Consider the following 57,029-nt stretch of genomic DNA (forward strand, 5'->3'; position numbering starts at 1 on the left):
TCCGCGTCTGGGCATCGTTCACATGCAGCCCGGCCGAAATAAAACCCGGCTGTTTCGAGATGAACTCGGCATAGGCGTCGGTCAGCGCCTCCAGCAGATCGTGGCAGGTACCCGGCGTCATTTCAAAGGTGGTGATAACTGTCTGGACGCTCGCGCTCTTGGAAATCTTCGGCATCTGGATTCTCCTTATCGTTTCACAAGCTTAACACAGGAATTGCAAAGGTCTCGTGTTTCCTTTGCGGGCGAGACCTCTTTGTCGGTTTCCAAAAAATGAACAGGTTACTAACCATCCGTTAACCATGCTGACGGATTCTGCGCGCATGTGCCGGATCATCCTTCTCTTGTCCCTGCTGCTTGCCGCCGCTCCGGCATGGCCCGGGGCGTGGCTGCGGGAAAAGGGTTCGGCATTCACCGCAGCCTCGGTCACCGCCTTCAAGGACCCCGACGGCACGTATGACTACAAAACAGGTCTTTACGCGGAATTTGGGTACAGGCCAAAGCTGACAATCGGGTTGGACTTCGAGGAAAATCGCGACCTTTATGGTCACGCGCTTCTGTTTGCCCGGCTTCCTGTGGCCGATTTCGACAGATGGGGGCGTTTTGCGGCCGAGTTCGGGGCGGGTGCCCATCACCGGCACCGGGACGCCTGGGCCATGTACAAGCTGACCCTCTCTTATGGCAAAGGGTTCCAGACCGGTTGGGGGAACGGTTGGGTGGCCGTCGATACCGCTTTGGAATTGCGCACGCATGACGCCTTGTATCGCAAGCTGGATATCACGGCGGGTCTGTCCGGTGATCGGCTGCTGAACCCGCTGATACAGATCGAAACAGCCTATACGCCCGGCCATTCGCTTTTCTGGAGAGCCCGGCCTTCGGTCATGATCCGAACGAAGAACGGGTCAGCCACCTGGGTGCTGGGCCTCGAACGCAATGACGCGCGCAGCGATACGGGGCTGAAGCTGGCGATCTGGAATGAGTTCTGAGGTCGGTGAACTGGCCGCCCCGTGACAGGACGGCCAGACGTGAAGTCAGCGCTCCATTCGCACGGTTGCGGAAACCTCGCCGCTAACCGCTTCGGGCCAGCGCAGGTTGATCGCGTCGTTAGATGCGCCCTGTTCCAACTCGACATATGGGTTGGCAAAGGTCAGCGACCCGAACACGGTTCTCAGGGACCCCAGAACCGTGACCGCATCACAGCTGCGGGCAAGACCGCCGAACGGCAGTTGACCCGAAGTCTGGACGGTCCAGGCTTGCGATGCAGAACCTTGTGCGTACCTGACCCGCACGGGGTTCGACACTTTCTGGTCCACCCCGTGGAACGTATTGTTCTCGAACGTCACATCCCGATGCGCGTATTTGTTCAGATCGGCATAGGTGGTGTCCACCCGTTCCACCCGGGTGATACTGCCACTGGACGAGCGGAACTTGTTCCCGGTCACGATAACACCGTTCAGGAAGTGGCCTGCACCATAAGGCCGAATGACTAGATAGGTGAACCAGGGCGCAACTTCACTGGAATAGAAGATATTGTCGGTGATGGCCATCGAACTGAACGAGTACCCCGCAGTATACACCGGGTTGGCATCCCTTTCGTTGGTCCACTGGATCGAGCAGTTATCCACATAGTTTCCTGAAATGGTCGAGCTGTTATACGTGCCGATCATGACCAAACCGGCGCTACGAACACCCTGTGGAATGCTGTCGCCTTGGAAAAAGTGGTTCCCCAGGATCATATTGTTGGTGCCGCCCAGAATGGCAAAATGCCGGAACCGCACCGCCCGATTGTGACGCAATTTGACGTCATTGGCGGTGGAGTTCAGAGCGATCGACTTGCGATCCTCCACATTGAAGGATTCTTCGGTGGACAGGAACTGGCAATTGTCGATCAGCATGCCCTGACATCCGGTCCCGATAGACGTGATGCCCCGATCCTTGGGGCGGCTGATGAAACAGTTCGTCACGGCAAAAGTACTGCCCGACGGAGCCAGACGGATCGCGCTGCTGCGGCCGTTGCACTGGAACTCGATTTCTTCCATCCCGAACTTGCGCAGCGTGCTGAACCCGCTGAAATCCAGCAGGTACTTGAAGGACTGGAATGTAAAGGTCTGCGTGCCGGCCGCATCATACAGTGGGGCGTTCAGCGTAATCTCACCTGCGCCCTCGTTCTTGGAACGGACATAGATTTCACGCCCGACCCCGCTGCCCTGTACCAGAGCGCCGACCGGAATATTGGCCACGTTGGCCACGTTCACCAGGCGGGTGGGGTCGTTCGGGTTGTAGGTCGCGACCGAGATGAAAGTCTCGGTATCCCAGGCCGAGCTGTTCTGGACGTCGAACTGGCCATTACGGATTACCCGGCGTGTCGAGAACCCGCTTTGCCGGTTCGGCACCGCGGCGGCCATGTCGATGGGCTCACTGACTGAAATCTTGCGGCCACCCAGATCAAGCGATTCATGGTCCGAGTTGTTCAGCAATGCCTGAAACGCCTTCTTGAACGCCAGCGTTTCATTGCCAAAGGCGTTGATATAGGTCGGCAGGTCGAAATTTTTGGTCAGCAGCAGCATCTTGTCGTCGGGCATCGTAACTGTGCCTTCGAAGTCGATCTCGGACGCGATCGACGTGTCTTGAGCCAGCAGGTAGGTGCCTTCGGGCACGAAAACCGTGCGCCCGTTCGCAGCCTGATCCGCCGCCTCAAAAGCCGCCGAGTCATCCGCCACACCATCGCCGATGGCACCGAAATCGCGAACATCGACGAGGCTGATCAGGTTGCGCAGGAACACACCGGTGACATCCACAATCTCGATATCGTCGACCCGGATGACGGCCCCGTTTGCACCATCGATGTCCAGCCCGAAATGCCCGTACAGCGCCTGCACGCCCCAGGGCATATCCACGCCGGGGCGCTGGCCGGTGCCAACGATGGCGGTGATCTCATGCACCGTGCCGTAACCGGACAACTGCGTCGCCGGGCCCTGCTCGACCACACCGGTCACCTGCACGTCTCCGGCACCGCCAGCCCAACCGGCGATGCGTATTTCGGGCAGCGGCCCGCTGATCGCTTTGACCCGCGCCTTGACCTGAAGATAGCATCCTGGCAGCAACGGCGTTTGACCCATATAGCGCAGACGCTGCGTGGCGCTGACCTTAAGTATCTCAAGGCAGCCGCCGAAATCCGCATCGGCCGGAACAAACGCACCGGTGCCCGACCCGTCATAGGTGGGCGAGCCCGGCGTGCCATCGCCGCTGGACCACACGTTCAGACCATTTGCGAAAGCAGGCGGCATGAACACGATGCCGTCGGTGATTGCCTTATTCATAGAAATCCCTTTCCCAATCGCGCCGCATCAGCGCGCATAAACCCAGTGCCCGGAGGCACCGCCCCGAACCCAAAAACCTGAGTACCGAAAAGGAATTAATCGCCGCTCATGTCACCGTGACGGTGGTGTTGCATCACGCGGCTGGATCAGAGTTACCCAGCAGCTGCACGCCATTGATCTTCCAGCCGTTTTCAAGAGGCACCATCTGATAGTCGAGGATATGCACCCGGCCCGCGCCGTCGGTGATCATGACCTTCTGCCACAGTGAACCAGCGATTTCACGCAGTTCGAGAAACCGCACATCCGCAGGCCGCCAGACCATCGGATAGCCGCGTTTAACCATCACTCCGAAATTCTCGGGCGTCCGGAACAGTTGTTGGATTGTCGGGCTGGCAAAGGTGAAAGCAGTAGCGAAATCATCCGCCTTGAACGCCTGTATCTGCGCCGCGATATTGGCCTCGATCTCGTCACTCTGGGCAAATGCGCCCGAGGCCAGTCCGACGCACAGGGATAAAGCAAGCAAATAACGACGCATGGGGCCACCTCCTGATCAAAGGGTAGCCCCACGCAGTATCAGGTCAAATCAGACCAATTCTCCGGCCAACGCCTTGTCGATCAATGCGATGGTTTCGGGCACACCGTAGAGCGCAATGAAGCCGCCGAACCGCGGACCCTGCGAGGCGCCCAGCAGCACCTCGTAAAGCGCGGTGAACCAGCCTCGCATCGGGTCAAAGCGTTCGCGTCCGATGGAGTAGACCACCGATTGCAGCGCTTCGTCTTCAATCGGACCGTCATAGGCCTCAAGCGCGGCTTTCAACGCCTCCAGCGCTTCGCGTTCCTGGTCGGTCGGCGCGCGATGCTGGCGGGTCGGTTTCACAAAGTCGTTGAAGTAACGCACGGCAAAGCCCGCCGCCTGATCCAGATCGGGATGGCTTTCCGCCGTCGCTTCGGGCGCGTAACGGCGGATGAAGCCCCACAGCGCCTCTTTGTCCTCGGCCCCGGAAACGGACGCCAGGTTCAGCAACATCGCAAACGGCACCATCAGCGTGGACTCGGGAACATCTCCGCTGTGAATATGCCAAACGGGGTTATTCAACTGAGCCTTCAGCTCCTGCCCCGGATAGGCGCGCAATTGTTGATGATACTCATCCACTGCCTTTGGGATCACGTCGAAATAGAGGCGCTTCGCCGTCTTGGGCTTCTGATACATGAAGTAGGACAGGCTTTCGGGCGCGGCATAGGTCAGCCACTCCTCCATCGACAGGCCGTTGCCTTTCGACTTGGAAATCTTCTGTCCCTGCTCGTCATTGAACAACTCATAGCTCAACGCCTCAGGTGGCTGTTTGCCCAGCGCCCGGCAGATTTTCGACGATTGCGTGACCGAGTCGATCAGGTCCTTGCCCGACATCTCGTAATCCACGCCCAGCGCGGCCCAGCGCATGGCCCAGTCCGGCTTCCACTGCATCTTGACGTTACCGCCGGTGACCGGGAGTTCGACCTTCTCGCCATCGGGCTCCTGATAGACGATCGTGCCTTTGGCCACGTTGCGTTCCAGCGTCGGAACCTGCAGCACATGGCCGGTTTTCGGGCTGATCGGCAGGAAGCACGAATAGGTCTCACGCCGCTCGGGCCCGAGGGTCGGCAGCATGATCTCCTGGATCTTGTCGAACCGCTCCAGCGCGGTCAGCAGCGCCTCATCGAACTTACCGCTGGTGTAGTAATCAGTGGCCGACGCGAATTCGTATTCGAACCCGAAACTGTCCAGAAAATCGCACAGCATCGCATTGTTGTGCTGGGCAAAACCCGCATGGGTGCCAAACGGATCGCGCACCTTGGTCAACGGCAGATGCAGGTCTTCTTTCAACTCTTCCTGCATCGGTACATTGGTCGGCACCTTGCGGAAACCGTCCATATCGTCCGAGAAACAGATCAGCTTGGTCGGAATGTCGCTGATCTGCTCGAACGCATGGCGCACCATCGAGGTCCGCGCGACCTCGCCAAACGTACCGATATGCGGCAGGCCCGAGGGGCCATAGCCGGTTTGAAACAGCACATATCCCTTTTCCGGAGCCGCTTTCTGATAGCGTTTGAGCACCCGGCGCGCCTCTTCGAAAGGCCAGGCCTTGGACGACATCGCGGTTTCACGCAGTTCAGACATCAGATTTGCTCCATCGGGAAAAACAGCGCCGACCGCCCCATGCAACCGACCGGCCCCTCCTATTGTGCCGGTGCAGCATGAGTCAATAAACTGCGGGGTTTTTCCTGATTGGAAGGCTGATTTACCCGGTCAACTGGTCCAGTTTGGCGGCCCAGATAAAGTCATTCTCGCTGAGACCACCGATTTCATGGGTCGTCAGTTTGACGTCCACATAGCCCCACCCAAAGCTGACATCCGGGTGATGCCCCTGTTGATCAGCCAGCCAAGCGCAGAGATTGGCCAGATAGGTTGCCTTGGCGAAGCCCTTGAACTTGTAGTGACGGCTGAGTTCTTTTGCCTCGGCGTCCAGTTTCCAGTCAGACGACAGTTCCGCCATATGCGTGTTCGCCTCGTCCCGGGTCAGGGCTGGGACACCGCCGGAACAAGGCACGCAGGTGCGGTCCGAAAGGCTGCAGGTTTGTCCTGATGTGGTCATGATCCGTTCACTCCGCTGCGGTTGCTTTTTCCGGGAACTTGTTTGGCAGCAACCCAAGGGACTGCGCCTGACGCACATCCGCCAGCAGATCTCGATCCGCGGCTGCAAACAGCTCCTCAGGCGAGTTTAGCACGAAATAACCCATCTGGTGCATGTCGATCCGATAGGGCGTGCGCAGGATCGTCAGAATATCGAACGGATCGCGGTCGGGAATGTCGCTTTCCACGGCATAGACCAGCTCGGTTGGCGAGGACGCAAGCCCGGACCCCAGCGCCTTGATCTCTCCGTCCTGCCGACGCAATCCAAACTCGATCGAGAACCAGTAGAGCCGGATCAGCCAGGAATAATCCTTGTCGCCCGCCTTCGTCCCGGCCTTGCCGATAGCATGGCTAAAGGCCGCAAAGCGCGGATCGCTCAGCAAGGGCGTGTGGCCGAAAATCTCATGAAAGATGTCGGGCTCTTCGATGTAATCGAAATCCTCGCGCGAGCGGATGAAGGATGCGGCGGGAAAGACCCGGTCTGCCAACATGCCAAAGAACGTTTTGAACCCGATCAGTGCGGGCACCGGCTGCACCCGCCACCCGGTCATGTCCAAAAGGCGTTCCGAGATATCGGCACAGGACGGCACACGGGTTTTCGGCAGGTCCAGCCTATCCAGCCCAGCAAGGTAATCGCGGGCCATGTAGCGCTGCACATTCTTCTCTTGCGCGGCATAAAGATCAGCCCAAACCGCGTCTTCCTCAGCTGTATAGGCGATATGGCCGCGCGCATCAGCCACCTTGGAGACGTATTTGGTCGATTTTGGCATCACTTTTTCCTCCTTGAGGAAAGTATAGCCGCGCGCCCTGACGATTTTGATTTGTTGCAACGTCGTTTTACCGATACTTTGGCAAATATATATCGCAGGATCATCTTTAATGAAACAAACGCTTCAACCCGCTGATATTGCAATCCTGCAAGAGTTGCAGACCGATGGCCGCCTGTCGATGCAGGACCTTGCCGACCGCACCGGCCTTTCGGCCTCGCAATGTTGGCGGCGGGTGCGCGATCTTGAGGCGACCGGCGTGGTCTCCGGCTACATCGCTCAGGTGCGGGCCAAATCCGTGGGGTTGGACGCCATCGCTTATGTTCACGTCGCTCTGCGAGACCATCAGGAGGACAACATCAACGCGTTCCTTCGGCTGGTCGAAACCGAACCGCAAATTGTCGAATGCGCCTCGATCACCGGGGATCATGACTTTATCCTGAAGGTTTATGCCAAAACGCCCGAAGACCTTGAGCATTTCATCATGCAGCGGCTGCTGAAGTCCGGTTTGGTGCGTGACACCCGCAGCAATTTCGTGCTGCGCCAGACCAAAACACGGGGGCCGTTGCCCATTCTGTGACCCAATCCGGCAAAATCCGTTGAACCTGCCCGCCAGCCCTCCTATCGTGCGAGCGCAGAAAAGACCAATCAGGACGACACCATGACCGAACAAGTACCCCACCCGATGTCCCCACAGGATTGCCTTGTCGCGATCATGGTTGCGGTCTCTGCCTCGGATGAGACCATCCGCACCGCCGAGCTGGTCAAGATCGAAGGCGCGGTTAACATGCTGCCGGTTTTCGCCGAATACGACATCGACCGCACCCGTCGTGTGTCGCAAACAGTGTTCGACCTGTTCGAACAGGAAGACGGGCTGGATGCCCTGTTCGGCCTGATCCGCGACAACCTGCCCGAGCGGTTGCACGAAACCGCCTATGCGCTGGCCTGTGACGTGGCCGCGGCGGACGGGTCGCTTGCCGAGACCGAGCTGCGCCTTCTGGAAGAGATCCGGTACGAGCTGAATATCGACCGTCTGCACGCCGCCGCGATCGAACGCGGTGCACGGGCGCGCCACACCACCTGACCCTAGCTGCCTGCCAACATTCCCCAGCGTTCGATCAGCGCGCGCTGCAGCTTGCGCGACCTGTTGTTCCAGCTGCGCGCGCCGTCGGGGCGTTCGCGCAGCGCCCGGGGGATGGTCGCGCGGTGATCGACATCAGCAGTAAAGATGGCAAAGGCCAGCTCTGATCCATCCGGTGCCGTGATAAATCCGCCCAGCCCCGATACGAAATTCAGCGTTCCTGTCTTGGCATCCACCCTGATCGGATGATCCTTGACCGGCCGCCCCTGACTGTCCAAAAGCTTGAATTTCTTGAGCAGCGGCTGAAGAGCCCCGTCCTTATGCGCCTTGACCAACGCTGTCACCAGATCAGCAGGCGCGACGCGTGACGCATCGCCAAGCCCCGAGTGATCCACCATCGCGATGCCACGCACACCGTAGGTTTCATAGGCCCAGCGGTTCATTTCTTCAGCGGAATCAGCCAGACTCTGCAACTCGGCACCCCGCGCTTTCGAAGCCGCCATTCCAACCATTTCAGCTGTGATATTGGTCGAGTATTTCAGCATGCCCTGAATAATACTCTCCAGCGGGTCGCTTTGGTGCACCGCCAGGACGGTGCCTTGCGGGGTTTCGCGTGTGATCTGTACACGGCCCAGAACGATTCCATTCACCCGCGCCAGCGTGCGGAATACATCCCCGGCATAAAGCGCCGGTTTGCGCACCGGCAACCAGCGCGCGCCGCCATTGCCCAGCGCGCGCCGGGCAACGGTCCAACGGTCCTGCCGGGCACTGGGCTGATAAGTGTAGATAGGCAGGCTACGCTTTTCGACCCGCATCGACGCCATATCCACCGACGGCCTGTAATCGGCCGTGCGGGCATCCATGGTCACATCATGGCCGGTGCCACCGCGCTTCCATTCGAAATGCACGCGGTTGAAGTTCAGAGCAACGCCGCTGACGGCCGGGCTGTATCCCAGATGATCCGGCTGCCCCGGATCGATGCTGAAGACATAGGGAAGCGCTCCGTCATAAACCTTGAACGCGCCGCGCACTTCGGTAATCCCAACCTCGCGCAAATTGGCCGCCATAGCGGCCAGATCGTCGGTATCCAGCAGGGGGTCTCCGCCGCCTACAAGGATCAGATCACCATGCAGCACGCCGTTCTCGATCGGACCGTCCGCCATCAATGCGGTTTCAAACCGATAGTCTGCCCCCAGAACATCCAGAGCGTAGAGAGCGGTCAACGCCTTGGCGACACTGGCAGGGGGCAGGCCCTGATCTCCGCCAAATGCCTCAATCTGAGCGCCAGTTTCCACATCCGAGACGGCAAAGACCACCTCGCCCCGCAGCCCTGCAGCCCGAACAAGCCGCTCGGCCCCGCCGGACAGGTCCTTCCGAAGCAGAGGCCGCAAAGACCGGACAGGGGCATCGGCCAGAGCCGGACCTGAAACGGCCGAAGCCCCCAGCCCGGCAAGAAACAAACGACGTGAAAGACGATCAACCATGGGTCAATTAAAATCCCAGAGATCACAGGCAAACAACCACTGAATGCGATTATGCGCCCATCGTGGCTATTCAGGCAACACCCCGCCATCCCATTCGCCCCGCGTGCGCAGCTCGGTCGAGCTGACATCGACCATAGGAACATTGACGAAACACCACGCCGGAGCTTGCGCCCGTCCCAGCAGATGCCGCGCCTGTCCGTCGATGCGATAGCGCGCATACAACCGGGCCGCAGGCGACATCCGGGCCGAAATTCGATCCCCTGGCCGGGCTACCACACCGACCGGCACGCTATCCATGATCCGGCGCCAGTCTTTCCAGCGGTGAAACTGCGCCAGATTGTCGGCACCCATCAGCCAGACGAACTTCACATGCGGGTAAAGCCGCTGCAACGCCGCCAAGGTGTCCGCCGTTGCACGTGTTCCGGTCAGCGCCTCGACATCTGTCACCTCAACGCGCGGATGCTGCATAACAGCCTGCGCGGCCCTGACCCGCCGTTGCATTGGCGCGGGGCCGCGTTCCTTCAACGGATTGCCCGGCGAGACCAGCCACCACACGCGATCCAGCCCGAAGGCCTTCATCGCCTCAAGCGTGGCATGCACATGCCCCCGATGCGGAGGATCGAATGACCCGCCGAACAGACCGATGACCTGCCCCGGTCGTGCATATGGAATGGCGCTGCGCAACATCCCTTGCTGATGTTCAGAACTGAAGCGTCTTGTCAATCAACAGGTTGCACAGGATCACCCTGCCTGACCCGCCCGGGCTGCACCACTTCGGCACACCAACCGCCATGCCCGCGCACGGCGGAGTAGCCGCCCTTGCCCAGCGCCTCTTCCATCCGGCTGCACGGCGCGCAGATTACGGTAAAGCGCAGAATGGCATCCCCCACCTGCACCTCACGCCCTTTGAGGGCCGCCAGATTGATCCCCGAAACCACCAGATTGCGCCGCAGGACTTCAGGTGCCACGGGCCCCTGCCCCAGAAAAGAGCCAATCGCCGCCAGATGCTCCTGTTGGATCAGAGTCACCGCCCGCTTACCCGCACGGCTACGGTCACCGTCGAGCCCGCCGGCAGAGATCAAAGCTTCATCTACAACAATCATCCCTACTCGCCGCTCGGGCCGCAATCCGATCCAATCAATCCGTCCCGGCTGCGCCCAGCCGGCAATGAGATGTCTCAAGGACATCAAAGGCTCCGAGACTTTCGCGCCTCCCCTCATTTAGCAGTCTGGCCGTTCCCGAGACAGCCGCTAATAGTAGCGCTGATTGATTTGTGAATTGGAGCCAAATATGCGCCTGACCATCCCCGAACCCAAGATCAAGCTTTATGAAGATGGGTTTGACAAGCACGACAAACTCTCTCGCAAGCCTACGGGCGACAAGCTTTCAGATTTAATCGAACGCATTGACGACCCACTAGTGATCGCACTGGACGGTGCGTGGGGTTCCGGAAAATCGCTCTTCTTGAAATGCTGGGTCGGAGAACACTTGAAACGCCGAGAGAACACTACTCAAACTGTCTATTTTGATGCGTTCAAGCATGACTATCTTGATGATCCTCTTGTTGCGTTGACTGGAGCAATTGCTGACCGATTCCGGAATCAGAAGGACGAACAGCAAGAACAAGACCAAACGCGGATACACAACCTCAAAAAAACCGCATGGGCCGTGAGCAAAGCAGCAGGAAGAATAGGGCTGTCGGCTGTCACTTTTGGTGCGACCGAAGTTCTTAGCGATCTAGGCGACGAAATCGCAAAGGCTGCGGGTGAAGAAGCTAAAGCCTTCCTCGACAGGGCGACCGGCAACGAACAAGCTAACCATTTTTGGGATGCGCATCAGGCGAAAATAGCAGCTATGGAAGCATTTCGTCTCGCGTTGACTGAGTTAACAGAGCCCAAAGCAACGGAAAACCGCGAGGACAGACCCTCAAAGAAGCTCGTAGTTGTAGTAGACGAGTTAGACCGCTGTCGCCCCGACTACGCGCTATCGCTGCTTGAAATCATCAAACACTTTTTCAACGTGAATGGTGTACACTTTATTCTAGGAACCAATTTAGAAGAATTGAAGAATAGCGTACGAGCCAGATATGGTCACCGAATTGACGCGACCACTTACTTACACAAGTTTTGTTCCGTCGTACTGAAACTCCCAACCAACGTTGATTATTCTTCCGAAAAAATAATTTACCTCAATTTCGCATCAAGTCAGATGCAGATACCGATTCCCATGCACGAAACAGTTCGCAGCTATTTGGATCGTTATCATGGGGAGATTCCAATGACTCTTAGGACGATCCAGAGGATTTTGTCAGTTCTCGCTTTGGTTTCTTCCAGGCAAGCCGACTCCGGGCACAGAGAGTTTGTTGTGGCAGCTGCATTCTTGAAGGTTTGCTCACCGAACACATATGAAAAGATGAAAAATAACATCCTCACGATAGAAGATTTGAAGGAAGTTTTTCACCTCGACCAGTATGATATTGCTTGCTGGAAATCAGTGCTGAGCGCGGCGCTAGGCAACAACGAAACCTATGCTCAGACCCAACGGCTAATACCGCAAACGCTTCTTCCGGATCTTTGTGAGGAGTGTTTAGAAACATTCAGCCCAGTTGGATTACTAAATGGTTAACGAGGAATTGCCCCCACCCCAACCATCCGCTATCACACCGCCCAACCTGATTTCCCCGACCCAAAGGACGCGACATGGCCGCCTATCAATATGTCTACCACATGCAGGGTGTCTCCAAGACCTATCCCGGTGGCAAGAAGTGCTTTGAAAACATTCACCTGAGCTTTCTGCCCGGCGTGAAAATCGGTGTCGTCGGTGTCAACGGCGCGGGTAAATCGACGCTGATGAAGATCATGGCCGGCCTCGACACCGACTTCACCGGTGAGGCATGGGCAGCTGAGGGCGCCAAGGTCGGCTATCTGCCGCAGGAACCGCAGCTGGATGAATCTCTGACCGTCCGTGAAAACGTCATGCTGGGCGTGGCCGCGAAAAAGGCCAAGGTTGACCGCTTCAACGAAATCGCCATGGAGATCGCCGAGAACTACTCGGACGAGCTGATGGAGGAAATGACCACCCTGCAGGACGCGATCGACGCGGAAAACCTCTGGGATCTCGACAGCCAGATCGACGTCTCGATGGAGGCGCTGCGCTGCCCGCCGGACGATGCCAACATCGCCAACCTCTCGGGTGGTGAGAAGCGCCGCGTTGCGCTCTGCAAGCTGCTGCTGGAAGCGCCCGACATGCTGCTGCTCGACGAACCAACCAACCACCTGGACGCCGAGACCATCGCCTGGTTGCAACAGCACCTGATCGACTACAAGGGCACCATCCTGATCGTCACCCACGACCGCTATTTCCTGGACGACATCACCGGTTGGATTCTCGAACTCGACCGTGGCCGCGGCATTCCTTACGAGGGCAACTATTCCGCATGGCTGGAACAAAAGGCCAAGCGGCTGGAGCAGGAAGCCCGCGAGGACAAGTCCAAGCAGAAGACCCTGCAGCGTGAATTGGAGTGGATGCGTCAGGGCCAGAAGGCCCGTCAGGCCAAGTCCAAGGCCCGGATCAACGCCTATAACGAGCTGGCCGAGCAGTCCGAACGCGAAAAGCTGACCCGCGCCCAGATCGTCATCCCCAACGGCCAGCGCCTTGGCGGCAAGGTGATCGAGGTCGAGGGCCTGTCGAAACATATGGGCGACAAGCAGCTGATCGAAGGGCTGGACTTCGCCCTGCCCCCCGGCGGCATTGTTGGCGTCATCGGCCCCAACGGCGCCGGTAAATCGACGCTGTTCAAGATGCTCACCGGTCAGGAACAGCCCGACAGCGGCTCCATCACATTGGGAGACACGGTCGAACTGTCCTATGTTGACCAGTCCCGCGACGACCTCAAGGACAACGACACCGTGTGGGAGGCGATCACCGGCGGCGCTGAGATCATCCAGCTGGGCGACGCGCAGGTCAATTCCCGCGCCTATTGCTCGTCCTTCAACTTCAAGGGCGGCGACCAGCAGAAAAAGGTCTCGCTGCTATCCGGCGGTGAGCGCAACCGCGTCCACATGGCCCGCCTGCTGAAAGAGGGCGGCAACGTCCTGCTGCTCGACGAACCGACCAACGATCTGGACGTCGAAACCCTGCGCGCGTTGGAAGACGCCCTGGTCGATTTCGCCGGCTGCGCTGTGGTCATCTCACACGATCGTTTCTTCCTTGACCGTATCTGCACGCATATTCTGGCCTTCGAGGGCGATGCCCACGTGGAATGGTTCGAAGGCAACTTCGAAGACTACGAAGAGGACAAGAAACGCCGCCTGGGTCCCGATGCCCTGGAGCCCAAGCGGTTGAAACACAAAAAGTTCGCACGATGATCGACTTTATCGATAAACGCATCGACAAGTGGAAGCGCAGCGTCCGCAAGCGGGTTGCTATTCGGCGGTTGGAACGCATTCCACAAAACGCACCGAAAAACTGTGTCATTGTGGCCAGTAATGGCCGATCCGGCAGCACGTTGACCTTTCTGGCCCTTGCTGAAGCGTTGAAAGAGGTCGATCCGGTATCGGCCAACAAGGTGGATTTTGTTGCCCGGCTAAGTGACACGGAGTTCTACGCTCCGTGCGTATACAAGACTCACGACTTTCCTCAGCCACTGTCCACATGGCCCGAGAATACCCGGGTCGTTTTTTGTTTCGGGCCGACCAAGGATTCAGCGTTTTCCGTCTTTTCCGCTAAGGAAAGATACGGCGCGGACTGGATCGATCAGCACTTCTATCATCTGCACGCCACCGGCACCTTTGATGAGTTGTTCGAACGCGACGTGCTGCAGCAGGCAAAACAGATCAAAGAATGGATCACGTTTGAAGATGTTCCCGTTCTGTGCGTTCGCTATGACGCGCTTTGGGATCATCAGGAAACGATTTCGCGGTTTACCGGGTTGGAATTCACACCGCCCAAACGGCGCGAGCGGACCCCGAAAGACATCCCGGAAGAGTTCAAGACCAGCGCCGATCGGTTGTATGACCCGATTGATGAGGTGATCGACCAGCTGCCGGAATGTTTTATTGCCTCGGCCCAATACAAAAGCGTCGTGGACAAACTGCCCGTCACCGACTGATCTGACTGAGTGACGTACACCTTTTTAGAGACCCGCCAGTGTCTTTATAAACTTACGGGACCGGTGCGACAGCAATGTCGGGCGCGGCGACCCCACCGGGCCGCCCGCACTCGAAACCTTCCTGGGTGAAATCCATCCGGTCAACTTGGCAACCGGTTAAACCTGGTTCAATCTGTCACCACCCCGGCAAGAGCGGATGTCAAGAAACAAAGGATCGATTCTGTAAAAGTGCTTTTTTCGAAAGGGCTTGTATTCATTGCCAAGCCACTCTGTGGCTCCACATCGGTCCGCAATTATCTGACGCGACACCTGTCGAAGAAATCCGGAGATTTTGCCATCAGACTACGCGCACGAGTCCGAATGCCGCTACAACTTTGAAACCGGTTGGGATGAAGCTACGACTATGAAGTTCGAGGACTGGGTCCAGCTTGGCAAGCTAGGCATGAAGGAAGGGTGGAAAGAACAGGCCCCCAATTGGATATCCACGAAAAACCTGTCGCCCCTCAGCCTTGAGGCCTACGCATTTGACCGGGCCGGCGTTAACCACGTCGATCACCTGTTTCGGCTCGAATACAATGATGAGCTGAATGGCTGGCTTTCCGAAAGGCTGCCGAAACCCTGGTTTTCAGCTTTTTCACGGCGCGTAAACGTGATCCCACATATCAACCAAGCGGGTGCAGGTGGTCACACCGAAAGTGGCCGAAAACCCATTGCTCTGTCCGAAAAAAGCCTGAACGCGATCCAGCTATTGTTTCCAACCGAAAGCAAAATGTACGGAATTTAATCTGGCTTTACCTGTTTTCCGGGCGGGCTATCAGTAACGTGTGGGGTGGGGCCCATCAGGCCATATTGGCCATCCACATTGAATATCCGGGGATCTTTTGTTTCCTGCAGGACAAGACTCCTCCCTTGCCCCGCGCCGTTGCCGATGCCATATCTAGAGGGCTAACGTTATTCTATTTCGACCTACTGTCTCCTTCTACGGCGCTCAGTCTATCGATCCAGACAACGACGCCAGGCTGCCGCAACTCCGTGGGCAGCACTAAACAGGAGACAACGGATATGCCCGCAGGCACCGTAAAATGGTTCAACACCACCAAAGGCTACGGCTTTATCGCACCCGAAGATGGCGGCAAAGACATCTTCGTCCACATCTCGGCTGTGGAACGCTCGGGCCTGACCGGTCTGGCCGACAACCAGAAGGTCACGTACGAGCTGCGCGCCGGTCGTGACGGCCGCGAAAGCGCCGACAACATCGTGCTTGCATAAGCTATTGAAAGGGCAGAGCGATCTCTGCCCTTTTTCTTTTCTGATCGCAGGCCTGCGTACGCGCTTGCGCCTGAATGTGTGTCTCTGCGATGACATCACAATCGGTTTACTTCTCTCCAGCGATTGACCAGATCGGTTATCCTTCCGACATTGGTGTCAAGATTTGTCTGTTGTTTTGAAGAGAGCTGCCATGTTCACGCGCCGTACCTTTCTGACCGCAACCGCAGCCGCCAGCCTTGTGCCCGGCGTTGCGGCCGCAAAGAAGAAAGCTGTCGAATACGACCCCACCCCGCAATTTGTGCGCATCAAAAAGCAGTTCCAGCCGGGACAGTTGCTGGTCGCGCCGCGGTCGTTCTACCTGTACTACGTGACCGAGCCGCGCAAGGCGGTTCGCTATGGCTGCGGAGTGGGCAAAGCCGGGCTGGAGTTTACCGGCACTGCCACCATCGACGTCAAGAAAGAGTGGCCAACCTGGCGCCCCACCGACGAGATGATCGAGCGCGAACCCGTCACCTATGCCCGCTTCAAGGACAATGATTATGTTCAGCCCGGGGGCGGCGACAACCCGTTGGGCGCGCGGGCACTGTACCTGTTCCAAAACGGCGTCGACACCTATTTCCGCATTCACGGCACCACGCAGCCGCAGACCATCGGTCATGCGGTCTCAAACGGTTGCATCCGAATGATGAATGAACACGTGATCGACCTCTATGAACGTGTGCCGGTTGGGACCGTCGTGACCGTCGTCTGATCACTGCTGGGCCGCCGCGATAAGCTCCAGCACGTGAGGTCCCAGGTTTTCAACGATCAAAGCCACGCCGTCGGCATTCGGGTGAATGCCGTCCGGTTGCATAAACTGGCGGGCGGCGTCGGGATCGCCCTCGGCAGTCAGGCCGGAGAAAAAACTGGGGGCATAGCCAGTTTCATACTGGCCTGCCAGATCCGGGTAGATGGCATCAAACGCCTGTTTATAGTCGGCGCCATAATTCCCCGGCGCCTGCATTCCGACCAATAGGATATCGACATCCGCCGCGCCCGCCGCTTTGACAATCGTTTCAAGATTGGCCCGCGACACCGCCGGGTCGATCCCCCGCAGCAGATCATTGCCGCCAAGCGCCACGATCATCCCGTCCACCTCTGGCGTAAGGGTCCAGTCCACCCGCGCCGCGCCGCCTGCCGTGGTATCCCCGGACACGCCGGCGTTGATCAGGCGCACATCCGCACCCTGCGCCTGCAGCCAGCGATCCAACTGAGGCACAAAACCGTCTTGTTCGGGCAGCCCATAGCCTTGCGTCAGCGAATCCCCTAATGCGGCGATCACCACTTGCTCGGCTGTGGCCGCAAAGCCGCAACACGCAAACAGCATCGACATCAAAGCCTTGCGCAACATCTGAACCGCTCCATATCCCAATTGACCGTCCCCATCCGGAAAGCCCCATGACGACACCCATTCTTTCGCTCCAAAATGCCGCTTTGTCGCTGGATGGCAATGCCGGCCGGGTAAATATTCTGCATGACATCACCCTGACCGTCACCCAAGGCGAAACGCTGGGGTTGGTTGGACCGTCAGGGTCCGGCAAGTCCTCACTGCTGATGCTGATGGGCGGGCTGGAGCAGGCGACCGGGGGCGAAATCACTGCTTTGGGCCATGATCTGACAGGAATGGATGAGGATGCGCTTGCCCGGTTCAGGCGTGATGCAATGGGGGTGGTGTTTCAGAACTTTCACCTGATCCCCACCATGACCGCACTGGAAAACGTGGCCACTCCGCTGGAACTGGCTGGGCACAAGGATGCCTTTGTTCGTGCCGCGGCCGAACTGGACGCGGTGGGCCTGTCGCATCGGCGCGACCACTACCCCGCGCAATTGTCGGGGGGTGAGCAGCAACGGGTGGCGCTGGCGCGCGCATCCGCTCCGCGCCCTCAGATCCTGCTGGCCGACGAGCCGACGGGGAACCTCGACGAAACCACCGGTGCGGCCATCGTCGATCTGTTGTTCGGTTTGCGTGACAGACACGGTGCCACGCTGGTTCTGGTCACCCACAGCCACAGTCTGGCGCGAAAATGCGACCGGGTGATCCGGTTGCGGGATGGCACCATCGCAGAAGACACGCAACAAGAGGCCGCGGAATGAGCCTGCGTCTGGCCGGTCGTCTGGCACGCAGGGAGCTGCGCGGCGGCGTGCGCGGCTTTCGCGTGTTTCTGGCTTGTCTGGCGCTGGGGGTGGCTGCCATTGCCGCTATCGGGTCGGTGCGTTCTGCGATCCAGACCGGGCTGACGCAGGAAGGCGCGGCGCTGCTGGGCGGAGACGCGCAGCTGGAATTCACCTACCGCTTTGCCACTGAGGACGAGCGCGCGTGGATGCAACAAGCCGCAACCGAAGTGTCCGAGGTTGTGGATTTCCGCTCGATGGCCGTCGTGCGTCAGGGGGGCGAAATCCAGCGCGCCCTGACGCAGGTGAAAGCCGTGGACGCAGCCTATCCGTTGTTGGGAACAGCAAAGCTGAAGCCTGACCAATCGCTTTCCGCCGCGCTGGACGGCCAACAGGGCCTGCCCGGAGCGGTCATGGACCCGGTGCTGATGGATCGGCTAGGCCTGTCCGTCGGAGACCGCTTTGCACTTGGGACGCAGGATTTCGTGCTGACGGCCGCCTTGATCCATGAACCCGACGGCGCTGCAGATGGCTTTGGCTTGGGGCCGCGCACTTTGGTCCGGACGAGTGACTTGCAGGCATCCGGCCTGTTGGCACCGGGGACGTTATTTTCCACAAAATACAGGTTGAACCTGCCACCAGGGGCCAACCTCGAACTGCTGTCATCGGATGCAAAGCGGAGTTTCGACGGCACCGGCATGCGTTGGACCGATGCCCGCAACGGGGCGCCGGGGATTGCCGAGTTTGTCGCGCGGCTCAGCGCCTTTCTTGTTCTGGTCGGCCTGTCCGGTCTGGCGGTAGGTGGCATAGGCGTATCGGCTGCCGTCCGCGCTTATCTGGCGCAGAAGACCGAAACCATCGCCACACTGCGCACGCTGGGCGCGGATCGCGCAACGATTTTCCAAACCTACCTGATCCAGATCGGGGCTTTGTCAGGGATCGGCATTGCGTTGGGGATCGCTCTGGGGGCGGTATTGCCCCTGTTGCTGGCTCCGCTGATCGAGGCTCGCCTGCCCGTCCCTGCCGTTTTCGCGCTCTACCCCCGCCCTCTGGCCGAGGCCGCGCTGTATGGATTACTGACCGCGTTCCTGTTCACTCTCTGGCCTCTCGCCCGGACCGAGGAGGTCCGCGCCGCAACCCTGTTCCGCGACGCGCTGTCATCCGCGCGCGCGCTTCCACGCACCGCCTTCGTGGTCGCAACCGGGATCGGGCTGGCTCTGCTGATCGCATCCGCCGCTTGGTTCAGCGGCTCGGTGCGCCTGACGCTCTGGACATCCGCAGGGCTGGTCGGCGCGCTGGTTCTGCTGTCCCTTTCGGCCCTTGCGATCCGTAGACTGGCCCGCATCAGCACCACAGCCGCCCGTGGCCGACCTGCCCTTCGATGGGCTTTGTCGGCGATCTCGGATCCGCGTGAAGGGGCTGCTTCGGTTGTGTTGTCTCTGGGGCTGGGTCTTTCGGTGCTAGCAGCGGTTGGCCAGATCGACGGGACCCTGCGCAATGCGATCTCGGGCAACCTGCCCGACGTGGCCCCGTCGTATTTCTTTGTCGACATTCAAAAAGACCAGATGCCCGGGTTTAGAGAACGGCTGGAAACCGACCCCGCCGTCAGCCGCATCGAAAGCGCCCCGATGCTGCGTGGGATCATCACCCAGATCAACGGCCAGCCTGCCCGCGATGTCGCGGGCGATCACTGGGTTCTGGATGGGGATCGGGGCGTAACCTATTCCGCCACACCGCCCAAAAACGCCCGCATCACCGCAGGCGCATGGTGGCCCGAGGATTACTCAGGCACGCCGCAAGTCAGCTTCGCCGCTGAAGAAGCCGAAGAGATAGGTCTGGCCCTTGGCGACGAATTGACCGTGAACATTCTGGGCCGCGACATCACCGCCGAAATCACTTCTTTCCGCGAGGTTGATTTTTCGACCGCTGGCATGGGGTTCATCATGTCGATGAATCCCTCCGCCCTTGCCGGGGCGCCGCATAGTTTCATCGCCACCGTCTATGCCGAAGAACAGGCCGAGGCCGCCATCCTGCGCGATCTGGCAGGGCAGTTCCCCAACATCACTGCAATCCGGGTGCGCGATGCGATTGACCGCGTCTCGGGCCTGCTGGCCGGGCTGGCCGCCGCGACTTCTTACGGTGCGGGAGTATCCTTGCTGACCGGCTTCCTTGTGTTGATCGGAGCCGCCGCCGCAGGTGAAACCGCGCGCCGTTACGAATCCGCGATCTTAAAGACGCTGGGCGCGGACCGGCGGCGCATATTGATCAGCTTCGCCCTGCGCTCGGCCCTGCTGGGGGCGGCGGCCGGGGCCGTTGCCCTGCTGACTGGCATTTTAGGGGGATGGGCCGTCGCCACCTACATCTTCGACACCGGCTTCTCGGTCATCTGGACCTCAGCCCTAGGCATCGTTCTGGCCGGCATTTTGGTGACCTTGGGCGCGGGCCTTGCCTTTGCCCTGCGCCCCCTGGCCGTACGTCCGGCCCGCATTCTGCGGGCTACCGACTGATCTCAGCGCACGCAGGCGACCGGTTGCAGGATTTGCAGCAAGTGGTCGTTGTCGCAAACCAGCGCGTCCAGCGTGATCTCATCCAGCGAGGCATAGAACACCTCTGCCGCGTCCTGCAGCGCCAGCCGCAACCGGCAGGCATCCGTCAGGGGGCAGGTGTTGTCTGCATCCGCAAAGCACTCGGCAATCGGCAGGTTGCCTTCGACGTGGCGGAACACCGAGCCGATGCGGATTTGATCGGCTGGACGTGCCAGAGACATGCCACCGTTGCGACCGCGTTGCGTGCTCAGGTAGTTCAGCTGGCTCAGTTGGTTGATCACCTGCGCCAAATGGTTTTCCGAGATGTTGCACACATCGGCGATCTCGGCCTTCGTCACCAGCCGATCCTGATGCGCCGCGCAATACATCAACAGGCGCACCGCGATATTTGTCCGTTTGGTAATCCTCATCGAGACCTCCCAAATTTCAAGATGCGATCTTATTGCATGTCCGACAAAAAAGCGGTTTGACATACATCAATCGCTCAAAAAGGACTTGCGGCGCATGGCAGACCCTTATTTCTTTGGCTATGGCAGCCTGGTGAACCTTACGACCCATGATTTTCCCGACCCACATCCAGCGCAGTTGAAGGGGTGGCGGCGGGCATGGCGACACACCGATCTGCGCCCCGTGGCCTTTCTGACCGCGATTCCGGACCCTGAGTCCCGGATCGAGGGGATGATCGCCCATGTCCCAAAAAATGACTGGGCAGCACTGGACGAACGGGAATGGGCCTATAACCGGATTCCCACGACCCACGCCGTCACGCACCCCCTGACCCATGATGTTGAAATCGCTGTTTACGCGGTACCGCAGGGCCGTCACTCCGAGCCCATCAATCGCCATCCGCTGTTGCTCAGCTATATCGACGTGGTCGTGCAGGGGTATCTGCGCACCTTTGGCGAGGACGGTGCCGACCGGTTCTTTGCCACGACCGACGGGTGGGACGCGCCGATTCTGAACGACCGGGCCGAACCCCGCTATCCCCGGCACCAGCAGTTGAAACCGGCCGAGACGGAATTTGTCGATGACCGCCTGAGGCGTTTTTCTGCGTCGATCGTGCAAACCGCATAGAAAAAGGCGGGGCCGATGGGCTCCGCCTTTCAATAATCAGTTCTGTCGTGATCAGCCGCGCGCGCGGATCACCTGCAGCAGCGGCAGCAGGGTCGCCATTTCCGGCCCGCGCTCCATGCCCGTCAGCGCCTTGCGCAGCGGCATGAACAGACCCTTACCCTTGCGGCCCGTGGCCTCTTTCACGGCTTTGGTCCAGGTACCCCAGGTCTCGCCATCAAACGGGCCTTCGGGCAGCAAAGCGACTGCCTCAGCGATGAAGTCGCGGTCTTCGTCGGCGATCAGAGGCTCTGCCCCGTCGCGGCACAGCTCCCACCAGCCTTTGAGATCACCCAGAGTGGTGATGTTCTCGCGCGCCATGGCCCAGAAGGGCTCGGCCAGCTCTGCCGGAACGCCAGCCTCGGCCACCGCATCGGCCACGTTCGCCAGCGGCAGCGATTGCAGATGTTTGGCGGTCAGCGGGAACAGGTCCTGCACGTCGAACTTGGTCGGCGCGGCACCAAAGCGACTGACATCAAAGCCTTCGATCAGTTCGGCCATGTCCGAGCGCAGCTCGACCGGATCGGACGAACCCAGACGCGCCATCAGGCTCAGCAGTGCCATCGGCTGAACGCCCTGTTCGCGCAAATCGCGCAGGGCCAGCGTTCCCAGACGCTTCGACAACGCCTCACCCTGCGGGCCGGTCAGCAGCGAGTGGTGCGCGAAACGCGGGCAGGTGCCGCCCAGCGCTTCGATGATCTGAATCTGCGTTGCAGTGTTGGTCACGTGATCCGAGCCACGCACCACATCGGTCACGCCCATCTCGGTGTCATCCACCACGGACGCAATCGTATAGAGAACCTGACCGTCACCGCGGATCAGAACCGGGTCAGACACCGAAGCCGCATCGATCGAGATGTCGCCCAGAATGCCGTCGTTCCACTCGATCCGTTCATGGTCCAGCTTGAAACGCCAGACACCATTGCCGCGCTCAGTGCGCAGGGCCTCTTTCTCGGCATCCGACAGGTTCAGCGCAGCGCGGTCATAGACCGGCGGCTTGCCCATATTCAGTTGCTTCTTGCGCTTCAGGTCCAGCTCGGTGGGCGTCTCGAACGCCTCATAGAACCGGCCCATCTCGCGCAGCTTGTCGGCGGCCTCGGCATAGCGGTCCAGACGCTCGGACTGACGTTCAATCCGGTCCCAATGCAGGCCCAGCCACTCCATATCCTGCTTGATGGCGTCGACATATTCTTCTTTCGACCGCTCAGGATCAGTGTCGTCGATACGCAGGATGAACGTGCCGCCGGCCTTGCGGGCGATCAGATAGTTCATCAGGGCGGTGCGCAGGTTGCCCACATGGATGTAACCGGTGGGCGACGGGGCAAAACGGGTGGTGGTCATGGGTGTCTCCTGTTGGCGCGGCTCATGTCACAGGACGGGCCAATTGTCCAGACGAACACCTTTTGCAACGACCTAGTTGGGAATTGACCAGCCAGCTATTCAGGTCGGTTCGACTGGCCAATGCTTCTCGAGATCCTCAAGCCCGGCGCGGATCAACTCGGCCAGAACGTCCAGATCGATATCCGCCAGCTTGTTCACATAAAGGCAGGACTTGCCCAGCTTGTGCTTGCCCAACCGGGACAGGATGTCGCCGAAATCCGCATAGCCGGGCATGATGTAGATCGACAGCGCCGCCTTGCGCGGGGAAAAGCCAGTGGCCAGAAAATCGCCCTCACGTCCGGATTTGTAGCGGTAGTGATAGCGGCCATAGCCCACGATCGATGGACCCCACATGACCGGCTCGAACCCAGTTGTTTTGCGGAAAAGCCTATCCAAAGCCAGCGCATCCCCGGCCTTTGATGCCGGTTGGACCGCCGACAAAAAGCGCTCGACACTTTCGCCAGTAGGGACGGTTTTGTTTTCAGATCGCGGCATGAACAAGAATTAACACGACATGTTCATACACGCATCCCACTTCTTAAGGGTATAGTCTGGCAAGGGCCTCTTGCCGACCTAACTCACCAACAGGTGTTCTGACAGGGAGAACCACAATGACCATCAAACTCACACGCCGCGCCGCATTGGGTTCTGCGGCCGCTTTGCCGTTTGCGGCAGCCGCGACCCCGCTTTTGGCCGCCGGAGCCGAGGCCAAGGCGAACTCGACCATCGCCAAATCGTTCACGCTGGGTGATTTCACCGTCACCACTTTGCTGGATGGCAGCCTGCCCCGTGACGGTGCAAAGGAGATTTTCGGCGGAGGTGCCTCGGATGAGGATTTCGCCAAGGTGTCGGCCGACAACTTCATCTCGCCAGAAGTGGCGCAGTTCTTCTTCACCCCTACGCTGGTCAATACCGGGTCCGAACTGGTGCTGTTCGACACTGGCCTTGGTAAAGGTGGCATTCAGGCTGCGCTGGCGGATGCGGATGTCACCCCCGATCAGATCAACGTTGTTGTCATCACCCACATGCACCCCGACCATATCGGCGGCATGACCACGAATGACGCGCCGACCTTCCCCAATGCACGTTATGTCACCGCATCACCCGAGTATGATTTCTGGGCGGCGCAAGAGGCCGGAAACCGGGTCGGCGATATGGTGGCCGCCAAGGTGACACCACTGGCCGAGAAAATGACCTTTATCGAAGACGGTGGTGAAGTTGCCTCGGGTATCACCGCCGTCGCGGCTCATGGGCACACGCCCGGCCACACGGTTTATCATCTGGAAAGCAACGGTCAGCGGCTGGTCCTGACTGCTGACTTGGCCAACCACTATGTCTGGTCCTTTGCCCATCCGGAATGGGAAGTGCGGTTTGACATGGATAAGGCGGCGGCCACCGCCTCGCGTCGCAATGTTCTGGGCATGCTGGCTGCCGACAAGGTGCCGATGATCGGCTATCACATGCCCTTCCCTGCCGCTGGCTTCGTCGAAACCCGCGGCGACGGGTTCCGCTTCGTGCCGGTCAGCTATCAGATGATGGGCTAGCCCCTCAATATCCGGGGTCCGGCCGCACTTTTGAGCCATCCGTGAAACGGGACAGGCGGAAGGCGGCCGGATCGACGCAGGGGGCAGTTCCAGCAACCAGATCAGCCATCAAGCGACCCGCCCCCGGGCCGATGCCGAACCCATGGCCCGAGAACCCGGTTGCGATGAACATGCCCGGCAAGTGATCGACTCCCGAGATCACCGGCACCGCGTCTGGCGTGACGTCAATCAGGCCAGCCCAACTTTGAACTAGCTCGGACTGCTCCAACACCGGGAACCCCTTGCGCGCTGCAGCCCAGGCCTGCCGCAGGGCTTTGGGTGAGGGCTCGGGGTCCAGCACACGGCAATGTTCGAACGGTGTAACATCGGTGGGCAGCCACGTCCGGTCCTGCTGCACCTCGATGCTCCAACGCTTTGACAGACGAAATCGCAGTGATCGCCATTCCTGTGTAAATGCGGGTAGGAACTGCCGCGCCAGCCGAAAACTGTCGGGTACGATATCCACCGTGTTTTCATGCCCCGACGCGATGGAATAGCCCCCGTCTGCCCGTTTCCGCATGGCAAAATCATCGGACCAAAGCGCCGCGTCCGGCCCTTCCGTCGGTGAGGTCCGCAGAACCGTATTCAGAACCTTCAATTGCGGCAGGTCGATCCCCGCGTTCCCGGCAAAAAGACGTGACCAGGCACCACCGGCCAGAACCACGAAGTCACAGGACACGCGGCCACGCTCGGTGAATACGCCTGCGATGCGACCATCCCGGGTATCGACACTGCGGACGGCGCAATTGGTCATCAGAACAGCGCCGCGATCCCGCGCTGCCTCGGCAATTGCCGGGGCAGCCAGTTGCGGTTCCGCCCGGCCATCCTGCGGCATGAAAAGGGCACACTCATGAGAGACCTGATTGCCCGGCAGCAGATCATTCAACTCGGACCCTAAAACCAGCTTCGCACCGGTCTGCAACCCATCCACGTGACGCAACCACCGTTCCAGGTTGCCTCTGCCGCGTTTGCCCGAAGCGCCAAACAGAATGCCCGCACGCGTATAGCCCGTTTCGCGCCCGATACGCTGATCCAGCCCCTGCCAAAGATGCAGCGACTCGACCATCAGCGGAATCTCTCGCGGGTCGCGCATCCCCAGACGGACCCACCCCCAGTTGCGAGAGCTTTGCTCGCCCGCGATCTGCCCCTTTTCGCACAACAGCACCGAGGCGCCGCGTTCGGCCAGCTCTAACGCGGTTGATGCACCGATGATGCCACCGCCGATGACAACGACATCCACGGATTTGGGCAGGTGCAGATCGGGTTCGACGGGGGTTGGTTTGGGACCGGGCATCAACCGCTCTTACATCATGGCTCGGGCCGCCATGAATGCGTGGGGCGGGCGCTTAGGCAACATGCCTTCTGCCGCAGACGAGATGTTTTTTGACAGCTGTGGCGCACACGCCAACGGGCGCGAGAAAACCCGCGCCGCACTGCTTGAATTCGCTGGATGGTTACGCTGCGCCGCTCAGTTCGGCCCATTTCTGGCGCAAGGTTGCCGCAAGACCGCTATTGCGGGTCTGCGCCTCTTCGTCCATTTCCGCCTGTTCGGGCAAGACCGGAAAGGCCGCCTTGGGTTTCGCTGGCTCGGCCGCAGGCTCGGGGTCTTCGCTTTCTTCTTCCCGAAGAAGATCAGCAATCGCCGTGTCAAGCTTGGCCTCGTCCAGAACCCGCCCCTCGGATTCCATAGACTTGTACCTTAACGGTGGGTGAAGCGGCTTGTCATATCCCTCATACATAATAACACCAAATCGTTAACTCAGATATTCACCATATGTGCGCAACAGTTCATACATCGAATTGAGGTCACGCTGCCCCATGTGAGGCGTTAATTAAGCTAAAATGTGGCAAAAAAATGTCTCAATTTCAAGCGGTCAGTTCCCTGAACGCCTGGAAAATTAAAGCGCCATCCGCTTTTAGGAAACAATAACCCTGTGGTCTGAAAAATGGATCAAACCACGAAACACTCTTTTCGGCGTTTTTCAGCGACTCCCGCTCAGTTCAGCCCCGATCCCGCCAGCGGTTCACAATCGGATACCGGCGGTCCAGCCAGAAAGCCCGGCTGGTCAGCCGTGTTCCTGGGGCGGACTGAAAGCGCTTGTACTCGCTGATATAGATCAGATGCTCGACCCGCCGCGCGTCGGCCTCGTCGAAACCGGCGGCCACGCAGTCGGCGACCGAGCCCTCCTGATCGACCAGAATATCCAGAATCGCGTCCAGAACCGGGTAATCGGGCAGGCTGTCGCTGTCCTTCTGATCTTCGCGCAGTTCGGCGCTGGGGGGTTTGTCGATGACCGAGGGGCGGATCACTTCGCTCGCAGGCCCCATCATCCAGTCGCGGTGATTGGCGTTTCGCCAGCGACAGGTCTCGAACACGCGGGTTTTGTACAGGTCCTTGATCGGGTTGTAGCCGCCATTCATGTCGCCGTAGATCGTGGCATAGCCCACCGCGACCTCGGATTTGTTCCCGGTGGTCAGCAACATCTCGCCAAACTTGTTCGAGATCGCCATCAACAGCAATCCACGCAGGCGGGACTGGATGTTTTCTTCGGTCAGGTCTTCATCACGACCGGCAAAGAGCGGGGCCAGAGTCTCGGACACCGCCGCCCGGCTGTCCGAAATCGGCACATAGTCGTAGTGCACGCCCAGCGCCTTGGCGACGGCCTCGGCGTCGTCCAAAGAGGCCTGACTGGTGTATTCCGAAGGCAGCATCACGCAGCGGACATTCTCGGCCCCGATTGCGTCCACGGCAATGGTGGCGACTAAGGCGGAATCAACCCCGCCTGACAGGCCCAGCAGAACCTTCTTGAACCCGGTTTTGCCCATGTAGTCGCGCAGAGACTGTACCATCGCGCGATAGTCCTGCTCCCATTCATCGGGCTGCGGCACGATCTTGCCCGGCACAATGCGCCAGCCGTCATCGCCACGCTCAAGGTCGATATGAGTCACGACCTCATCGAAAACCGGCATCCGGAACGCAAGCTCTCCGCCCGGGTTCAGACCGAAGGTGGCCCCGTCAAAGACCTGATCGTCCTGCCCGCCCACCATGTTAAGGTAGATCAACGGCAGGCCCGTCTCGACCACGCGGGCGACCATATGGTTCAGGCGAACGTCGTATTTGTTGCGGAAATAGGGCGAGCCGTTGGGGATCAGCAGGAACTCGGCCCCGGTTTCCTCGAGCGTTTCGGCCACGTCGGTGTGCCAGCCATCTTCGCAGATCGGGCTGCCGATGCGCGTATTGCCAACCGCATAAGGTCCACCCAACGGACCAGAGTCGTAAAGGCGCACCTCGTCAAACACGGTTTCATTGGGCAGGTGATGCTTCAGCACCTTGCTGCCGATCCGGCCGCCTTTGAGGATCAGGTAGGCATTGTACAGGCTGCCCCCCTCGACCCAGGGACCGCCAATCGCTACCGCCGGGCCGTCAGCGCATTGCGCGGCCAGTTCTTTGACCGTTGCCATTGCCGCCTGGTGAAAGGCGGGCTTCATCACCAGATCCTGCGTATTGTAGCCGGTGATGAACATCTCTGGGAACGCCACCAGATCGGCCCCGGCCTCGCGCGCCTGTTCCCACGCCGTTAATGCCTTGGCGGCATTACCTTCAATGTCCCCCACGGTGGGGTTGAGTTGCGCCAGAGTGATGCGGAAACGGTCGGCCATGCTGCCCTCTTGCCCTCGTCGGTCTTACTGCCATTTAGCAGATCATTGCGCGAGTGAAAGGCAAATGCGGCAAAACCCGTTGCTCTGCCCCTGCGCGTGCCGTAGTTTTGCGAAAAAGGAAGAACCCCGGACAGGCAGGACCGATCATGAACGCATTTCGCCTTTCAATTGCCGCATCCGCGATGGCTCTGATTGCTGCGGGCGCAACCGCGCAGGAAGCTCAGGTGGATGACGAGGTCGGGGGCGTCTACGAAGGCACCTTTGAAAACGGCCTGCGCCACGGGACCGGCACCTACCGCCTGCCCAACGGGTTCGAATACAGCGGCGAATGGGTCGAGGGCGAAATCAAGGGCGCGGGCATCGCCCGTTACGTCGATGGCTCAATCTATGAGGGGATGTTCGCCAAGGGTCAGCCCGAAGGGCGGGGCAAGATCATCTATGCCGATGGTGGCAGTTACGACGGCGAATGGGCTGACGGTGCAATCAACGGCACGGGCACGGCCATCTACGCTAACGGCGTGCGCTATGAGGGCGGATTTCAGAACGCCCGGCATCACGGCAAAGGCGTGCTGAGCGAACCGGGCGGCTACAGTTATGACGGCGACTGGGTGGAAGGCGTCAAACAGGGCAAGGGCAAGGTGACCTATGCCAATGGAAGCATCTACGAAGGCGACATCGGCAATGGTCAGCGCCACGGTCAGGGCAGCCTGACCAGGCCTGACGGGATGACCTATGTCGGCGACTGGGTCGAAGATCGCATCACCGGCACCGGGCGCCTGGCTTATGTCAACGGGGACCTTTACGAGGGCGAACTGGTGGATAGTCGGCGGCAAGGCAAAGGCAAGATGACCTATGCCAAAGGCGATGTTTACGAAGGCGACTATGCCAACGACCTGCGCCACGGCAAGGGGACCTATACCGGTACGGACGGGTTCCTTTATACCGGTGAATGGACCGATGGCCTGCTTGAAGGGCTGGGCGAGGTGACCTACCCGGACGGCTCGGTCCATGTCGGGGACTTCAAGGCCGATCTGGCCGAGGGCAAGGGCCTTATCACCTATCCGGACGGCTCGACCTACGAGGGGGACTGGATCGCCGGGGTGATCGAAGGCGAAGGGGTTTCGACCTATCCCAACGGCACCGTCTATAGGGGCCAGTTCAAGAACGCCAAAACCCATGGCAAGGGCATTCTGACCATGGCAGACGGGTCCAGCTATGAAGGAGACTGGGTGGACGGTTTGCGGCAGGGCAACGGGCTGTCCACCTATCCGGACGGCACCACCTATTCCGGAGAGTTTCTGGCCGGAAAACGCCACGGGCAGGGCGAGATCATCATGGCGAACGGGTTCACCTATTCCGGGGAATGGACCGAAGGCAAGATTACCGGAGAAGGAACTGCGACCTATCCCAACGGCGATGTCTACGAAGGCACTTTCGTGGACGCGAAACGCCATGGCGCTGGCACCGTACGCTATGCCAACGGCGAAACGGAAACCGGCATTTGGAACAACGGCACGCTGACAACGGCAAACGATGCTGCTCCCGAAGCGGCCCCCGAGACGGCTCCGTCAGACTCGGACAACACCGACGGCTGACGCAAAACCGCTACCACGGCACCGGTTGCCCCGCCCAGTCAAAGAATCCGCCGGTATCGTCCGGGGTCAGTTGCCCCATCACGCCCAACAGGTTCGATGCGGCCTCGTCCGGGGTAACAGCAGGATTTCGTCCGAGGTATTTCCGGGTGAACTCCGTTTTCACTGTCCCGGGATGCAGCGCAACACAGATCGCCTGTTTGTGGGTGCGGGCGAGCTCGATGGCCGCCGTGTGAACGATCTGATTGACTGCCGCTTTTGCCGCCCGGTAGCTGACCCAACCGCCCAGCCGATTATCCCCGATCGAGCCCACGCGCGCCGAGAGCACGGCGAAAACCGCGCGCCGGTTGCGGGGCAACAGGCGTGTCGCGTGCCCCAAAATCAAGGCCGGGCCCACGGCATTCAGCGCGAACTGGTCCATCATCACCTGCGCAGATGCAGCACGGATTGTCTTTTCCGGGACCGCGCCGTTGATCTCTAGCGCACCCGTCGCAACAAGGATCAGATCGAACGACCCGGTGAGCGTACTCAAAGTGCGGTGCACGCCATCAGGATCAGTCAGGTCAAACCCCTCTGTCGAACGTGCCAGGCCGGTCACCGCCACACCTTGCCGGCTCAGGTGCTGACACACTGCCTGTCCGATCCCTCCTGATGCGCCAATGATCAGTGCGTTTTCCATGGCAAACCACCTAGCCGCCCGCCTGCGCGGATCAATGCGGCACGGAAAAGAAACCGCTCACCTGCAGTTACGTCGCAAATTGCTCTTTTCATTCCGGGGCGGCTCTGTATAACCTCATCCCCATGATCAACCGCGCAGATATCCTTGTTGCCGACACCGCCCTTCGCGGTGCGTCTCTGCGTGGCCTACTGATCCTAATCCGCCTCTGAGCGTGCCATCCGGCGCGCCCGCTCAGAGGAGGACGCCCGCGCGCCATAGGCTTTAGGACAGAAGAAGAAAGAGAATCCCATGACCAACGTGACCGACCAAGACCGCGTCTTGATCTTCGACACCACTTTGCGCGACGGCGAGCAAAGCCCCGGCGCCACCATGACCCATGACGAAAAGCTCGAGATTGCCGAACTGCTGGACGAAATGGGCGTTGACATCATCGAAGCCGGTTTCCCCATCGCATCCGAAGGCGATTTCAAAGCGGTGTCCGAAATCGCCCAACGGTCGAAAAACAGCCGCATCTGCGGTCTGGCCCGCGCAAATTTCGCCGATATCGACCGCTGCTGGGAGGCGGTGAAACACGCCGGGAAGAACCGGATTCACACCTTTATCGGCACCTCTCCGCTGCATCGCGCCATTCCGAACCTGACGCAGGACGAGATGGCCGAGAAGATCCACGAAACCGTCAGCCACGCGCGCAATCTGTGCGAAAACGTGCAGTGGTCGCCGATGGACGCAACCCGGACCGAATGGGACTACCTGTGCCGCGTGATCGAGATTGCGATCAAGGCCGGGGCGACCACGATCAACATCCCGGATACAGTGGGCTACACGGCACCGTTGGAATCTGCCGACCTGATCAAACGCCTGATCGAAACCGTGCCGGGCGCGGACGAGGTGATCTTTGCCACCCATTGCCACAACGACCTTGGCATGGCGACAGCGAACTCTCTGGCCGCTGTGGCCGGCGGCGCGCGCCAGATCGAATGCACCATCAATGGCTTGGGTGAACGTGCAGGCAACACCGCGCTGGAAGAAGTGGTTATGGCGCTGCGCACCCGCAACGACATCATGCCATGGAACACGGGAATCGACACTACCAAGATCATGCATATCTCACGCCGGGTGGCGACGGTGTCGGGCTTCAACGTGCAGTTCAACAAGGCCATCGTCGGCAAGAATGCATTTGCGCATGAAAGCGGCATCCATCAGGACGGGATGCTGAAGAACCGCGAAAACTTCGAGATCATGCGCCCCGAGGATATCGGGCTGTCGGGAACATCCTTGCCCTTGGGCAAACACTCGGGCCGTGCGGCATTGCGCGATAAGCTCGAAACGCTGGGTTATGAGGTGGGCGACAACCAGCTTAAGGACATCTTCGTACGGTTCAAGGATCTGGCTGACCGCAAGAAAGAGGTGTTCGACGACGACCTCATTGCGTTGATGACGCTGGATGATGACGAGAGCAACGACCATCTGCAACTGGTGTCGATGAAGGTCACCTGCGGCACCGGTGGTCAGGCGGAATCGACTGTTGAACTGGAAGTGGACGGCATGGACGTCATCGCAACCGAACACGGCGACGGGCCGGTGGATGCGACGTTCAAGGCGATCCGCGTGATCTATCCGAACACCGCCCGGCTGCAGCTCTATCAGGTGCATGCGGTGACCGAAGGCACGGATGCGCAGGCCACGGTTTCAGTGCGCTTGGAAGAGGATGGCATGATCGCCACCGGTCAATCCGCCAACACCGATACGGTGGTGGCCTCGGCCAAGGCTTATATTCACGCGCTGAACCGCCTGAAAGTGCGCCGCGAAAAAACCGGCCCTGGCGCCGACGCGCGCGAGATCAGCTACAAAGACCTGACTTAAACGACAGGCAGGGGCTCCCGCACCCGCGGCGGCCCGGCTTCGCCGACCCTTCTTGGGTTTTGGGCCCGGCAGCGCGCCTGCGGCGCGCTGCCGGGCCCAAGTCGATTGGCTGCATCTTTGATGCGGACAAGCGAGGCGGGAGCACCACCTCTTTTCAAAAATTAAGCTCTCAGAGATTTGAACAGCGTTGACAGGCGGGCCATTTCATCCTCAAGCCCATAGGGCGCGTTGATGATGAACATACCTGACCCCACCATGCGATGCCCTTCCCTCACGGGGTCGAACCTGACTTCGTGGCACAGGGTCTTCGGCAGGTCCTGAGATTTCAGAGCGGAAATCATCGCACTGTGGCGTTTGTCCGTCAGGATCGGGTACCACAACGCAATCACACCTACATTCCACTTACGATGCAATTTGCCGATTATTCCGGGCAGGCGGTCATATTCCGACTTCACCTCATAGCTTGGGTCGATCAGCATCATACCGCGTCGTGGCGTAGGGGGCAGCAGGGACTGCGCCAATTCGTACCCGTCCTGCTGGTACACCTTGGCCCCATAAGATGACATCGCCATGGCCAGCGCGGAATGTTCCTGCGGGTGCAGCTCGGCAAAATGCAGGCTGTCCTGATCTCTCAGCAAATTGGCGGCGATCAGTGGCGATCCGGGGTAAGCCTCAGCCCCATGCCTTTTCTGAACAGCGCGGATCGCCTGTTCCAGCGGATGATCCGCGTCAAACCACTTGGCCTGCTGGACGCGCCGGATGCCGGCCTCGGCCTCGCCCGTGCGCACCGCTTCTGCCGCATCGAGCTTGTACAACCCCCGACCCGAATGGGTTTCCAGATAAGTCAGCGGTTTGTCTTTACGGGTCAGATACTCCAGCACAATTGCCAATAAAGCGTGCTTTTGCACATCAGCCAGATTCCCAGCGTGGTAAATGTGTTGATAAGAGAGCATTTTGCCTTCTAAAGTCCCTGTCATAAAGGCGGAAAGGTGCTGATTGTCGCGGAATCAGCCCTTTTACCGGGCGAGATGGCACCCTATAAGACATCCGTCCCGGAACCGTCGAGTCGCGGGCAGTAGAAATTCTGACGAACGGGATCATTGAAAACATGGGCATCTTTGGCAATCTGGGCGGCCTGTTCACAGCGGACATGGCTATCGACCTTGGGACAGCGAACACGCTGGTATATGTCAAAGGGCGCGGCGTGATCCTGTCGGAACCATCCGTGGTGGCCTATCACGTCAAGGATGGTGTGAAAAAAGTGCTGGCTGTTGGCGAAGACGCCAAGCTGATGCTGGGCCGGACTCCCGGCTCGATCGAGGCGATCCGCCCGATGCGTGAAGGTGTGATTGCCGATTTCGACACAGCCGAAGAAATGATCAAGCACTTCATTCGCAAGGTGCACAAACGCTCGACCTTCTCGAAACCCAAAATCATCGTCTGCGTTCCCCATGGCGCAACCCCGGTCGAGAAGCGCGCGATCCGTCAATCGGTTCTGTCCGCTGGCGCCCGTCGCGCGGGCCTTATTGCGGAACCTATCGCTGCGGCCATTGGCGCAGGGATGCCGATCACCGATCCGACCGGAAACATGGTCGTCGATATCGGCGGCGGCACCACAGAGGTTGCGGTTCTGTCGCTGGGCGACATCGTGTACGCCCGCTCGGTCCGCGTTGGTGGCGACCGGATGGACGAGGCCATCATCTCGTACCTGCGTCGTCAGCAGAACCTGCTGGTCGGCGAATCCACCGCTGAGCGTATCAAGACCACCATCGGCACCGCGCGTATGCCCGATGACGGCCGCGGCCAGTCGATGCATATCCGCGGCCGCGACCTGCTGAACGGCGTGCCGAAGGAAATCGAGATCAGCCAGGCCCAGGTGGCCGAGGCGCTGTCGGAACCCGTCCAACAGATTTGCGAGGCGGTGATGACTGCGCTGGAAACCACGCCGCCCGATCTTGCGGCGGACATCGTGGACCGGGGCGTAATGCTGACTGGCGGCGGTGCACTGCTGGGCGATCTGGATCTGGCCCTGCGCGAACAGACCGGTCTGGCCGTATCGATAGCCGATGAAAGCCTGAACTGTGTGGCTTTGGGGACCGGCAAGGCTTTGGAATACGAAAAACAACTGCGCCACGCGATTGACTACGAAAGCTAAGGCGCGCACCCTTTGCAAATAGGGTAAACTCGGCACGAGCAGCACGGGAAGGAGTCCTGTGGCAAAAGACCGATCACAGCGCGACGAATATACCACCCCCTTGCGCCGCCTGCTGTTGGGGATCGTGGTGCTGTGCCTACTGGCCATCTTTCTGGTCTGGCGTATCGACAGCCCGCGGGTGGAACGGTTCCGTGCACAGGTCGTCGATCGGGTCGTGCCGTCGATGGAATGGGCGATGGTGCCAGTCACCGCCGTGGTCAATCTGGCCCGTGATTTCCAAAGCTATCAGCGCCTGAGCGAACAGAACCAGGAATTGCGCAGCGAGTTGCGCCTGATGCGCGCCTGGAAAGAGGCCGCGCTGCAGCTGGAGCAGGAAAACGCCAGGCTGCTGGATCTGAACAATGTGCGCCTCGATCCGCGTCTGACCTATATCACCGGTGTTGTGATGGCCGACAGCGGCTCGCCCTTCCGGCAGTCGGTGCTGCTGAACGTAGGTGAACGCGACGGCATTACCGATGGCTGGGCCACGATGGACGGGATCGGTGTGGTTGGGCGCATCTCGGGCGTGGGACCGGACACGGCCCGGGTGATCCTGATGACCGATGCGTCCAGCGCGATCCCGGCGACGATTCAACCCTCAGGCCAGACCGCCCTGATCACGGGCGACAATACTCCGGCCCCTGCCGTCGAGTTTCTGGAGAACCGCGAACTGGTCCGCCCCGGTGACCGCGTTGTGACCTCGGGTGATGGCGGCGTATTCCCGGCCGGTCTGCTGATCGGCCAGATCACCGCCGATCCCGGAGGCCGCCTGCGGGTGCGTCTGTCGGCAGACTTCGAACGGCTCGAATTCCTGCGTGTGCTGCGGTACCAGTCAGCCCCCACCATTCGGGACCCGGGCCGCATCGTTGGCCCCACCCAGCCCGCAGCGGCCTTGCCTCCGGTGGAGGTGGGCGATGGATAGCCAAACCTCGCAGCTTTGGTCCAAGCGGGGCCTTTACCTGTTTCTGGCCGCACTGATCCTGTTCCTGCACCTGTTGCCGCTGGATACAAAACCGAACCGCTGGCCCTTTCCGGATCTGCTGATTGCGCTGACCTTTGCCTGGGTGCTGCGGCGGCCCGAATATGTGCCGACCCTGCTCGTCGCCATCGTCATGCTGATGGCCGATCTGTTGCTGCAGCGCCCGCCCGGCCTGCTGGCGGCACTGGTGGTTCTTGGGGCTGCTTACCTGCGTTCGGCCGCGTTCGGCTTGCGGGATTCGGGCTTTGTCGGCGAATGGTCCACCGTCGCCGTGGTCATCACGGCTGTTTTTATGCTGAATCGGATCGTTCTTGCTATTCTGTCGGTGCAACAGGCAGCATTGGGGCCCGTGGTGATCCAAGTGGTTCTGACAATTGCGGTTTATCCTCTGATCGTTCTGCTCAGCCAGAACGGATTCGGGGTGCGGCGTAAATCCTCGGCCGAAGCCGGCGCATTGGGGGCACGGGGATGAAGCAACGCAAACCCAAAGCCCAAGGCCTCGCCTATAAACGTCTGCCTCGCAGGGCACTGATACTGGGTGGACTGCAGGCCGCCTTTATCGGCGGACTGGCCGCGCGAATGCGATTCATGCAAGTGGATCAGGCCGATGAATACCGTCTGCTGGCCGAGGAAAACCGGATCAATATCCGCCTGATCCCGCCGACCCGTGGCCGAATCTATGATCGAAACGGAGAGATCATCGGTCAGAACTCGCCCTCATACCGGATCGTCATGGTGCGCGAGGATGCAGGCGATGTGGACGAGGTGATCGCCAATCTGTCTCAATTGATCCCCCTGACCGAGGATGAGATCGCGCGAGCCAAAACTGAGATGCGCCGCTCGGCCCCGTTCCTGCCGGTCACGCTGGCCGATCAGGTCACGTGGGAAGATATCTCGAAGGTCGCCGTCAACGCCCCAGCTCTGCCCGGTGTGATCCCCGAAGTAGGGCAGACCCGGCAATACCCGCGATATGAGGACTTCGCCCATGTGGTTGGCTATGTCGGCCCGGTCAGCGACTATGACCTGAGCCAGATCGCAGACCCTGAACCGGTGCTGCGCATCCCCCGGTTCCAGATTGGCAAAGTCGGGCTGGAAGCCAAACAAGAGATCGCCCTACGCGGCAAGGCCGGGGCCAAGCGCGTCGAGGTCAACGCCACCGGCCGCGTGATGCGCGAACTGGACCGGCAGGAAGGCACCGCCGGGGCCGATCTGCAGCTTTCGGTGGACGCTGACCTGCAACAATACGCGCAGGCCCGGCTGGCAGGTGAAAGCGCCGCCGCCGTGGTGATCGACTGTGAATCCGGCGATATCCGCGCAATCAGTTCCGCCCCCAGTTTCGATCCAAACCTGTTCGTACGCGGTATCTCAGTCGCAGACTACCGGACGCTGACGCAGGACAACTACCGCCCACTTGCGAACAAGACGGTGCAGGGCACCTACCCCCCGGGCTCGACCTTCAAGATGATCACTGCCATGGCTGCGCTTGAGGCCGGTGTGATCGGGCCGTCCAACACCGTCTATTGCCCCGGCCATCTGAAGGTTGGCAGCCGCCGCTTTCACTGCTGGAAACGGGGCGGCCATGGCACGGTTGATCTGGAAACCTCACTGAAACGCAGCTGCGACGTGTATTACTACGACGTGGCCTTGCGGGTGGGGATCGACAAGATCTCTGACATGGCGCGCACCTTCGGGCTGGGCGTCAAGCACGACATTCCGATGTCCGCCGTGGCTGCCGGGCTAGCGCCCAATCAGGAGTGGAAGCAGCGCGTGCATGGGCAAGACTGGCTGGTGGGCGACACGGCAAACGCCTCGATTGGTCAGGGCTTCATGCTGGCCTCGCCGCTGCAACTGGCGGTGATGACGGCGCGCATTGCCACGGGTCGGGCGGTGGAGCCAAGGCTGGTGCGCTCGGTGAACGGGGTTGAACAACCCTCGGGCGCGGGCGAGCCGCTGGCGGTAAACCGCAACAACCTGGAGCAAGTGCGTCAGGCGATGTTCTCGGTCTCGAACGACCGGCGCGGCACCGCTTACCGCAGCCGCATCATCGCGGACGAGTTCCGGATGGCAGGCAAAACCGGCACCAGCCAGGTGCGCAATATCACCAAGGCCGAACGTGCCGCTGGCGTGATCCGCAACGAAGACCTGCCATGGGAGCGCCGTGACCACGCGCTGTTCGTCAGCTTTGCGCCTTATGACAATCCGAAATACGCGGTTGCCGTGGTGGTCGAACATGGCGGAGGCGGTTCCAAAGCCGCCGCCCCGGTGGCCCGTGATATCATGCTGCAGGCGCTCTATAACGGCACACCCCCACTCGAGGCTTATCCGACCGCCGACCGGGACCGCATCAAGGAACAACAAAAACGGCTGGAAGGCGACCGCCGCCCCAAAGCGCGTCCGACCGAGAAGGACCGCGCATGAGCTATCTTGAATACGCTGTCAAATCCACGCCCTCGGGGCTCCGTAAGTTCCTGTATATGAACTGGCCGCTGACGCTGCTCTTGATCAGCGTGGCCAGCGCCGGGTTCCTGATGCTGTATTCGGTGGCCGGCGGATCATGGACGCCGTGGGCCGAGCCGCAGATGGAGCGTTTCGGGCTGGGGCTGACCGTCATGTTCATCATCGCGCTTGTGCCTATCTGGTTCTGGCGCAACATGTCGGTGCTGGCCTATCTCGTCTCAATCGCCCTGCTGGTGTTTGTGGAGTTCTTCGGAACGGTCGGCATGGGTGCGCAACGTTGGATCGACCTTGGCTTCATGCGACTTCAACCCTCCGAAGTCATGAAGGTCGCGCTCGTCATGGTTCTGGCGGCCTATTACGACTGGTTGCCATCTCATAAAACGTCGCGGCCACTTTGGGTGTTGATCCCGGTTGTCCTGATCCTGATCCCCACATTCTTTGTTTTGAAACAACCCGATCTTGGCACCTCGATCCTGCTGTTGGCGGCGGGCGGAGGGCTTATGTTCCTGGCAGGTGTTCACTGGGCCTATTTCGCCGCCGTTATCGCAGCCGTGGTGGGTCTGATCGCCACGGTGTTCAACAGTCGTGGGACCGAGTGGCAGTTGCTCAAGGATTACCAGTTCCGCCGGATCGACACTTTCCTTGATCCCTCGACCGATCCGCTGGGCGCGGGCTATCACATCACCCAGTCCAAAATCGCGCTGGGGTCCGGTGGCTGGAACGGGCGCGGGTTCATGCAAGGAACGCAATCGCGGCTGAACTTCCTGCCCGAGAAACACACCGATTTCATCTTCACCACGCTGGCCGAAGAATTCGGATTTGTCGGCGGCATCACCCTTCTGACCCTCTATGGCCTGATCCTGATTTTCTGTCTGGTCACCGCGCTGTCGACCAAGGATCGGTTCTCGTCGCTGGTCACACTGGGCATCGCGCTGAACTTTTTCCTGTTCTTTGCCGTCAATATGTCAATGGTGATGGGGCTGGCCCCGGTTGTGGGCGTGCCGCTGCCGATGGTCAGCTATGGCGGCTCGGCGATGCTGGTTCTGATGGCCGCCTTCGGTATTGTCCAAAGCGCCCATATCCACCGCCCTCGCTGATCTGAAAGGCCCCTCATGCCCGTGAACATCCTGTTTTCCGCGCGCCCTGCCCTGTGGCCCGTCTATGAGCCGCTGCTGACCAAGTACCTGACCGAAGCGGGGCTGGGCTTTCGCCTGAGCACCGAGTTGGAGCCGGATCAGGTCGACTATGTGGTCTATGCGCCGAATGGCGGGCTGTTGGATTTCACACCTTACACGCGGCTGAAGGCCGTTCTCAGCCTCTGGGCCGGGGTTGAGAAGATCGCGGACAACGACACCCTGACCGTCCCGCTGGCACGGATGGTGGATCACGGCCTGACACAGGGCATGACCGAGTGGGTGGTCGGCCACGTGCTGCGATATCACCTTGGAATGGATCAGCACATCACCGTTCAGGATGGCGTCTGGACACCTGACGCACCGCCGTTGGCCACCGAACGCCGGGTTTGCATTCTGGGCCTCGGCGCGTTGGGCGAGGCTGCGGCCCGCGCGTTGACCGCGTTGAATTTTGACGTCACCGGTTGGAGCCGTTCCGCCAAGGATATCCCCGGCGTCACATGTTTGCATGGCGAGGACGGGCTGCGCGCCGCCCTGTCACAGGCCGAAATCGTTGTCCTGCTGTTGCCGGACACACCTGCCACGACAAACACGCTGAACGCCGAAACACTGGCCCTGCTGCCCAAGGGCGCGCGTATCATCAATCCCGGTCGCGGACCGCTGATCGACGATGACGCCCTGTTGGACGCGCTGAACTCAGGTCAGGTCGGCCACGCCACGCTGGACGTGTTCCGGGTCGAGCCTTTGCCGGAAGACCACCCCTATTGGGCGCATCCGAATGTGACGGTCACCCCGCATATAGCCTCGGAAACGCGGCCCGTGACGGCAGCGCAGGTAATCTGCGAGAACATTCGACGAGGCGAGGAGGGCGAGCCCTTCCTGCACCTCGTTGATCGCAGTTTGGGCTATTAAGCGGCGATCAAGCCGCGTCCTTTCAGCAGAGCCTCAACCCCCGGCAACTTTCCACGGAACGCCAGGTAGAGTTCCTCGGCCTCGCGCGAACCGCCGGTGGACAGGATGTTGTCCTCCAACGCTTTGGCGCGTTCAGGGTCAAAAGCCCCGCCCGCCTCTTCAAACGCGGCAAAGGCGTCGGCGTCCATCACCTCGGACCACATGTAGCTGTAGTAGCCCGAGCTATATCCGTCGCCCGCAAAGACATGCGCGAAATGCGGCGTCGCGTGACGTATCCCGATGGCCTGTGGCATCCCGATCCCGGCCAGCACCTCGGCCTGTTTCGCCATCGGATCGGCTGGGGCTGCACCATCATGGAACGCCAGATCGACCAAAGCCGAGGCGACATATTCCACCGTCTGGAACCCCTGATCGAAATTGGCGGCCTTGAGCACTTTCTCCAGCATTTCCTGCGGCATCGGCTCATCGGTTTCCGCGTGAGTGGCGAATTCGGCCAGAACCTCGGGCACCTCCAGCCAATGTTCGTAAAGCTGGCTGGGCAGTTCGACAAAATCCCGCGCAACCGATGTGCCCGAGATGCTTTCATAGGTCACATTCGACAGCATCTGGTGCAGGGCGTGGCCGAATTCATGGAATAGTGTTCGCGCGTCGTCATAGGACAACAGCGCCGGATCACCCTTGGCAAAGTTGCAGACATTGATCACGACCGGCGCCTGTATCTTGGGAAACTTGGCCTGCGACCGCATCGCACTGCACCACGCGCCGGACCGTTTCGATCCGCGCGCGAAATAGTCGCCGATGAATACCGCGATATGCTCACCGTTGCGCGTGACCTCCCATGCCCGGCAATCCGAGTGATAAAGCGGTACGCCCAGCGACGCGAACTCCAGCCCGAACAGGCGATTGGCGCAGGCAAAGGACGCCTCGATCATCCGGTCCAACTGCAGGTATGGCTTGAGCGCAGCCTCATCCAGATCATGCTCGGCCTTGCGGCGTTTCTCGGCGTAGTAGCGCCAGTCCCACGCGGCCAGAGGCCCGTTGACGCCGTCCGCCTGCATCATCTGCGTCAGGATTTCCGCATCCGCATCGGCGCGGGTCTTGGCGGGCTCCCACACCTGCATCAGCAAGTCTCGGACCTTGTCAGGCGTGCGGGCCATTTCGGTTTCCAGCTTGTAGGCCGCGAAATTGTCATAGCCCAGCAGCTTGGCCCGTTCCTCGCGCAATTGCAGGATTTCAGCAGCAATGTCACGGTTGTCTGTCTCTCCGCCATTGGCGCCCCGCGCGGTCCATGCGCGATAGGCCTTTTCCCGCAGGTCTCGGCGGGGCGAAAATTGCAGGAAGGGCACGATCAGCGAGCGGGACAGGGTCACCACCGGACCATCCGCCCCCTTTTCCTGCCCCGCGGCGCGGGCGGCATCCACCACGAAACCCGGCAAGCCTTCCAGATCATCCTCGGAAAGGTCCATGGACCAGTCGCGTTCATCGGCCAACAGGTTCTGGGTAAACGAGGTCCCCAGCGAAGCGAGCCGCGCCTTGATCTCCTGCATCCGGGAGTCCTCATCGCCCTCAAGCGCCGCGCCGGACCGCACGAATCCCCGATGGGTCAGCATCAGAACCCGCGCCTGTTCGTCGGTCAGGTTCAGTTCGTCCTTGCGCGCCCACAGGTCGGCTACCCGCTGAAACAGAGCCTTGTTCGAGGAAATCCCCGAGAAATGCGCCGCCAGCTTGGGAGAGAAGTCGCGTTGCAATTCCTCACGTGCCGAATTGCTGTCCGCCCCAGCGACAGTGAAGAACACCGACAGAACCTTGTCCATCTCCTCGCCTGCCGCCTCAAGCGCTTCGATCGTGTTGGCAAACGTGGGCGCGTCCGGGTTCCCCGCAATCGCGTCGATCTGAGCGTTATGGGCCTGCATTGCTTGATCCAAAGCGGGGGCGAAATCTGTGTCCGCAATGTCCGCGAAGGGTGCGATTTCAAACGGCGTGGTCCAGTCGGACAGGATCGGATTGGTCATGCATGTCTCCTTTGACCACAGAGTTAGGAACGGCAGGCCGGATGATCCAGAGCGGTTTACGCCGCGGATCCACAAACCGGACAATCGGCTCGGCGCGACAGAGTGATCTTGCGGCTTTCGCCATAGAGCGCGTCATAGATCAGCATCTCACCCCGCAGGGCCCGCCCGGCCCCGGTGATCACCTTGATCGCTTCAACCGCCATCATCGAGCCGACCACGCCGGGCAACGGCCCGATCACGCCCGCCTCGGCGCACGAGGGGGCCAGGCCGGGGGCCGGCGCTTCGGGGAAGATACACTGATAGCAGGGCGCGTCATTGGCGGGGTCAAAGACGCTGAGTTGCCCTTCCCATTGCGACAGTGCGCCCGAGATCAGCGGTTTGCCCAACGCAACCGCTGTTCTGTTGGCCAGATAGCGGGTATCGAAATTGTCGGTGCCGTCGAGAATCAGATCAAAGTCGGCGAACAGGTTGTGGGCGATTTCTTCGGTCAGGCGACGGTGATAAGGCAGAACCGTGACGTTGGGGTTCTGAGCCTCCATCGCCTGCTGGGCCGAAAACACCTTGGGCATCCCGATATCGGCATCGCGGTGGATCACCTGCCGTTGCAAGTTGGCGTTTTCGACCTCATCATCGTCGATCACGCCGATGGTGCCCACTCCGGCAGCGGCCAGATATTGCAGGGCAGGCGCACCCAGCCCCCCGGCGCCGATGACCAGCACACGGGCCTTTTTCATTTTCTTCTGACCCGGCCCGCCCAGTTCACGCAAAACGATGTGGCGGGCATAGCGTTCCAGTTCGGTTTCAGAGAATTGGTCGGATGGCATCGCGGGCTCCTTGGCGGCGGTAGGGGCTGCGCGGTCTCGCAGCGCTTTCAGCACCCTCCCGTAAACCAGAACCAGAATGGCCGCGCCACCCAAGATCAACCATAGCGAAGCAGAGCCGCCAGTCGCCTGACGCAACGGATGGCCATCCGGTAGCACCAGCTGAGCCGTAATCACGCCCAGCAACAGAACTCCGACCGAGGTCATGCGCGCAGTCCGGGACACTCCGGCCATATAGCCGATGCCCCACAGGCCCGCAGCCAGGATCAGGACCAGCAGCATCAGCCGCGTCCGGTTGAGCCGAACCCACCCGCGCCGCGGACCGTGTCGCTGAGCGCCTCCACCGACTCGAACGCGGCCTGTACCACGGGGGCCACAACCAGTTGCGCAATGCGTTCACCATGAGTGACCTCGAACGCCTCTTGCCCGGCGTTCAGGACGATCACGCCCAGCGGGCCGCGATAGTCGCTGTCAATCGTGCCGGGGGTATTGGGCAGGGTGATGCCGTGTTTCAGCGCCAAGCCGGAGCGTGGACGTACCTGCACCTCGAACCCCTGCGGGATTTCGATACGCAACCCGGTGGGCACCAAGGCGCGCTGACCGGGTTCCAGCGTGATCGAGGCCCCGTCCGGCAGATTTGCCCGCACATCCGCACCGGCCGCCCCGGAGGTTTCGTAAGACGGCAGAGGGACCGACGGATCAGACCCTTCCTCTCGGATCACACGAATAGCAACCATCACTGCTCCTTTGGTTTAGCTGGTCAACGCGTCGGCGATCTTACGCGCCAGTCGCTTGGCCACTTCATCCTTGCCCATGCGCGGCCATTCCTCGGCACCGTTGTCCGAAATCAGGATGACGGCATTTTCCGATCCGCCCATGATCCCTGTTGCAGGGCTTACATCATTGGCCACGATCCAGTCACAGCCCTTGCGCCCTCGTTTGGCGGTGGCGTGTTCGACCACATTGTCCGTTTCAGCCGCGAACCCGACGACCAGCGCGGGGCGGCCTTTCTCCATATGCGAGACACGTTTCAGGATGTCGGGGTTTTCTGCGAATTCCAGCACTGGCAATCCATCGCGGCTTTTCTTCAGCTTCTTGTCCGAGGCGCTGGAAACGCGCCAGTCGGCAACCGCCGCTGCAAACACACCCGCGTCTACCGGCAGTGCCGCATCCACCGCGTCGGACATCTGCTGCGCGGTCTCAACCGGCACAACCTGAACACCGTCGGGCGGCGGTACATCTGCAGGGCCGGTTACAAACACCACCTCGGCCCCCAGCGTGGCCAATGCCCGCGCCACCGCTGCGCCCTGCGCCCCGGACGAGCGGTTGGCGATATAGCGCACCGGATCGATGGGTTCATGCGTCGGGCCCGAGGTTACAAGCACACGTTTGCCGTCCAGCGGACCATCACCTAGTTCCGCCTCAATCGCGGCCACAATCTCCAGCGGTTCCGACATGCGTCCTGGGCCGTATTCGCCACAGGCCATATCGCCCTCGTTCGGGCCCACAAAACGGATGCCATCCGCCTGCAACTGTTTCAGGTTGCGCTGTGTGGCCGGGTGATCCCACATCCGCACATTCATCGCAGGCGCACACAGAACCGGCGTGTCGGTCGCCATCAACAAGGTCGAGGCCAGATCATTGGCCAGCCCCCCGGCCATCTTGCCCATCAGATCGGCAGTCGCCGGGGCCACAACGATCAGATCAGCCGAACGGGACAGTTGAATATGCCCCATTTCGGCCTCATCCGTCAGGTCGAAAAGGTCGCGATAGACTTTCTCTCCGGCCAAGGCAGACACCGACAGGGGCGTCACGAACTCCTCGGCCGCGCGGGTCAATACGGGCGTCACCGTCGCGCCGCGTTCCCGCAAACGCCGGATCAGGTCCAGCGACTTATACGCCGCGATCCCACCGCCGATGATCAGCAGAATGCGTTTCGATGCCAGCATATTGAACCCTTCCCGTCCCGGTCGGCCCCGACATTAGGCAAGCGGGACAGACAGTTCCAGCGGTTAATTCTGTGTTTCAAAGGCCAGGCAAGGGTCTTCGCGCTCAACGATTGGACTGTCGATCACCGCGTCGAATTCCCCATTTACCAAACCGTCCTCGGATTGGCCCAGTACAAACACTTTCAACCCCGGGCGCAGGCGGAACAGAAAGGTCGGAATCCCCCGATCCTTTCGCGCATGACCGTTGCCTGTGATCACCGCGACCGGTCCACCTGTTTCATCTGTCGCGCGCAGGATTGCGCGGGTCAATACCGCATCACGCAGCCGCTGAATAGCGACCAGTTGCGGCAAGGCACTTTCCGGGATCGCATTGCAATGGGCCGCCAGTTGATCGGCTTCGCGCGCGGCCTGTTCTTCAGCAGGCAACGGAACGGTCAGCCCGTACCGCGCCGCATCCGCACCCAAGGCGGTGGCCGCGCCCCGTTCCATCGCCGCACGGGCGGCTGCACGCGGGACCATGGCGCCATAAACCGGCGCGTCCGACGCCTGAAACACCGGGTAATACATGCTGAGCGGCGGCCAGCCGGATTCGATCCATTCCAGAATCCGCGCCAGTTCCTCGGGATCGGATACGGCCTTGTCCGCAAGGCGCTGCGCACCTTCCTCGGTCACCATTTCCCACACGACGGCCGAGGGCCTCACGGCCTTCAACGCCTCTGCCTGAATAATATGGTGTTGGGGATTGTCGTGAACCTCGCCCAGAATGACGACGTCCGCCGACATCATCGCGGCCAGAACGTCATCGGGGATCAGATCATCGGCATGGCCGGGACGGACCATAACCACAAGTGCACAAAGCAGAATCGCAAGCTGTCTCATGCGATGAAGTGTTGCACCTCACGCGATTGAGCTTCAAGGCTCTTGCGCATTTTCACGAAGGCCGCGGCCTCGAGCTGACGCACACGCTCCTTGGACAGCCCAAGTTCCTTCCCAAGGCTTTCCAGCGTCCGGGCCGGTTCACGCAGTTTGCGTTCGCGCACGATGAACCTTTCGCGGTCATTCAGGGCCTGCATGGCCGTGACCAGCCATTCGCGCAGCTGTTCGGTGTCATGATTATTCTCGACCGTCTCGGCGGCCTGCGCGCGTTCGTCTTCCAGTGCATCAATCCACTCGCGCCCGTCCTCATCCGCCGACTGCACCGCGTTCAGCGAGAAATCGGAGCCGGACAACCGGCCCTCCATCATCTCGACATCGCGCAGGGGCACGCCAATCTCGGCGGCGATCATCTGGTGCAACTGGTGGCGGTCCAGATCCATGCCCTCGGTCGCGGCCTCACGCTCCAGACGCGCCTGAACCCGGCGCATGTTGAAAAACAGCGATTTCTGCGACGAGGTCGACCCGGTCCGCACCATGGACCAGTTGCGCATCACGTAATCCTGAATGCTCGCCTTGATCCACCAGACCGCATAGGTCGAAAAGCGCACGCCGCGATCCGGATCAAATTTGTCAGCGGCTTTCATCAGGCCCAGACCGGCCTCCTGGATCAGATCGTTCATCGGAGCGCCATAGCGCTTGAACTTGGCCGCCATCGAAATCGCCAACCGCATATAGGCCGTGATCAGCCGGTGCAGCGCCTGTTCGTCGCGCTCATCGCGCCAGGCATAAGCCAGCCGCAATTCGGTCTCAGCGTCCAGCAATTCGGCCTTCATCGCTTGCCGGGACATCGAGAAATCGTTCGCATTGTCCAGTGCCATGGAAATCTCCCCTTTTCACAGGCGCGGGGCCGGACTTGCCTTGCCGACCTATGGTCGATACGCAGAACAAAACCGAGCGGATCACATGAAAGGTAATTATAGTGTATCCGGATTTAACCTTTGTGTTGGGCGGCGCAGCCTCGGGCAAATCGGCATTTGCCGAACAACTTGTTGTTTCATCAGGAAAAAGCCGGGTTTATCTCGCAACATCACAAGTGTTTGATGACGAGATGCGCGACAAGGTGCAGCGCCACATCGCCCAACGCGGCGAAGGGTGGGCGACTGTCGAGGCACCCTTGGATCTTGGTCCGGCTTTGGCCGATCTGACCCCTGACCATATCTGCCTGATCGACTGCGCGACCATGTGGCTGACCAACCACCTGCTCGCCGAAAACGATCTGGAGGTGGCGCAGGCTGCACTGTTGCAGGCGCTGAAATCCTGCCATGCGCCGGTCGTGATCGTCTCGAACGAGGTCGGCCACGGCATCGTGCCCGACAACGCCCTGTCCCGCCGGTTCCGCGAGGCGCAGGGGCGATTGAATATCGCGCTGGCGGCGCAGGCCGATCTGGCGGTGCAGGTCACCGCAGGACTGCCGCTGGTTCTGAAAGGACAGTTGCCGTGACCCGCCTGCACCTTGTCCGCCACGGGCCGACCCATGCAAAAACCATAGTCGGCTGGTCCGATCTACCCGCCGATCTCAGCGATGAGGCGACCATTGCGCGGCTGCACGACCACCTGCCAGAGGGCGCGCTGGTAATCTCCTCCGACCTGTCCCGCGCTGTAGATACGGCCTCGGCCATCCAAGGCACCCGGCGACGCCTGCCGCATCACCGCGACCTGCGCGAGATTCACTTTGGAAGGTGGGAATTGCGCGGTTTCAAAGATATTGAGGCCGAAGACCCCGAACTGTCCTTTGCCTATTGGGACAACCCCGGCGATGTGCGCCCGCCCGAGGGCGAAAGCTGGAACGAGGTACGCGCCCGCGTCGATGCCGTGATCGACCGCCTGATCGCCGACCATACCGGGCGCGATCTGGTCATCGTTGCCCATTTCGGCGTGATCCTGACGCAGGTCCAGCGTGCCCTTGATATCTCGGCCTATGAGGCGTTCAGCCATCGGATCGATAACCTCTCGGTCACCGACATCACCCATCATGGTGACCGCTGGTCGGTGGGGCGGATCAATCACCTCCCGTGATCATACCCCGCACAAATCACTGATTTACTGATTGATCATACCGCGCCATCGTTACGGCATGACCTATGACTTGTTTATCGGAGACCGCCTGTTTTCCAGCTGGTCCATGCGCGGTTGGCTGATGCTGGAAAAGTTCGGCCTGCCCTATCGAAGCCACATGATCGGCCTCTATTCCGGCACCATGGCCGAGGATATGAAAGCTCTTGCGCCCGCCCGCCTCGTGCCCGCCCTGCGCCTACCTGACGGTACGGTCGTGGGCGAAAGCCTCGCCATGGCCGAGACCCTGGCCGAACGGCACCCCGAGGCCGGAATGTGGCCCACGAACCCCGCCGCCCGCGCCACCGCCCGGTGGCTCTGCGCCGAGATGGTCGCCGGGTTCAATGCCCTGCGCGGGGAATGCCCGATGCAGCTTCAGCACTGCTGGCAGGGGTTTGAGCCCTCCCCCGAGACGTTGGCCGATCTGGAACGGATCGAAACGCTCTGGGCCCATGCTCGAGCTGTGTCCGGTGCAGAAACCGGTCCGCTCTTTGGCGAGTATTCTCTGGCGGACGTGTTTTACACGCCAGTTGCCGCGCGGATCATCGGGTACGGCTTGCCGGTGTCCGAGGCCAACCGCACCTATTGTCGGGAACTGCTGGCAGACACGCCCGTCCGGCAATGGCGCGCGATGGGGCTGACCGTGACGTATGATCCCTTTCCCTATGCGCTGGACCTGCCATCGCAGCCTTGGCCAATCGGCGGGCCTTCGGACGCACGCCCTGTCGAGGACGGCCCCTCGGTCAACGCCACATGCCCCTATTCCGGCAAACCGGTCACGCATTTTCTGGAACTGAACGGGCAGCGTTGGGGCTTTTGCAATCAATTTTGCCGTGACAAAACCGTCGCAGACCCGGGCGCTTGGCCGAAATTCATAACAAGGGCGGATACTGTTAACGATTCTTAAACCGCGATCATGTCAGCAACGACTTGTTAACCAAAAAGGTCGTTCATGGTCGCCCGTTCTCATACCGTCGCTTTCCAAGGGGTCGATGCCCGCCCGGTCGAGGTGCAATGCGCCGTCTCGCCGGGCCTGCCCGCCTTTTCCATCGTCGGCCTGCCCGACAAGGCCGTGTCCGAGGCCCGCGACCGCGTCCGCAGCGCGCTAAGCTCGATGGCTATCGCGTTGCCGTCGAAACGGATTACCATCAACCTGTCTCCTGCCGATCTACCGAAAGAAGGCAGCCATTTCGACCTGCCCATCGCGGTGGCGTTGCTGTCCGCGCTGGAAATCATCCCACCCGATGCCGCAGAACGGTCGGTTTCACTGGGCGAGCTGTCTCTGGACGGTTCCTTGGTCCCGGTCGTCGGCGCCCTGCCCGCCGCCATGACAGCCGCGGCCGAGGATCGCACGCTGCTGTGCCCCAAAGCCTCCAGCGCCGAGGCCGCCTGGGTCGATGCAACGCAAGTGATCGGTGCCGGGTCTTTAGGTGACGTGGTGCGCCATTTCTCGGGCCAGTCGCCCTTGCCTGCCGCTCAACCCGGAGAGGTGAACCTTGCCCCAAGCGCTCGGGATCTGCGCGATGTGAAGGGACAGGAACGCGCCAAACGCGCGCTGGAAATCGCTGCCGCCGGGCGTCATCACCTGATCATGATCGGCACGCCGGGGTCGGGTAAGTCCATGCTGGCCGCGCGCCTACCCGGAATTCTGCCGCCACTGACCCCGACTGAGGCACTGGAAACCTCGATGATCCAATCGCTGTGCGGATTGCTGGACGAAGGCGGCATCAGCCGCACCCGCCCGTTTCGCGAGCCGCACCACACAGCCTCGATGGCCGCTATCGTCGGGGGCGGCAAAGGGGCGAAACCGGGGGAAATCTCACTCGCTCATAATGGCGTTCTGTTCATGGACGAATTCCCCGAGTTTCCACGCACCGTGCTGGAAACCCTGCGCCAACCGATTGAAACGGGTGAGGTCATGGTCGCCCGTGCAAATGCCCATGTGAAATACCCGTGCCGCTTCATGCTGGTGGCCGCCGCCAACCCCTGCAAATGCGGATACCTGACCGACCCCGCTCGTGCCTGCTCGCGCGCGCCTGTGTGCGGCGAGGATTATCTGGGGCGAATTTCCGGGCCGCTGATGGATCGGTTCGATCCGCGGATAGAAGTTCCCCCCGTGGGGTTTACCGACTTGGACCTGCCGCCATCCGGAGACAGCTCTGCCACCGTTGCCGCCCGCGTTGAAGCGGCCCGGGCCATCCAAGCGGACCGTTTCGCTGGCACGACGACCCGGCAAAACTCCGATGTCGAAGGCAAAGTGTTAGAAGAGATCGCCGCCCCGGACGCCGAGGGCAAGGAGTTGCTGCTGAAAGCCGCCGAGCGGTTCGGCCTGTCGGCCCGCGCGTTTCACCGGATACTGCGCGTGGCGCGGACGATTGCCGATCTGGAGGGCGCTCCGGATGTCCGCCGCCCGCATGTGGCCGAGGCGCTGAGCTTTCGCATCAGCGCCAAGGTCGCGGCTTAAAGCTTGGCCTCGATCGCCTGCCAGATCTTTTCGGCGATGTTCACGCCGTCAAACCGCTCCAGTTCCTGAATGCCGGTGGGTGAGGTCACGTTGATTTCAGTCAGATAATCCCCGATCACATCGATCCCGACGAAGACCTGACCTTTCTCTTTAAGCAGCGGGCCAATCGCGGCACAGATCTCAAGATCACGTTCAGACAAGCCGATTTTTTCTGGCCGCCCACCCACATGCATGTTCGAACGTGTTTCGCCTGCGGCGGGTACGCGGTTGATGGCACCGACCGGGTCGCCATCGACCAGAATAATCCGTTTGTCGCCATTGCTGACATCGGGCAGGAATTTCTGAACGATCAATGGTTCGCGCGAGAAACCGGTGAACAACTCGTGCAGAGAGGTCAGGTTGCGGTCATTCGCATCCAGCCGGAACACGCCCGCACCTCCATTGCCGTAAAGCGGTTTGAGGATCACATCGCCATGTTTATCCTTGAACGCCTTGATGGTCTGCAGATCACGCGCAACGGTCGTCGGAGGCGTCAGGTCGGGGAAATCCAGAACCAGTAGCTTCTCGGGGTAGTTGCGCACCCAGAACGGATCGTTGACCACCAACGCCTGCCCGTTCAGACGGTCCAGCAAGTGGGTCGAGGTGATGTAGTGCATGTCGAACGGAGGGTCCTGACGCAGCCAGATCACGTCGAATTCTGCCAGATCAACCTCGCGCTCAGACCCCAGCTCGGCTGGGTTGCCCGCCACACGCTGCACCTTCATATCGTGGCCGCGTGCGGTGATGCGCCCTTCTTGATAGGCCAGTTGGTCGGGCCCGTAGAAAAACAGCGAATGCCCGCGCGCCTGCGCCTCTTCGGCCAAGCGGAAGGAGCTGTCTGCATTGATATCCACGGCCCCGATCGGGTCCATCTGAAAGGCGATTTTCATGGCGTGTCCCTCAGTTTCACGCCAGATACATGGCCCAGCGGGGCCATGGGTTCAATGGGGATCAGGCCTGACCAAAGGCGTTTTCGATGATTTGAACAGCCCCCGATGCATCCACCAAGGCCGCGTCGAACCGGGCATTTGTCAGTTATCCGCCCGGCTGCGTTTCCAGAAACTGAGCGGCAGAGGCGTAAATCCGGTCCATCTGGCGTCGGCTGATCCGGGCTGCAGCCGTCTCGAAACTGGCGCTTTTCTTGACCTCGATGAAAACGACACCCTCCGCGTTTCGGGCGATCAGGTCGATCTCACCCCCTGCCCCGCGCCAGCGACGATGTGCAATTGAAAACCCGCGCCGTTCGTAGTCGGATGCCACTTGCTGCTCGGCCGCCTGTCCGGCGTGATAGGAGACCGAACTTCGGACGGATCGTGCGGTCATGTCATCCCTTTCCCAGTTTCAGGGCCTTCTGATAGATCGGACGGCGCGGCAGTTTGTACATTTCCGACACCAAATCCGCCGCGTCCCGAACCGAATGCGTTTCCAGGGCCCGTCTCAAAGCCTCTTCTACGTCGGATTCGTTAACAGTTTCTGAATGGCCGCGATCCACCAACAGGACGATCTCACCCTTGACCGTCTGCCCTTGCAGCCCTGCCGCCAGTTCGCCCAAAGATCCACGCCGGACCTCTTCGAATTTCTTGGTCAATTCGCGACACATCGCGGCGGATCGGTTTTCCCCCAACACCCCGGCCAGATCCGACAGGCAGGCCGCGACCCGTTTTGGCGATTCGTAAAACACCAGTGTCCCAGGCACATCGCGCAGCGCCTCGATCCGCGACCGACGGGCACCGGAGGCATTTGGCAGAAATCCCGCGAAAAAGAACGCATCCGTCGGCAAACCCGCCAAGGTCAGAGCCATCAACGCCGCCGACGGTCCCGGTGCGCAGGTCACCACATGCCCGGCCTCGGCCGCCTGCCGCCCCAGATCGTAGCCCGGATCAGCGATCAGCGGCATTCCAGCCTCGGACGCGTAGGCAACCGATTTTCCTTCACCCAGCGCATCCAGAATTTTGCCGCGTGCACCCGCACCGCTGTGGTCGTGATAGGCCAGAATGCGCCGCCCTTCGAGCGGGACGCCATGAATCTCCATCAATCGGCGCAGGCTGCGCGTGTCTTCGGCGGCGATCACGTCCGCCGAGGCCAGCACGTCCAGCGCCCTGAGCGTGATATCGCGTGCCGTTCCGATCGGAGTGGCAACAAAATACAGGCCGGCGCCCAATCTGACTTTTTGGAAATTCAAAGCTGGACCCTCACAGCGTGACGTTTATTATCGCGGCTCAATAGAATGGTGGCACCCCAAGCCGCCGGGACAGGGAGTTTTCATTCAGATGTTTACCGTTTGCAAGCCCGTTCGCAAACTGGCGCGTACCGCCGCCGTACTGGCAACCGCAGTATTTCTGGCCGCTTGTGAGACAACCGGCATTGGCGGCGGGCCTTCGATCAACACATCCGAACCTGTCCCCGTTGCCTTGCTGGTGCCCGCAGGATCGGGGCAGGCGGGCGACGCAGAACTGGCGCGCAGCCTTGAAAACGCAGCCCGACTGGCGATGGCCGACCTACAGAACGTCAAGATCGATCTGCGTGTCTATGACACGCGCGGCAGCTCGAATACGGCCGCCGAGGTCGCACAGCGGGCGGTGGCGGACGGGGCAAAGATTATCGTTGGTCCATTCTATTCCCAAGCCACCAACTCCGCTGGTCTTGCCGTTCTGAATAGCGGCGTCAACGTCCTGTCCTTTTCGAACAATACCAGTATCGCAGGCGGAAACGTCTTTGTTCTGGGTTACACCTTCGACAATACAGCCAACCGCCTAGTCAGTTTCGCCGGGTCCCAAGGTAAATCGAATATGGTTATCGTTCACAGCGACGATACCGCCGGCCAATTGGGACAGGCTGCTATCGCCACCGCTCTTAGCGGCAGCCGTGTGAACAACGCGGGGTCCGTCGGCTATAGTCGTTCGCAGCAAGGTGTCATTAATTCTGTTTCCGCGGTCAAAGCAACTGTAGATGCGTCCGGCGCAGATTCTCTGTTTCTGACGGCGACAACCGCAGGGGCACTGCCACTCTTTTCCCAATTGCTGCCAGAAGCAGGTGTATCACCCGCGACAACCCAGTACATTGGCCTGACACGCTGGGATATTCCCACCCAAACCTTGGACCTGCCGGGGGTACAGGGTGGCTGGTTTGCATTGCCAGACCAATCAAAGGCCCAAGCATATCGCCAGCGATACAACAATACCTATGGTGAGGCCCCGCACCCGAACAGCGGCCTGGCCTACGACGGCATCGCCGCAATTGCCGCACTGGTGAGCCAAGGCAAATCCAATGCGTTAACCGCTTCGGCACTAACGCAAAACGCCGGTTTCCAGGGCGTTGGCGGCATCTTCCGCCTGCGTCCGAACGGTACGAATGAACGCGGTCTGGCAGTCGCCACGATCCAGAATAAACAGGTAGTAGTGATTGACCCTGCCCCACAAAGCTTCACAGGCGCCGGTTTCTGATCAACCGGTGCTGACGCTGACCCCGAAGGGTGAGCTGATTTGCCCGGCCGAAGAAATATTCGACAGCGCCGCCGTCATGGCGCAGCTGTCGGAAGCCTTCGACAAAACCTCGGACAATGGCGCACGGCGAAATGAGACCGTGCGCATTCTGCGTGACGCCCAGAAAGCCGGGCGTCAGGCCATTGCCGACGCCTTTTCCCAGCGCCCATTTGACGCGCGGCCGCTGACCCATTCCTACACCTATCTGACCGACGGGCTGGTCTGCACGGCGATGCAGGTGTCCAGCGAAGTTCTGCACCCTCTGGCCACGCCGACGCAGGGTGAAAAGATCGCAGTCTTGGCGGTCGGTGGTTATGGCCGGGGTGAGATGGCTCCGGCTTCCGATGTCGACCTGCTGTTCCTGACCCCCTACAAGATCACCGCCTGGGCCGAGAGCGTGATTGAGTCCATGCTGTATATCCTGTGGGATTTGCGGCTGAAGGTCGGCCATTCCTCGCGCACCATCAAGGATTGCCTGCGGCTGGGCACCGAGGACTTCACCATCCGCACCGCGATGCTGGAACAGCGGTATCTGGCCGGGGATAAAGAACTTGGGACTGAACTGGACACCCGTCTGAAATCCGACCTGTTCAAGGGCACCGAACGGCAGTTCATCGAAGCCAAGCTGCAGGAACGCGACGAGCGACACCTGAAGCAGGGTCAGCGCTATATGGTCGAGCCCAACGTCAAAGAGGGCAAGGGTGGGCTGCGCGATCTGCAATCGCTCTATTGGATCGCGAAATACATCTATGGTGTTCAGGATGTGGCGGAACTGGTGCCGCTGGGCCTGTTCACTCCGGACGAGTTCGAGACCTTTGTGAAGGCCGAAGATTTCCTCTGGGCAGTGCGGTCACACCTGCATCTGGTCACCGGGCGCGCCACGGAACAGCTGACCTTTGACATGCAGGTCGAGGTCGCAGCCCGCATGGGGTACGAGGACCGTGCCGGACGTCGCGGCGTGGAAGTCTTCATGCAGCGTTATTTCCGCGAGGCCACGCGGGTCGGGGAACTTACGCGCATCTTTCTGACCAAGCTGGAAGCGACCCACATGAAAGGTGCCGCCCTGTTAGAGCGCATCTTTCGCCGCCGCCCCAGTGTGAAAGCTGGTTATGCTGTCGTGCACGGTCGCCTGGACGTAGCTGATCCCGAGACATTTCTGGCCGACAAGCTGAACCTGCTGCGCCTGTTCGAAGAAGGGTTGCGGACGGGCATGCTGATCCACCCGGACGCAATGCGGCTGGTCACGGCCAACCTGAACCTGATCGACGAAGAGATGCGCGAAAACAAGGAAGCGCAACGTATCTTCCTTGATCTGATGCTGAAACACGGCAACCCCGAACGCGCCCTTCGCCGGATGAACGAACTGGGCGTCCTTTCAGCCTTTTTGCCCGAGTTCGAACACATCGTGGCGATGATGCAGTTCAACATGTATCACAGTTATACGGTGGATGAGCACACCATCCAGTGCATCATCAACCTGAACCAGATCGAACGCGGAGAGCTGGTGGAATCGCTTCCTCTGGCCTCGTCGATCCTGAAGGGCGGGGTCAATCGCAAGGTTCTGTATGTCGCCTTGTTGCTGCACGATATCGCCAAGGGGCGGCCCGAAGATCACTCGATTCTCGGCGCGCAGATCGCCCGCAAGGTTGCGCCTCGACTTGGGCTGAACAAGGCGGATTCGGAAACCGTGGAATGGCTGGTGCGCTATCACCTGCTGATGTCGGACATGGCGCAGAAACGCGACATCTCGGATCCGCGCACGGTGCGCGATTTCGCCAAGGCGGTGAAGACGGTCAAGCGGCTGGACCTGCTGACGGTGCTGACGGTCTGCGACATTCGCGGCGTCGGGCCGAATACGTGGAACAACTGGAAGGCCACCCTGCTGCGTGCCCTGCATGCCGAAACCAAACGCGCGCTTGAAACCGGGATGGAGGACCTCAACCGCGCCAACCGTGGCACCGAAGCCAAAAAGGCGCTGCGCGCTGAACTGGCCGAATGGTCCAAAGCCGACCTCAAGGCCGAGACCGGGCGGCATTACCCGCCCTATTGGCAGGGTCTGAACCTGTCGACCCATGTGGAATTTGCCGAGATGCTGCGGACGCTGGAACACAGCGGCGACCCGGGTGAGATGGAAATCCGCCTGCATCCCGACGAAGACCGCGACGCCACCCGCGCCTGTTTCGCGATGGGTGACCACCCGGGGATATTCGCACGGATTGCGGGGGCTCTGGCGCTGGTCGGGGCCAACGTTGTGGATGCGCGCAGTTATACCACCAAGGACGGTTACGTGACCGACGCGTTCTGGATTCAGGACGCCGAAGGCCACCCGTTCGAGGCCAGCCGCCTGCCACGCCTGACCCAGATGATCCACAAGACGCTGAAAGGTGAGGTCGTCGCCCGCGAGGCGCTGAAGTCACGCGACAAGATCAAGAAGCGCGAGCGTGCCTTCAACGTGCCCACCCATATCACTTTCGACAATGACGGGTCCGAGATTTACACGATTATCGAAGTCGACACCCGCGACCGGCCCGGCCTGTTGTATGATCTGACGCATACGCTGGCCGCCGCCAACGTCTATATCGCCAACGCAGTGATCGCGACCTATGGCGAGCAGGTCGTGGACACGTTCTACGTCAAGGACATGTTCGGGCTGAAATACCATTCGGAAAGCAAGCAGCGCACGCTTGAAGGCAAACTGCGCAAAGCCATCACCGAAGGCGCCGAGCGCGCGGCCTCATGAAGCAGATCCGGCTGTTTTCAGGCCTGTTCACGGTCGGGTTCTGGACTCTGGCCAGCCGTATTCTGGGCTTCCTGCGGGAAATCCTGCTGACCGCCTATATCGGGCCGGGGCCGGTGATGGATGCCTTTGTCGCCGCCTTCCGCCTACCCAACATGTTCCGCCGTTTCTTTGCCGAAGGCGCATTCAACGCCGCCTTCGTACCGATGTTTTCCAAACGGCTGGAGGGGGGCGAGAACGCCGAAGGCTTTGCGCAGGACGCGTTCAACCTGCTGGCTGTGGCGGTTCTGGCGCTGGTCGGGCTGGCGATGGCGTTCATGCCCGCTTTGGTCTGGATCACCGCCGAAGGGTTCTATGGCGACGAACGGTTCGATCTGGCCGTTGATTATGGATACGTTGTCTTCCCCTACATCCTGTTCATGTCGCTGGCGGCGTTGTTTTCGGGCGTTCTGAATGCCACCGGACGCTTTGCCGCTGCCGCCGCTGCACCCGTATTGCTGAACATCTTTGCCTGCACCGCCCTGATTGCCGGGGCCGCGATGGGTGGTGAGGTGATCCGATGGCTGATCGCCGTCATCCCGCTGGCGGGTATCGCGCAG

54 protein-coding genes and 1 pseudogene (2 of these 55 only partly in view) are annotated in these 57,029 nt (G+C 60.4%); 28 read left to right on the forward strand and 27 right to left on the reverse strand.

The features are described from left to right. On the reverse strand, positions 1–175 hold the 5' portion of the coding sequence (locus GOX88_RS13135; protein ID WP_170402482.1) for an antibiotic biosynthesis monooxygenase family protein. The gene continues 152 nt to the left of window position 1, outside the view; the window shows 175 of its 327 coding nt (coding positions 1–175); its start codon is at positions 173–175; its stop codon lies beyond the left edge, outside the window. A 124-nt stretch (positions 176–299) separates the two neighbouring features. Between GOX88_RS13135 and GOX88_RS13140 the strand changes: the two genes are divergently transcribed. Beyond that, entirely contained in the window at positions 300–983 is a 684-nt protein-coding gene (locus tag GOX88_RS13140; protein ID WP_254436228.1) for a hypothetical protein, read from the forward strand. A gap of 45 nt (positions 984–1,028) precedes the next feature. Here the strand turns inward: GOX88_RS13140 and GOX88_RS13145 are convergent, their stop codons facing one another. The 5 genes from GOX88_RS13145 to phhA form a co-directional block, all read right to left on the reverse strand. Further along, positions 1,029–3,317, reverse strand: a complete 2,289-nt coding sequence (locus GOX88_RS13145; RefSeq protein WP_170402485.1) for a glycosyl hydrolase family 28-related protein — start codon at positions 3,315–3,317, stop codon at positions 1,029–1,031. A gap of 133 nt (positions 3,318–3,450) precedes the next feature. Next, on the reverse strand, positions 3,451–3,852 hold the full coding sequence (locus GOX88_RS13150) for a DUF4864 domain-containing protein (protein ID WP_170402487.1): 402 nt from the start codon (positions 3,850–3,852) through the stop codon (positions 3,451–3,453). A gap of 48 nt (positions 3,853–3,900) precedes the next feature. Continuing rightward, positions 3,901–5,475 carry a lysine--tRNA ligase gene (locus GOX88_RS13155; protein WP_170402490.1) on the reverse strand — a complete coding sequence of 525 codons (1,575 nt, stop codon included), beginning with the start codon at positions 5,473–5,475 and terminating at the stop codon, positions 3,901–3,903. Between the two features lie 121 nt (positions 5,476–5,596). Further along, positions 5,597–5,950, reverse strand: coding sequence for a 4a-hydroxytetrahydrobiopterin dehydratase (locus tag GOX88_RS13160; protein ID WP_170402493.1), 354 nt, complete (start codon positions 5,948–5,950; stop codon positions 5,597–5,599). Positions 5,951–5,957: 7 nt separating this feature from the next. Beyond that, positions 5,958–6,758, reverse strand: a complete 801-nt coding sequence (gene phhA / locus GOX88_RS13165) for a phenylalanine 4-monooxygenase (protein WP_170402495.1) — start codon at positions 6,756–6,758, stop codon at positions 5,958–5,960. 109 nt (positions 6,759–6,867) lie between these two features. On the opposite strand from phhA, the gene GOX88_RS13170 reads away from it, so the two are divergent. Together GOX88_RS13170 and GOX88_RS13175 are read left to right on the forward strand one after the other, a co-directional pair. Beyond that, a complete protein-coding gene (locus GOX88_RS13170; protein WP_170402498.1) occupies positions 6,868–7,335 on the forward strand; it encodes an Lrp/AsnC family transcriptional regulator in 468 nt (155 codons plus the stop codon). Positions 7,336–7,416: 81 nt separating this feature from the next. Beyond that, the gene (locus GOX88_RS13175) at positions 7,417–7,839 is read left to right on the forward strand and encodes a tellurite resistance TerB family protein (RefSeq protein WP_170327101.1); all 423 of its coding nucleotides are present in this window, start codon (positions 7,417–7,419) and stop codon (positions 7,837–7,839) included. Positions 7,840–7,841: 2 nt separating this feature from the next. Here GOX88_RS13175 and dacB read toward each other — a convergent pair whose 3' ends face one another. From dacB to GOX88_RS13190, 3 genes are all read right to left on the reverse strand, one after another. Further along, the gene (gene dacB / locus GOX88_RS13180; RefSeq protein ID WP_170402502.1) at positions 7,842–9,320 is read right to left on the reverse strand and encodes a D-alanyl-D-alanine carboxypeptidase/D-alanyl-D-alanine endopeptidase; all 1,479 of its coding nucleotides are present in this window, start codon (positions 9,318–9,320) and stop codon (positions 7,842–7,844) included. 66 nt (positions 9,321–9,386) lie between these two features. Then, the gene (locus GOX88_RS13185) at positions 9,387–10,007 is read right to left on the reverse strand and encodes a nicotinate-nucleotide adenylyltransferase (RefSeq protein ID WP_170402505.1); all 621 of its coding nucleotides are present in this window, start codon (positions 10,005–10,007) and stop codon (positions 9,387–9,389) included. A 32-nt stretch (positions 10,008–10,039) separates the two neighbouring features. After that, complete coding sequence (locus GOX88_RS13190) at positions 10,040–10,507, reverse strand: MOSC domain-containing protein (protein WP_170402508.1); 468 nt, start codon at positions 10,505–10,507, stop codon at positions 10,040–10,042. A gap of 103 nt (positions 10,508–10,610) precedes the next feature. Here GOX88_RS13190 and GOX88_RS13195 point away from each other — a divergent pair, with 103 nt between their 5' ends. The 6 genes from GOX88_RS13195 to GOX88_RS13220 all read left to right on the forward strand — a co-directional run bounded on the left by GOX88_RS13195 (position 10,611) and on the right by GOX88_RS13220 (position 16,450). Next, a complete protein-coding gene (locus GOX88_RS13195; RefSeq protein ID WP_170402511.1) occupies positions 10,611–11,945 on the forward strand; it encodes a KAP family P-loop NTPase fold protein in 1,335 nt (444 codons plus the stop codon). Positions 11,946–12,019: 74 nt separating this feature from the next. Then, positions 12,020–13,687 carry an energy-dependent translational throttle protein EttA gene (gene ettA / locus GOX88_RS13200; RefSeq protein WP_170402514.1) on the forward strand — a complete coding sequence of 556 codons (1,668 nt, stop codon included), beginning with the start codon at positions 12,020–12,022 and terminating at the stop codon, positions 13,685–13,687. Next, the gene (locus GOX88_RS13205; RefSeq protein WP_170402517.1) at positions 13,684–14,430 is read left to right on the forward strand and encodes an SseB family protein; all 747 of its coding nucleotides are present in this window, start codon (positions 13,684–13,686) and stop codon (positions 14,428–14,430) included. The genes ettA and GOX88_RS13205 overlap by 4 nt, the downstream gene beginning before the upstream one ends. Before the next feature lie 331 nt (positions 14,431–14,761). Then, on the forward strand, positions 14,762–15,214 hold the full coding sequence (locus tag GOX88_RS13210; protein WP_217354234.1) for a hypothetical protein: 453 nt from the start codon (positions 14,762–14,764) through the stop codon (positions 15,212–15,214). Positions 15,215–15,492: 278 nt separating this feature from the next. Beyond that, positions 15,493–15,699, forward strand: coding sequence for a cold-shock protein (locus GOX88_RS13215; RefSeq protein WP_170327110.1), 207 nt, complete (start codon positions 15,493–15,495; stop codon positions 15,697–15,699). Between the two features lie 190 nt (positions 15,700–15,889). Beyond that, a complete protein-coding gene (locus GOX88_RS13220) occupies positions 15,890–16,450 on the forward strand; it encodes a L,D-transpeptidase (RefSeq protein WP_170402523.1) in 561 nt (186 codons plus the stop codon). Here GOX88_RS13220 and GOX88_RS13225 read toward each other — a convergent pair whose 3' ends face one another. Beyond that, entirely contained in the window at positions 16,451–17,089 is a 639-nt protein-coding gene (locus GOX88_RS13225) for an arylesterase (protein ID WP_170402525.1), read from the reverse strand. It lies immediately after the preceding gene. A gap of 47 nt (positions 17,090–17,136) precedes the next feature. Here GOX88_RS13225 and GOX88_RS13230 point away from each other — a divergent pair, with 47 nt between their 5' ends. Further along, entirely contained in the window at positions 17,137–17,832 is a 696-nt protein-coding gene (locus GOX88_RS13230; protein WP_170402528.1) for an ABC transporter ATP-binding protein, read from the forward strand. Continuing rightward, on the forward strand, positions 17,829–20,357 hold the full coding sequence (locus tag GOX88_RS13235) for an ABC transporter permease (RefSeq protein WP_170402531.1): 2,529 nt from the start codon (positions 17,829–17,831) through the stop codon (positions 20,355–20,357). The genes GOX88_RS13230 and GOX88_RS13235 overlap by 4 nt, the downstream gene beginning before the upstream one ends. Before the next feature lie 2 nt (positions 20,358–20,359). Here GOX88_RS13235 and GOX88_RS13240 read toward each other — a convergent pair whose 3' ends face one another. Then, positions 20,360–20,806, reverse strand: coding sequence for an RrF2 family transcriptional regulator (locus GOX88_RS13240; protein WP_170327115.1), 447 nt, complete (start codon positions 20,804–20,806; stop codon positions 20,360–20,362). 94 nt (positions 20,807–20,900) lie between these two features. Here GOX88_RS13240 and GOX88_RS13245 point away from each other — a divergent pair, with 94 nt between their 5' ends. Next, positions 20,901–21,470: a gamma-glutamylcyclotransferase family protein gene (locus GOX88_RS13245; RefSeq protein WP_170402533.1), complete on the forward strand. Its 570-nt coding sequence runs from the start codon at positions 20,901–20,903 to the stop codon at positions 21,468–21,470. 51 nt (positions 21,471–21,521) lie between these two features. Here GOX88_RS13245 and gltX read toward each other — a convergent pair whose 3' ends face one another. Then, positions 21,522–22,847, reverse strand: coding sequence for a glutamate--tRNA ligase (gltX, locus tag GOX88_RS13250; RefSeq protein WP_170402536.1), 1,326 nt, complete (start codon positions 22,845–22,847; stop codon positions 21,522–21,524). A gap of 99 nt (positions 22,848–22,946) precedes the next feature. Continuing rightward, positions 22,947–23,381: a DUF1801 domain-containing protein gene (locus tag GOX88_RS13255; protein WP_170402538.1), complete on the reverse strand. Its 435-nt coding sequence runs from the start codon at positions 23,379–23,381 to the stop codon at positions 22,947–22,949. Between the two features lie 116 nt (positions 23,382–23,497). On the opposite strand from GOX88_RS13255, the gene GOX88_RS13260 reads away from it, so the two are divergent. Beyond that, entirely contained in the window at positions 23,498–24,430 is a 933-nt protein-coding gene (locus GOX88_RS13260) for an MBL fold metallo-hydrolase (protein WP_170402541.1), read from the forward strand. 4 nt (positions 24,431–24,434) lie between these two features. Here GOX88_RS13260 and GOX88_RS13265 read toward each other — a convergent pair whose 3' ends face one another. From GOX88_RS13265 to GOX88_RS13275, 3 genes are all read right to left on the reverse strand, one after another. Further along, positions 24,435–25,763, reverse strand: coding sequence for an NAD(P)/FAD-dependent oxidoreductase (locus GOX88_RS13265; protein ID WP_170402544.1), 1,329 nt, complete (start codon positions 25,761–25,763; stop codon positions 24,435–24,437). Positions 25,764–25,923: 160 nt separating this feature from the next. Further along, entirely contained in the window at positions 25,924–26,157 is a 234-nt protein-coding gene (locus GOX88_RS13270; RefSeq protein WP_170402547.1) for a hypothetical protein, read from the reverse strand. A gap of 313 nt (positions 26,158–26,470) precedes the next feature. Next, positions 26,471–28,129 carry an NAD+ synthase gene (locus GOX88_RS13275; protein WP_170402550.1) on the reverse strand — a complete coding sequence of 553 codons (1,659 nt, stop codon included), beginning with the start codon at positions 28,127–28,129 and terminating at the stop codon, positions 26,471–26,473. Positions 28,130–28,275: 146 nt separating this feature from the next. Between GOX88_RS13275 and GOX88_RS13280 the strand changes: the two genes are divergently transcribed. Further along, positions 28,276–29,724 carry an MORN repeat-containing protein gene (locus GOX88_RS13280; RefSeq protein WP_170402553.1) on the forward strand — a complete coding sequence of 483 codons (1,449 nt, stop codon included), beginning with the start codon at positions 28,276–28,278 and terminating at the stop codon, positions 29,722–29,724. Positions 29,725–29,734: 10 nt separating this feature from the next. Here GOX88_RS13280 and GOX88_RS13285 read toward each other — a convergent pair whose 3' ends face one another. Continuing rightward, positions 29,735–30,400: an SDR family NAD(P)-dependent oxidoreductase gene (locus GOX88_RS13285; RefSeq protein ID WP_170402556.1), complete on the reverse strand. Its 666-nt coding sequence runs from the start codon at positions 30,398–30,400 to the stop codon at positions 29,735–29,737. Between the two features lie 288 nt (positions 30,401–30,688). On the opposite strand from GOX88_RS13285, the gene GOX88_RS13290 reads away from it, so the two are divergent. Further along, positions 30,689–32,263, forward strand: a complete 1,575-nt coding sequence (locus GOX88_RS13290; protein WP_170402559.1) for a 2-isopropylmalate synthase — start codon at positions 30,689–30,691, stop codon at positions 32,261–32,263. Between the two features lie 161 nt (positions 32,264–32,424). Here the strand turns inward: GOX88_RS13290 and GOX88_RS13295 are convergent, their stop codons facing one another. Then, complete coding sequence (locus GOX88_RS13295) at positions 32,425–33,216, reverse strand: 23S rRNA (adenine(2030)-N(6))-methyltransferase RlmJ (protein WP_170402561.1); 792 nt, start codon at positions 33,214–33,216, stop codon at positions 32,425–32,427. Positions 33,217–33,371: 155 nt separating this feature from the next. Between GOX88_RS13295 and GOX88_RS13300 the strand changes: the two genes are divergently transcribed. From GOX88_RS13300 to GOX88_RS13325, 6 genes are read left to right on the forward strand one after another with little or no spacing between them, the layout of a single operon-like run. Next, positions 33,372–34,418: a rod shape-determining protein gene (locus GOX88_RS13300; protein WP_039523195.1), complete on the forward strand. Its 1,047-nt coding sequence runs from the start codon at positions 33,372–33,374 to the stop codon at positions 34,416–34,418. A 58-nt stretch (positions 34,419–34,476) separates the two neighbouring features. Further along, positions 34,477–35,379, forward strand: coding sequence for a rod shape-determining protein MreC (mreC, locus tag GOX88_RS13305; RefSeq protein ID WP_170402564.1), 903 nt, complete (start codon positions 34,477–34,479; stop codon positions 35,377–35,379). Continuing rightward, positions 35,372–35,908 (forward strand): rod shape-determining protein MreD, encoded by a 537-nt coding sequence (locus GOX88_RS13310; RefSeq protein ID WP_170402567.1) that lies wholly within the window; start codon positions 35,372–35,374, stop codon positions 35,906–35,908. The genes mreC and GOX88_RS13310 overlap by 8 nt, the downstream gene beginning before the upstream one ends. Further along, positions 35,905–37,854: a penicillin-binding protein 2 gene (mrdA, locus tag GOX88_RS13315; RefSeq protein ID WP_170402570.1), complete on the forward strand. Its 1,950-nt coding sequence runs from the start codon at positions 35,905–35,907 to the stop codon at positions 37,852–37,854. The genes GOX88_RS13310 and mrdA overlap by 4 nt, the downstream gene beginning before the upstream one ends. After that, positions 37,851–38,990: a rod shape-determining protein RodA gene (rodA, locus tag GOX88_RS13320; RefSeq protein WP_170402573.1), complete on the forward strand. Its 1,140-nt coding sequence runs from the start codon at positions 37,851–37,853 to the stop codon at positions 38,988–38,990. Before mrdA ends, rodA begins: the two co-directional genes overlap by 4 nt. Before the next feature lie 15 nt (positions 38,991–39,005). Further along, a complete protein-coding gene (locus GOX88_RS13325; RefSeq protein WP_170402576.1) occupies positions 39,006–39,938 on the forward strand; it encodes a 2-hydroxyacid dehydrogenase in 933 nt (310 codons plus the stop codon). Here GOX88_RS13325 and GOX88_RS13330 read toward each other — a convergent pair. The 6 genes from GOX88_RS13330 to GOX88_RS13355 form a co-directional block, all read right to left on the reverse strand. Then, complete coding sequence (locus GOX88_RS13330) at positions 39,935–41,950, reverse strand: M3 family metallopeptidase (protein WP_170402579.1); 2,016 nt, start codon at positions 41,948–41,950, stop codon at positions 39,935–39,937. The two genes, GOX88_RS13325 and GOX88_RS13330, sit on opposite strands and share 4 nt — an antisense overlap. Before the next feature lie 56 nt (positions 41,951–42,006). Beyond that, positions 42,007–43,053, reverse strand: coding sequence for a HesA/MoeB/ThiF family protein (locus GOX88_RS13335; RefSeq protein ID WP_170402582.1), 1,047 nt, complete (start codon positions 43,051–43,053; stop codon positions 42,007–42,009). Beyond that, positions 43,053–43,508 (reverse strand): dUTP diphosphatase, encoded by a 456-nt coding sequence (gene dut, locus GOX88_RS13340; RefSeq protein ID WP_170402585.1) that lies wholly within the window; start codon positions 43,506–43,508, stop codon positions 43,053–43,055. Before dut ends, GOX88_RS13335 begins: the two co-directional genes overlap by 1 nt. A 15-nt stretch (positions 43,509–43,523) precedes the next feature. After that, positions 43,524–44,720, reverse strand: a complete 1,197-nt coding sequence (gene coaBC / locus GOX88_RS13345; protein ID WP_170402588.1) for a bifunctional phosphopantothenoylcysteine decarboxylase/phosphopantothenate--cysteine ligase CoaBC — start codon at positions 44,718–44,720, stop codon at positions 43,524–43,526. 63 nt (positions 44,721–44,783) lie between these two features. Continuing rightward, on the reverse strand, positions 44,784–45,599 hold the full coding sequence (locus GOX88_RS13350; protein WP_170402591.1) for a ChaN family lipoprotein: 816 nt from the start codon (positions 45,597–45,599) through the stop codon (positions 44,784–44,786). After that, positions 45,596–46,474 (reverse strand): RNA polymerase factor sigma-32, encoded by an 879-nt coding sequence (locus GOX88_RS13355; RefSeq protein WP_170402593.1) that lies wholly within the window; start codon positions 46,472–46,474, stop codon positions 45,596–45,598. The genes GOX88_RS13350 and GOX88_RS13355 overlap by 4 nt, the downstream gene beginning before the upstream one ends. A 101-nt stretch (positions 46,475–46,575) precedes the next feature. On the opposite strand from GOX88_RS13355, the gene cobU reads away from it, so the two are divergent. From cobU to GOX88_RS13375, 4 genes are read left to right on the forward strand one after another with little or no spacing between them, the layout of a single operon-like run. Continuing rightward, on the forward strand, positions 46,576–47,097 hold the full coding sequence (gene cobU / locus GOX88_RS13360) for a bifunctional adenosylcobinamide kinase/adenosylcobinamide-phosphate guanylyltransferase (protein WP_170402596.1): 522 nt from the start codon (positions 46,576–46,578) through the stop codon (positions 47,095–47,097). Beyond that, positions 47,094–47,672 (forward strand): histidine phosphatase family protein, encoded by a 579-nt coding sequence (locus GOX88_RS13365; protein WP_170402599.1) that lies wholly within the window; start codon positions 47,094–47,096, stop codon positions 47,670–47,672. The genes cobU and GOX88_RS13365 overlap by 4 nt, the downstream gene beginning before the upstream one ends. 58 nt (positions 47,673–47,730) lie before the next feature. Next, positions 47,731–48,615, forward strand: a complete 885-nt coding sequence (locus tag GOX88_RS13370; protein ID WP_170403099.1) for a glutathione S-transferase — start codon at positions 47,731–47,733, stop codon at positions 48,613–48,615. A gap of 45 nt (positions 48,616–48,660) precedes the next feature. Beyond that, entirely contained in the window at positions 48,661–50,172 is a 1,512-nt protein-coding gene (locus GOX88_RS13375; protein ID WP_170402602.1) for a YifB family Mg chelatase-like AAA ATPase, read from the forward strand. On the opposite strand, the gene gshB is transcribed toward GOX88_RS13375, so the two are convergent. From gshB to rsmI, 3 genes and pseudogenes are all read right to left on the reverse strand, one after another. Then, positions 50,169–51,101: a glutathione synthase gene (gene gshB, locus GOX88_RS13380; protein WP_170402605.1), complete on the reverse strand. Its 933-nt coding sequence runs from the start codon at positions 51,099–51,101 to the stop codon at positions 50,169–50,171. The genes GOX88_RS13375 and gshB overlap by 4 nt on opposite strands. Positions 51,102–51,162: 61 nt before the next feature. Continuing rightward, positions 51,163–51,534 (reverse strand): annotated as a pseudogene (locus GOX88_RS13385) (YraN family protein). A 1-nt stretch (position 51,535) separates the two neighbouring features. After that, the gene (rsmI, locus tag GOX88_RS13390) at positions 51,536–52,393 is read right to left on the reverse strand and encodes a 16S rRNA (cytidine(1402)-2'-O)-methyltransferase (RefSeq protein ID WP_170402608.1); all 858 of its coding nucleotides are present in this window, start codon (positions 52,391–52,393) and stop codon (positions 51,536–51,538) included. 88 nt (positions 52,394–52,481) lie between these two features. Between rsmI and GOX88_RS13395 the strand changes: the two genes are divergently transcribed. The 3 genes in view from GOX88_RS13395 to murJ are tightly spaced (each overlapping or abutting the next) and all read left to right on the forward strand, a layout consistent with a single transcriptional unit that may run on beyond the window. Beyond that, a complete protein-coding gene (locus GOX88_RS13395) occupies positions 52,482–53,654 on the forward strand; it encodes a penicillin-binding protein activator (protein ID WP_170402611.1) in 1,173 nt (390 codons plus the stop codon). Beyond that, positions 53,614–56,433, forward strand: coding sequence for a [protein-PII] uridylyltransferase (locus GOX88_RS13400; RefSeq protein ID WP_170402614.1), 2,820 nt, complete (start codon positions 53,614–53,616; stop codon positions 56,431–56,433). The genes GOX88_RS13395 and GOX88_RS13400 overlap by 41 nt, the downstream gene beginning before the upstream one ends. Then, positions 56,430–57,029, forward strand: partial view of a murein biosynthesis integral membrane protein MurJ gene (murJ, locus tag GOX88_RS13405; RefSeq protein WP_170402617.1) — the 5' portion only. The gene runs 942 nt beyond the window's last position; the window shows 600 of its 1,542 coding nt (coding positions 1–600); the start codon lies at positions 56,430–56,432; its stop codon lies beyond the right edge, outside the window. Before GOX88_RS13400 ends, murJ begins: the two co-directional genes overlap by 4 nt.

The sequence above is a fragment of the Ruegeria arenilitoris genome, from assembly GCF_013030985.1.
Lineage (GTDB): Bacteria > Pseudomonadota > Alphaproteobacteria > Rhodobacterales > Rhodobacteraceae > Ruegeria > Ruegeria arenilitoris_B.

Excerpts from the sequence above, each read along its gene's own strand:
- GOX88_RS13275 (WP_170402550.1), bottom strand. The coding sequence starts at position 28,129 with ATGGCCGACCGTTTCCGCATCACTCTGGCGCAACTCAACCCCACCGTG.
- GOX88_RS13185 (WP_170402505.1), bottom strand. The coding sequence starts at position 10,007 with ATGTTGCGCAGCGCCATTCCATATGCACGACCGGGGCAGGTCATCGGT.
- ettA (WP_170402514.1), top strand. The coding sequence starts at position 12,020 with ATGGCCGCCTATCAATATGTCTACCACATGCAGGGTGTCTCCAAGACC.
- GOX88_RS13215 (WP_170327110.1), top strand. The coding sequence starts at position 15,493 with ATGCCCGCAGGCACCGTAAAATGGTTCAACACCACCAAAGGCTACGGC.
- GOX88_RS13330 (WP_170402579.1), bottom strand. The coding sequence starts at position 41,950 with ATGACCAATCCGATCCTGTCCGACTGGACCACGCCGTTTGAAATCGCA.
- GOX88_RS13355 (WP_170402593.1), bottom strand. The coding sequence starts at position 46,474 with ATGGCACTGGACAATGCGAACGATTTCTCGATGTCCCGGCAAGCGATG.
- GOX88_RS13255 (WP_170402538.1), bottom strand. The coding sequence starts at position 23,381 with ATGCCGCGATCTGAAAACAAAACCGTCCCTACTGGCGAAAGTGTCGAG.
- phhA (WP_170402495.1), bottom strand. The coding sequence starts at position 6,758 with ATGCCAAAATCGACCAAATACGTCTCCAAGGTGGCTGATGCGCGCGGC.
- GOX88_RS13190 (WP_170402508.1), bottom strand. The coding sequence starts at position 10,507 with ATGTCCTTGAGACATCTCATTGCCGGCTGGGCGCAGCCGGGACGGATT.
- mrdA (WP_170402570.1), top strand. The coding sequence starts at position 35,905 with ATGAAGCAACGCAAACCCAAAGCCCAAGGCCTCGCCTATAAACGTCTG.
- coaBC (WP_170402588.1), bottom strand. The coding sequence starts at position 44,720 with ATGCTGGCATCGAAACGCATTCTGCTGATCATCGGCGGTGGGATCGCG.
- GOX88_RS13370 (WP_170403099.1), top strand. The coding sequence starts at position 47,731 with ATGACCTATGACTTGTTTATCGGAGACCGCCTGTTTTCCAGCTGGTCC.
- rodA (WP_170402573.1), top strand. The coding sequence starts at position 37,851 with ATGAGCTATCTTGAATACGCTGTCAAATCCACGCCCTCGGGGCTCCGT.
- GOX88_RS13270 (WP_170402547.1), bottom strand. The coding sequence starts at position 26,157 with ATGGAATCCGAGGGGCGGGTTCTGGACGAGGCCAAGCTTGACACGGCG.
- GOX88_RS13205 (WP_170402517.1), top strand. The coding sequence starts at position 13,684 with ATGATCGACTTTATCGATAAACGCATCGACAAGTGGAAGCGCAGCGTC.
- GOX88_RS13145 (WP_170402485.1), bottom strand. The coding sequence starts at position 3,317 with ATGAATAAGGCAATCACCGACGGCATCGTGTTCATGCCGCCTGCTTTC.
- GOX88_RS13175 (WP_170327101.1), top strand. The coding sequence starts at position 7,417 with ATGACCGAACAAGTACCCCACCCGATGTCCCCACAGGATTGCCTTGTC.
- GOX88_RS13280 (WP_170402553.1), top strand. The coding sequence starts at position 28,276 with ATGAACGCATTTCGCCTTTCAATTGCCGCATCCGCGATGGCTCTGATT.
- GOX88_RS13160 (WP_170402493.1), bottom strand. The coding sequence starts at position 5,950 with ATGACCACATCAGGACAAACCTGCAGCCTTTCGGACCGCACCTGCGTG.
- GOX88_RS13150 (WP_170402487.1), bottom strand. The coding sequence starts at position 3,852 with ATGCGTCGTTATTTGCTTGCTTTATCCCTGTGCGTCGGACTGGCCTCG.
- GOX88_RS13335 (WP_170402582.1), bottom strand. The coding sequence starts at position 43,053 with ATGCTGCTGGTCCTGATCCTGGCTGCGGGCCTGTGGGGCATCGGCTAT.
- GOX88_RS13310 (WP_170402567.1), top strand. The coding sequence starts at position 35,372 with ATGGATAGCCAAACCTCGCAGCTTTGGTCCAAGCGGGGCCTTTACCTG.
- gltX (WP_170402536.1), bottom strand. The coding sequence starts at position 22,847 with ATGACCACCACCCGTTTTGCCCCGTCGCCCACCGGTTACATCCATGTG.
- GOX88_RS13225 (WP_170402525.1), bottom strand. The coding sequence starts at position 17,089 with ATGTTGCGCAAGGCTTTGATGTCGATGCTGTTTGCGTGTTGCGGCTTT.
- dacB (WP_170402502.1), bottom strand. The coding sequence starts at position 9,320 with ATGGTTGATCGTCTTTCACGTCGTTTGTTTCTTGCCGGGCTGGGGGCT.
- gshB (WP_170402605.1), bottom strand. The coding sequence starts at position 51,101 with ATGAAAATCGCCTTTCAGATGGACCCGATCGGGGCCGTGGATATCAAT.
- GOX88_RS13260 (WP_170402541.1), top strand. The coding sequence starts at position 23,498 with ATGACCATCAAACTCACACGCCGCGCCGCATTGGGTTCTGCGGCCGCT.
- GOX88_RS13295 (WP_170402561.1), bottom strand. The coding sequence starts at position 33,216 with ATGCTCTCTTATCAACACATTTACCACGCTGGGAATCTGGCTGATGTG.
- GOX88_RS13290 (WP_170402559.1), top strand. The coding sequence starts at position 30,689 with ATGACCAACGTGACCGACCAAGACCGCGTCTTGATCTTCGACACCACT.
- GOX88_RS13300 (WP_039523195.1), top strand. The coding sequence starts at position 33,372 with ATGGGCATCTTTGGCAATCTGGGCGGCCTGTTCACAGCGGACATGGCT.
- GOX88_RS13140 (WP_254436228.1), top strand. The coding sequence starts at position 300 with ATGCTGACGGATTCTGCGCGCATGTGCCGGATCATCCTTCTCTTGTCC.
- dut (WP_170402585.1), bottom strand. The coding sequence starts at position 43,508 with ATGGTTGCTATTCGTGTGATCCGAGAGGAAGGGTCTGATCCGTCGGTC.
- GOX88_RS13240 (WP_170327115.1), bottom strand. The coding sequence starts at position 20,806 with ATGAGGATTACCAAACGGACAAATATCGCGGTGCGCCTGTTGATGTAT.
- GOX88_RS13350 (WP_170402591.1), bottom strand. The coding sequence starts at position 45,599 with ATGAGACAGCTTGCGATTCTGCTTTGTGCACTTGTGGTTATGGTCCGT.
- GOX88_RS13245 (WP_170402533.1), top strand. The coding sequence starts at position 20,901 with ATGGCAGACCCTTATTTCTTTGGCTATGGCAGCCTGGTGAACCTTACG.
- GOX88_RS13195 (WP_170402511.1), top strand. The coding sequence starts at position 10,611 with ATGCGCCTGACCATCCCCGAACCCAAGATCAAGCTTTATGAAGATGGG.
- GOX88_RS13170 (WP_170402498.1), top strand. The coding sequence starts at position 6,868 with ATGAAACAAACGCTTCAACCCGCTGATATTGCAATCCTGCAAGAGTTG.
- GOX88_RS13395 (WP_170402611.1), top strand. The coding sequence starts at position 52,482 with ATGTTTACCGTTTGCAAGCCCGTTCGCAAACTGGCGCGTACCGCCGCC.
- GOX88_RS13155 (WP_170402490.1), bottom strand. The coding sequence starts at position 5,475 with ATGTCTGAACTGCGTGAAACCGCGATGTCGTCCAAGGCCTGGCCTTTC.
- GOX88_RS13230 (WP_170402528.1), top strand. The coding sequence starts at position 17,137 with ATGACGACACCCATTCTTTCGCTCCAAAATGCCGCTTTGTCGCTGGAT.
- GOX88_RS13375 (WP_170402602.1), top strand. The coding sequence starts at position 48,661 with ATGGTCGCCCGTTCTCATACCGTCGCTTTCCAAGGGGTCGATGCCCGC.
- GOX88_RS13235 (WP_170402531.1), top strand. The coding sequence starts at position 17,829 with ATGAGCCTGCGTCTGGCCGGTCGTCTGGCACGCAGGGAGCTGCGCGGC.
- GOX88_RS13220 (WP_170402523.1), top strand. The coding sequence starts at position 15,890 with ATGTTCACGCGCCGTACCTTTCTGACCGCAACCGCAGCCGCCAGCCTT.
- GOX88_RS13325 (WP_170402576.1), top strand. The coding sequence starts at position 39,006 with ATGCCCGTGAACATCCTGTTTTCCGCGCGCCCTGCCCTGTGGCCCGTC.
- GOX88_RS13265 (WP_170402544.1), bottom strand. The coding sequence starts at position 25,763 with ATGCCCGGTCCCAAACCAACCCCCGTCGAACCCGATCTGCACCTGCCC.
- GOX88_RS13285 (WP_170402556.1), bottom strand. The coding sequence starts at position 30,400 with ATGGAAAACGCACTGATCATTGGCGCATCAGGAGGGATCGGACAGGCA.